55 protein-coding genes and 1 riboswitch (2 of these 56 only partly in view) are annotated in these 57671 nt (G+C 40.3%); of the genes, 43 read left to right on the top strand and 12 right to left on the bottom strand.

The genetic code is table 11. The features are described from left to right. A protein-coding gene (locus tag CD31_RS22585) for a hypothetical protein (protein WP_036081545.1) crosses the window boundary here: on the top strand, window positions 1-211 show its end. Its footprint begins 671 nt before the window's first position; only the last 211 of its 882 coding nucleotides appear in the window; its start codon lies off the left edge, out of view; its stop codon occupies window positions 209-211. A gap of 63 nt (window positions 212-274) precedes the next feature. Continuing rightward, window positions 275-811 (top strand): DUF1572 family protein, encoded by a 537-nt coding sequence (locus CD31_RS22580; RefSeq protein WP_036081543.1) that lies wholly within the window; start codon window positions 275-277, stop codon window positions 809-811. A gap of 29 nt (window positions 812-840) precedes the next feature. Here CD31_RS22580 and CD31_RS22575 read toward each other — a convergent pair whose 3' ends face one another. Next, on the bottom strand, window positions 841-1407 hold the full coding sequence (locus CD31_RS22575; RefSeq protein ID WP_036081540.1) for a hypothetical protein: 567 nt from the start codon (window positions 1405-1407) through the stop codon (window positions 841-843). Window positions 1408-1508: 101 nt separating this feature from the next. Here CD31_RS22575 and CD31_RS22570 point away from each other — a divergent pair, with 101 nt between their 5' ends. The 3 genes from CD31_RS22570 to CD31_RS22560 all read left to right on the top strand — a co-directional run bounded on the left by CD31_RS22570 (window position 1509) and on the right by CD31_RS22560 (window position 6290). Then, a complete protein-coding gene (locus CD31_RS22570) occupies window positions 1509-2327 on the top strand; it encodes a hypothetical protein (protein ID WP_036081537.1) in 819 nt (272 codons plus the stop codon). 155 nt (window positions 2328-2482) lie between these two features. Continuing rightward, window positions 2483-4162 carry a methyl-accepting chemotaxis protein gene (locus CD31_RS22565; protein WP_036081534.1) on the top strand — a complete coding sequence of 560 codons (1680 nt, stop codon included), beginning with the start codon at window positions 2483-2485 and terminating at the stop codon, window positions 4160-4162. A 166-nt stretch (window positions 4163-4328) separates the two neighbouring features. Beyond that, on the top strand, window positions 4329-6290 hold the full coding sequence (locus CD31_RS22560) for a methyl-accepting chemotaxis protein (RefSeq protein ID WP_036081531.1): 1962 nt from the start codon (window positions 4329-4331) through the stop codon (window positions 6288-6290). Between the two features lie 41 nt (window positions 6291-6331). On the opposite strand, the gene CD31_RS22555 is transcribed toward CD31_RS22560, so the two are convergent. Next, on the bottom strand, window positions 6332-7729 hold the full coding sequence (locus CD31_RS22555) for an alanine/glycine:cation symporter family protein (protein ID WP_036081529.1): 1398 nt from the start codon (window positions 7727-7729) through the stop codon (window positions 6332-6334). 225 nt (window positions 7730-7954) lie between these two features. Here CD31_RS22555 and CD31_RS22550 point away from each other — a divergent pair, with 225 nt between their 5' ends. The 12 genes from CD31_RS22550 to CD31_RS22495 all read left to right on the top strand — a co-directional run bounded on the left by CD31_RS22550 (window position 7955) and on the right by CD31_RS22495 (window position 20222). Then, on the top strand, window positions 7955-8653 hold the full coding sequence (locus CD31_RS22550) for an aspartate/glutamate racemase family protein (RefSeq protein ID WP_036081526.1): 699 nt from the start codon (window positions 7955-7957) through the stop codon (window positions 8651-8653). A gap of 1 nt (window position 8654) precedes the next feature. Further along, window positions 8655-9713 (top strand): DmpA family aminopeptidase, encoded by a 1059-nt coding sequence (locus CD31_RS22545; RefSeq protein WP_036081523.1) that lies wholly within the window; start codon window positions 8655-8657, stop codon window positions 9711-9713. 281 nt (window positions 9714-9994) lie between these two features. Continuing rightward, the gene (locus CD31_RS22540; RefSeq protein ID WP_244905004.1) at window positions 9995-10732 is read left to right on the top strand and encodes a M15 family metallopeptidase; all 738 of its coding nucleotides are present in this window, start codon (window positions 9995-9997) and stop codon (window positions 10730-10732) included. Next, window positions 10729-11523 (top strand): M55 family metallopeptidase, encoded by a 795-nt coding sequence (locus CD31_RS22535; protein WP_036081520.1) that lies wholly within the window; start codon window positions 10729-10731, stop codon window positions 11521-11523. Before CD31_RS22540 ends, CD31_RS22535 begins: the two co-directional genes overlap by 4 nt. Before the next feature lie 322 nt (window positions 11524-11845). After that, window positions 11846-13669 carry a peptide ABC transporter substrate-binding protein gene (locus tag CD31_RS22530; protein ID WP_036081517.1) on the top strand — a complete coding sequence of 608 codons (1824 nt, stop codon included), beginning with the start codon at window positions 11846-11848 and terminating at the stop codon, window positions 13667-13669. Window positions 13670-13751: 82 nt separating this feature from the next. After that, on the top strand, window positions 13752-14696 hold the full coding sequence (locus CD31_RS22525; RefSeq protein ID WP_036081513.1) for an ABC transporter permease: 945 nt from the start codon (window positions 13752-13754) through the stop codon (window positions 14694-14696). Further along, entirely contained in the window at window positions 14696-15670 is a 975-nt protein-coding gene (locus CD31_RS22520; RefSeq protein ID WP_016992041.1) for an ABC transporter permease, read from the top strand. The genes CD31_RS22525 and CD31_RS22520 overlap by 1 nt, the downstream gene beginning before the upstream one ends. Further along, entirely contained in the window at window positions 15663-16736 is a 1074-nt protein-coding gene (locus tag CD31_RS22515; protein WP_052125426.1) for an ABC transporter ATP-binding protein, read from the top strand. The genes CD31_RS22520 and CD31_RS22515 overlap by 8 nt, the downstream gene beginning before the upstream one ends. Beyond that, window positions 16729-17676 carry an ATP-binding cassette domain-containing protein gene (locus tag CD31_RS22510; protein ID WP_036081510.1) on the top strand — a complete coding sequence of 316 codons (948 nt, stop codon included), beginning with the start codon at window positions 16729-16731 and terminating at the stop codon, window positions 17674-17676. Before CD31_RS22515 ends, CD31_RS22510 begins: the two co-directional genes overlap by 8 nt. Then, on the top strand, window positions 17673-18605 hold the full coding sequence (locus tag CD31_RS22505) for a S66 peptidase family protein (RefSeq protein ID WP_036081508.1): 933 nt from the start codon (window positions 17673-17675) through the stop codon (window positions 18603-18605). Before CD31_RS22510 ends, CD31_RS22505 begins: the two co-directional genes overlap by 4 nt. 7 nt (window positions 18606-18612) lie before the next feature. After that, window positions 18613-19398, top strand: a complete 786-nt coding sequence (locus CD31_RS22500; protein WP_036081505.1) for a serine hydrolase — start codon at window positions 18613-18615, stop codon at window positions 19396-19398. Continuing rightward, on the top strand, window positions 19395-20222 hold the full coding sequence (locus tag CD31_RS22495) for a C40 family peptidase (RefSeq protein ID WP_036081503.1): 828 nt from the start codon (window positions 19395-19397) through the stop codon (window positions 20220-20222). Before CD31_RS22500 ends, CD31_RS22495 begins: the two co-directional genes overlap by 4 nt. A 16-nt stretch (window positions 20223-20238) precedes the next feature. Here CD31_RS22495 and CD31_RS22490 read toward each other — a convergent pair whose 3' ends face one another. Both CD31_RS22490 and CD31_RS22485 read right to left on the bottom strand, forming a co-directional pair. Beyond that, window positions 20239-20655, bottom strand: a complete 417-nt coding sequence (locus CD31_RS22490) for a hypothetical protein (RefSeq protein ID WP_036081500.1) — start codon at window positions 20653-20655, stop codon at window positions 20239-20241. A gap of 107 nt (window positions 20656-20762) precedes the next feature. Then, entirely contained in the window at window positions 20763-21521 is a 759-nt protein-coding gene (locus CD31_RS22485) for a glucosaminidase domain-containing protein (protein ID WP_036081496.1), read from the bottom strand. 428 nt (window positions 21522-21949) lie between these two features. Between CD31_RS22485 and CD31_RS22480 the strand changes: the two genes are divergently transcribed. From CD31_RS22480 to CD31_RS23160, 11 genes are all read left to right on the top strand, one after another. Then, window positions 21950-23008 (top strand): AAA family ATPase, encoded by a 1059-nt coding sequence (locus CD31_RS22480; protein WP_036081493.1) that lies wholly within the window; start codon window positions 21950-21952, stop codon window positions 23006-23008. 3 nt (window positions 23009-23011) lie between these two features. Continuing rightward, on the top strand, window positions 23012-24808 hold the full coding sequence (locus CD31_RS22475; protein ID WP_036081490.1) for a vWA domain-containing protein: 1797 nt from the start codon (window positions 23012-23014) through the stop codon (window positions 24806-24808). 92 nt (window positions 24809-24900) lie between these two features. Next, window positions 24901-25857, top strand: a complete 957-nt coding sequence (locus tag CD31_RS22470) for an ABC transporter ATP-binding protein (protein WP_036081487.1) — start codon at window positions 24901-24903, stop codon at window positions 25855-25857. Beyond that, window positions 25847-27367 carry an osmoprotectant update ABC transporter permease/substrate-binding subunit OpuFB gene (gene opuFB / locus CD31_RS22465; RefSeq protein ID WP_036081484.1) on the top strand — a complete coding sequence of 507 codons (1521 nt, stop codon included), beginning with the start codon at window positions 25847-25849 and terminating at the stop codon, window positions 27365-27367. The genes CD31_RS22470 and opuFB overlap by 11 nt, the downstream gene beginning before the upstream one ends. Before the next feature lie 118 nt (window positions 27368-27485). Next, window positions 27486-28124: a DUF2975 domain-containing protein gene (locus CD31_RS22460; RefSeq protein ID WP_036081481.1), complete on the top strand. Its 639-nt coding sequence runs from the start codon at window positions 27486-27488 to the stop codon at window positions 28122-28124. An 11-nt stretch (window positions 28125-28135) separates the two neighbouring features. Then, window positions 28136-28354, top strand: a complete 219-nt coding sequence (locus CD31_RS22455; protein ID WP_016992054.1) for a helix-turn-helix domain-containing protein — start codon at window positions 28136-28138, stop codon at window positions 28352-28354. A 25-nt stretch (window positions 28355-28379) separates the two neighbouring features. Continuing rightward, on the top strand, window positions 28380-28703 hold the full coding sequence (locus tag CD31_RS22450) for a DMT family transporter (protein ID WP_036081477.1): 324 nt from the start codon (window positions 28380-28382) through the stop codon (window positions 28701-28703). A gap of 13 nt (window positions 28704-28716) precedes the next feature. Further along, window positions 28717-29079, top strand: a complete 363-nt coding sequence (locus CD31_RS22445; RefSeq protein WP_036081474.1) for a DMT family transporter — start codon at window positions 28717-28719, stop codon at window positions 29077-29079. A 376-nt stretch (window positions 29080-29455) separates the two neighbouring features. Beyond that, entirely contained in the window at window positions 29456-30127 is a 672-nt protein-coding gene (locus tag CD31_RS22440; RefSeq protein WP_036081471.1) for an HAD family hydrolase, read from the top strand. A 122-nt stretch (window positions 30128-30249) separates the two neighbouring features. After that, window positions 30250-30681 (top strand): hypothetical protein, encoded by a 432-nt coding sequence (locus tag CD31_RS22435; RefSeq protein ID WP_036081468.1) that lies wholly within the window; start codon window positions 30250-30252, stop codon window positions 30679-30681. 79 nt (window positions 30682-30760) lie between these two features. Beyond that, on the top strand, window positions 30761-32953 hold the full coding sequence (locus CD31_RS23160; protein ID WP_081977538.1) for a YheC/YheD family protein: 2193 nt from the start codon (window positions 30761-30763) through the stop codon (window positions 32951-32953). A gap of 76 nt (window positions 32954-33029) precedes the next feature. Here the strand turns inward: CD31_RS23160 and CD31_RS22425 are convergent, their stop codons facing one another. Continuing rightward, window positions 33030-34241 carry an ATP-grasp domain-containing protein gene (locus CD31_RS22425; RefSeq protein ID WP_036081465.1) on the bottom strand — a complete coding sequence of 404 codons (1212 nt, stop codon included), beginning with the start codon at window positions 34239-34241 and terminating at the stop codon, window positions 33030-33032. A gap of 140 nt (window positions 34242-34381) precedes the next feature. Between CD31_RS22425 and CD31_RS22420 the strand changes: the two genes are divergently transcribed. Beyond that, a complete protein-coding gene (locus CD31_RS22420; protein ID WP_036081462.1) occupies window positions 34382-35776 on the top strand; it encodes a Mur ligase family protein in 1395 nt (464 codons plus the stop codon). 142 nt (window positions 35777-35918) lie between these two features. Next, window positions 35919-37307, top strand: a complete 1389-nt coding sequence (locus CD31_RS22415; RefSeq protein ID WP_036081459.1) for a UDP-N-acetylmuramoyl-tripeptide--D-alanyl-D-alanine ligase — start codon at window positions 35919-35921, stop codon at window positions 37305-37307. Window positions 37308-37654: 347 nt separating this feature from the next. On the opposite strand, the gene CD31_RS22410 is transcribed toward CD31_RS22415, so the two are convergent. Together CD31_RS22410 and CD31_RS22405 are read right to left on the bottom strand one after the other, a co-directional pair. Next, a complete protein-coding gene (locus tag CD31_RS22410) occupies window positions 37655-38596 on the bottom strand; it encodes a C40 family peptidase (RefSeq protein ID WP_244905003.1) in 942 nt (313 codons plus the stop codon). A 241-nt stretch (window positions 38597-38837) separates the two neighbouring features. Beyond that, window positions 38838-39203, bottom strand: coding sequence for a VOC family protein (locus tag CD31_RS22405; RefSeq protein ID WP_016995073.1), 366 nt, complete (start codon window positions 39201-39203; stop codon window positions 38838-38840). Between the two features lie 946 nt (window positions 39204-40149). Then, a riboswitch (cobalamin riboswitch) is annotated at window positions 40150-40333 on the top strand. Between the two features lie 215 nt (window positions 40334-40548). On the opposite strand from CD31_RS22405, the gene CD31_RS23660 reads away from it, so the two are divergent. The 8 genes from CD31_RS23660 (at window position 40549) to CD31_RS22370 (ending at window position 48958) form a co-directional block, all read left to right on the top strand. After that, complete coding sequence (locus CD31_RS23660) at window positions 40549-40716, top strand: hypothetical protein (protein ID WP_016992923.1); 168 nt, start codon at window positions 40549-40551, stop codon at window positions 40714-40716. A 121-nt stretch (window positions 40717-40837) separates the two neighbouring features. Continuing rightward, complete coding sequence (locus CD31_RS22400) at window positions 40838-41431, top strand: TetR/AcrR family transcriptional regulator (RefSeq protein ID WP_016992924.1); 594 nt, start codon at window positions 40838-40840, stop codon at window positions 41429-41431. Window positions 41432-41446: 15 nt separating this feature from the next. Then, on the top strand, window positions 41447-42466 hold the full coding sequence (locus CD31_RS22395; RefSeq protein ID WP_036081455.1) for a 2,3-butanediol dehydrogenase: 1020 nt from the start codon (window positions 41447-41449) through the stop codon (window positions 42464-42466). Between the two features lie 177 nt (window positions 42467-42643). Continuing rightward, on the top strand, window positions 42644-44005 hold the full coding sequence (locus CD31_RS22390; RefSeq protein ID WP_036081452.1) for a PepSY-associated TM helix domain-containing protein: 1362 nt from the start codon (window positions 42644-42646) through the stop codon (window positions 44003-44005). Window positions 44006-44182: 177 nt separating this feature from the next. Further along, entirely contained in the window at window positions 44183-45661 is a 1479-nt protein-coding gene (locus CD31_RS22385) for a sensor histidine kinase (RefSeq protein WP_036081450.1), read from the top strand. Further along, window positions 45639-46325 (top strand): response regulator transcription factor, encoded by a 687-nt coding sequence (locus CD31_RS22380; RefSeq protein ID WP_036081446.1) that lies wholly within the window; start codon window positions 45639-45641, stop codon window positions 46323-46325. The genes CD31_RS22385 and CD31_RS22380 overlap by 23 nt, the downstream gene beginning before the upstream one ends. Window positions 46326-46440: 115 nt before the next feature. Further along, complete coding sequence (locus CD31_RS22375) at window positions 46441-47151, top strand: ankyrin repeat domain-containing protein (protein ID WP_081977537.1); 711 nt, start codon at window positions 46441-46443, stop codon at window positions 47149-47151. Between the two features lie 727 nt (window positions 47152-47878). Continuing rightward, the gene (locus CD31_RS22370; RefSeq protein WP_036081443.1) at window positions 47879-48958 is read left to right on the top strand and encodes a hypothetical protein; all 1080 of its coding nucleotides are present in this window, start codon (window positions 47879-47881) and stop codon (window positions 48956-48958) included. A 110-nt stretch (window positions 48959-49068) separates the two neighbouring features. On the opposite strand, the gene CD31_RS22365 is transcribed toward CD31_RS22370, so the two are convergent. The 4 genes from CD31_RS22365 to CD31_RS22350 all read right to left on the bottom strand — a co-directional run bounded on the left by CD31_RS22365 (window position 49069) and on the right by CD31_RS22350 (window position 52687). Continuing rightward, window positions 49069-49674 carry a response regulator transcription factor gene (locus tag CD31_RS22365; RefSeq protein WP_036081440.1) on the bottom strand — a complete coding sequence of 202 codons (606 nt, stop codon included), beginning with the start codon at window positions 49672-49674 and terminating at the stop codon, window positions 49069-49071. Continuing rightward, window positions 49671-50783, bottom strand: a complete 1113-nt coding sequence (locus CD31_RS22360; RefSeq protein WP_036081437.1) for a sensor histidine kinase — start codon at window positions 50781-50783, stop codon at window positions 49671-49673. The genes CD31_RS22365 and CD31_RS22360 overlap by 4 nt, the downstream gene beginning before the upstream one ends. Before the next feature lie 11 nt (window positions 50784-50794). Continuing rightward, the gene (locus tag CD31_RS22355) at window positions 50795-51922 is read right to left on the bottom strand and encodes a DUF418 domain-containing protein (RefSeq protein WP_036081434.1); all 1128 of its coding nucleotides are present in this window, start codon (window positions 51920-51922) and stop codon (window positions 50795-50797) included. A 153-nt stretch (window positions 51923-52075) separates the two neighbouring features. Then, entirely contained in the window at window positions 52076-52687 is a 612-nt protein-coding gene (locus CD31_RS22350) for a class I SAM-dependent methyltransferase (RefSeq protein WP_036081431.1), read from the bottom strand. Window positions 52688-52918: 231 nt separating this feature from the next. Here CD31_RS22350 and CD31_RS22345 point away from each other — a divergent pair, with 231 nt between their 5' ends. Then, the gene (locus CD31_RS22345) at window positions 52919-53161 is read left to right on the top strand and encodes a hypothetical protein (protein ID WP_036081428.1); all 243 of its coding nucleotides are present in this window, start codon (window positions 52919-52921) and stop codon (window positions 53159-53161) included. Between the two features lie 50 nt (window positions 53162-53211). Here the strand turns inward: CD31_RS22345 and CD31_RS22340 are convergent, their stop codons facing one another. Next, window positions 53212-54261: an NAD(P)/FAD-dependent oxidoreductase gene (locus CD31_RS22340; protein WP_036081425.1), complete on the bottom strand. Its 1050-nt coding sequence runs from the start codon at window positions 54259-54261 to the stop codon at window positions 53212-53214. 148 nt (window positions 54262-54409) lie between these two features. On the opposite strand from CD31_RS22340, the gene CD31_RS22335 reads away from it, so the two are divergent. The 4 genes in view from CD31_RS22335 to CD31_RS22320 are tightly spaced (at most 23 nt apart) and all read left to right on the top strand, a layout consistent with a single transcriptional unit that may run on beyond the window. Further along, window positions 54410-55198: an ABC transporter ATP-binding protein gene (locus CD31_RS22335; protein WP_036081422.1), complete on the top strand. Its 789-nt coding sequence runs from the start codon at window positions 54410-54412 to the stop codon at window positions 55196-55198. Window positions 55199-55214: 16 nt separating this feature from the next. After that, complete coding sequence (locus CD31_RS22330; protein ID WP_036081419.1) at window positions 55215-56141, top strand: iron-hydroxamate ABC transporter substrate-binding protein; 927 nt, start codon at window positions 55215-55217, stop codon at window positions 56139-56141. 23 nt (window positions 56142-56164) lie between these two features. Further along, the gene (locus tag CD31_RS22325; RefSeq protein WP_036081416.1) at window positions 56165-57166 is read left to right on the top strand and encodes a FecCD family ABC transporter permease; all 1002 of its coding nucleotides are present in this window, start codon (window positions 56165-56167) and stop codon (window positions 57164-57166) included. Further along, window positions 57159-57671, top strand: the 5' portion of a protein-coding gene (locus CD31_RS22320) for a FecCD family ABC transporter permease (protein ID WP_016992070.1). It continues 495 nt past the right edge of the window; the window shows 513 of its 1008 coding nt (coding positions 1-513); its start codon is at window positions 57159-57161; its stop codon lies beyond the right edge, outside the window. Before CD31_RS22325 ends, CD31_RS22320 begins: the two co-directional genes overlap by 8 nt.

Below are 57671 nucleotides of genomic sequence, written 5' to 3'. Positions count from 1 at the left end.
GGAGATGTTACCAGAGAGAGGTTATTTGTATATTTACTATAATTACGATGAAGCGGATAAGCGAATCTATCAGATGGCTACTAGAGCCAATGAGTTTTATTCTTACTATAACGGCTATGTCTATCATATCGGGTATCAACTTGATGGAGACCCACAGGAGGTTCAAGAAAAAATGGCGATCCTTGCAAGAGATTTTATTCTTGGCGAATAAGTCATGAGACATTACACTTGAGGTATAATAGAATGATAGAAAAGTGGGGATGGAGGTTCGACTATGACAATTGCACAAACCTATTTACAAGTTGTCCAGAAAAGATTTCAAAGTGTGAAAGAGCTAGGGGATAAAACGCTTGCCCAAATGGAAGAGGCACAATTGCACTGGGCATACAATGAAGAATCCAATAGTATTGCAGTGATTGTAAAGCATGTAAGTGGTAATATGATTTCTCGCTGGACAGATTTTTTAACGACAGATGGAGAAAAGCCTACGAGAAATCGGGATGATGAGTTTGAGGATAGTCTTCACACCAAAGAAGCAATCATCTCAGCTTGGGACAAGGGTTGGCAAGTGTTTTTAGAAACCTTGGCGAGTTTAACAGAATCCGATTTACAGGGGCATGTTACGATTAGAGGGGAGCAGCTAGGGGTCATTGATGCCATTGAAAGACAAATGGCGCACTATGCACAGCACGTCGGTCAAATCATTTATATAGCCAAACAGGTAAAGGGCTCTGATTGGCAAACACTCAGTATTCCTAAAGGACAGTCACAAGCCTTTACAGAAGCCATGCTAGACATACATCAACGCTAACGAAGAAAGATCGTAGCCAGTAGTAGGTGCTACGATCTTTTTTCTGCTAAATAAAGCTTGTATAGGGCTGTTTCTAGATCGGTCGCTTGAGCCAGTTCAAAGGCCTCCTGCTGACTTCTATGATTTGTGATTATCTCATAGAAAAAGTGAATTAGAAACATGAGATTAGCATTACCCTCAATATAATCATCAGGTGCTAGGTAGGAATGACAGCCACTCTCTAAAAAGGCTGTCGCTAGCTGCTGCCAGCCTAATGTACAGCCTGCCGCAATGACCTTGACACCCTGTAGCTGACAATAGGTTAAGACATCCTGCGGTTCAAAATAGATACTCCTTGGTTCATTTTCTTCATATACCTCTTCTCCTAGCTCAGGCAGACAAAAGCGCCCCTCATCGCCGTGAAAGTTCAATAGCAAATAATCCATTTTGTGAGGAAGATCATTTCCAGATAAAATATCAATTAAATCATTTGGTCTGCCAATTAAATCAAGTGTCACGCTTGCACCAAAGGATTCCAGTGCCGCTCGAATGGCCATAGATTCAAAATCACAATCAGGACCGACTACTAAATGTACGTATAATTCTGGTCTACTCATATATCATCACCTCTATTTAAGTATAGCTGAAACTTATTAGAGTAGTAAATCGTATATGACAATAATTACTATAAATGTAAAGTGGTAAAGGAGGTGATAAAGTGCACAAGGGTGGTTATATTTATACGCTTATTCTGGGCATTGTTTTGAGTATAAGCACACTACTGCTCTTCATTTACAATGAAAGGCAGCGGGAGGAGCTAGTACCGCTGCATACCCCCATTCAATCGATTAAAGAGGCTTGGTATTTGTCTGGAAGTAATGGCAAAGAGCAATATTTATATCCATTAAAGCAAGTATTCTACGTCGACCGCTATGAGGTGAAAGATACAGATCGCCTTCAGCAAGTTTTACAAACTAAAAAGGACCTTAGCAGTCGACCAGCAGACCATGAAGCAGTAAGTGATTTATACATACACTTCCATAATGGCAAGGAAACGGCCTTGAAAGTAATAGTCGAGGATGAACGATTCTTCCTAATGGATCAAAAAACAGGATTGTATTATGTACTGCAAGCACAGGAAGCTGAGGATTATTTTCATTTGTTAAATGAGAAAAGCAAAATGTCGTGGCTATTATTTATTGTTTATACAATTTTATTTTTTGGTCTTGTCTATATGCTTGTAAAGAAACTAATAGCCGCTAAATCCACAGAGAAAGAAAGCATTCCCTCCAATACGAGGGAAAAAAGATCACTAGCAGATTCTATTTATCCAGCCATCCTGCCCTTGGTCATCACATTCTCTATGCAGATTTATGGGGCTCAACATAGCTTACTATTACTGAGTGCGATGATGCTGACTTCAGGCATTCGAGAGTTTTTAGAAAAAAGAGGTCATTTTCTGAAAATGCTCCTGCTTCTTCCGCTCTTTTGGTGTTATCTCTATGGTTTCCAAATGATTACTTCCTATTTCAACTAGTAAAATAGTGGATATTATTGTCAATAGATTAGATGCGAAATTCTCATTATTGTTAAATTTTAGCGATAGTTTAGGAGGATGAGCATAGATTTTATAGGCTAATAGGTTTAGGTAGGCTATACTCAAGTGGATTATAGAAGAATAGAGGGAATCATATGAGACTAACTGTGGAACGGAAATTGCAATTTGCTTTTGGTATTGTCCTCATCTTTTTACTGCTTATTTCAGGGATTGCTATGTACTACTTGAATAATAATAATCAGACATTAGCAGAAATCGAAGACAATACGGAATTAATCCATTTATATCAAGATATCTCGTTCCAAACCGTACGAGCGAATGCGGCTATTCGTGGGTATATGTTATATGGCAAGGAAGAAATGCTCAACAATCATCATGAAATCCGAAATACCTTACATACGTCGATTAATCGACTTCAAGAAATAGGCGATCGCAATCAAGATTTTGACCAATTTTTAGCGCAGCTTGACGACTGGGAAAAGGCTATAGATGGGCAGATTGTGCCTCTTTATCAACGAGGGGATCACCAGCAAGCACAACAAATGGCTTTACCAATTTTAGGTGAGGGCTCTCAGAAATTGGTTGTCTTTGGAAAAACGATGGCTACAGCTCAGCAAGAAGATATGCAGGCTCATATTGAGGCTACCAAGCAAAAAGGAGAGAGAAGTGGCCTCGAAATTATGATTCTAGTGGCTATTTCTCTTCTTATAAGCATTATCATTGCGACACTATTCGGTAGACGGATCGCAAAAAATATTCAACAAACCGTGGTTGAAATGGATAAGTTTTCGGAAGGGAATTTGCAAACGCATTTACAATTTAAAACCAAGGATGAGTTTGCGCACTTAGCCGAATCCTTCAATAGTATGTCAGAAAAGCTTCGACTGATGATGAAACAAGTTGGAAACTCCTCTGAGCAAGTTGCCGCAACATCAGAACAGCTAACAGCAAGTAGCATGGAGGTTACACAGGCGACAGAGGTGGTAACAGAATCTATTCATGATATTGCACAAGGTATTGATCAGCAGGATACTTTAACTGGTGATGTACGAAATTTATCTGCTCATATTTTGAAGAAAATGAATGATATTTCTGCAAGCATACAAAGCGTGAATCAGGCAACAGTCGACACGAAAAATATGGCACATACAGGTCGTACTTCTGTGCATGATGTTACAGCGCAAATGAATGAAATCTCTGCCAACACAAGTGAGCTGAATACACGTGTGCAAGATTTAGATGACAATACAGCAGCAATTGTATCAGCAGTAAATGTCATTAAGAGTATAGCGACACAGACCAATTTACTAGCGATCAATGCTTCTATTGAAGCGGCAAGGAGCGGGGAGCATGGAAAAGGCTTTGCAGTTGTGGCAGAGGAAGTCCGCAAGCTAGCAGATGAATCAAATCTTGCTGCAGTCGATATTGAAAAAGTAGTGGTCCAAATTACAGATAGCACGAGGATTATCGAGGAAGATATGGTCAATAGTAATGATTCTGTTCATGTAGGTCGTGAAAAGGTCAATGTGGCAAGGGATAATTTTATACAAATTGATGATGCCATTAATGATGTACAAGCACAGACCGAGCTAGTTACCGCAGCCATTCGAACAATCCAGCAAGATATTGAAAAGTTAGTGCAAGAAATCGACTATATTAGTGAAGTGTCGATGAAATCAAGCCATCATGTGCAAAGTGTTGCAGCCTCTTCAGAGGAACAAAATGCAGCGATGGAGGAGGTAGCAGCAGCCTCTACCCATCTAGCAAAGATGGCGATAGACCTGCAAGAATCCATTCAGTCGTTTAAATACTAAATCCAATTTACCCCTGTCTAGTTACAGGGGTTTTTATTTGTCGGTAAAGCCTGAATAATATGAAAATCGTAAAAATGTTAGAAAAAAATTTTTTCGTCCGATAAAAGCTTTGGGAGAAATGTTAAGCAGATAAAGAGAGGGAGAGGAATCAAAAGGAGATTGATATATGAAGAAACTATTTAGCAGTTTTAAGGGCAAGCTTTATACGCTATTCGCGCTAGTATTACTTATCCCTGTCATATCTGTTGGGAGTTTGTCTTATTTATCTGCAAAAGACTCGATTGAAGAAGAAATCTTATTTAGTGCCAATGAAAGTGTAGGCATTTTAAATAAGCTGATTGACAAAACGATTAGTGAGAAAATGAGTGACATCAATGTGTTTAGTAGTGAAATAGATGCGCGCCAATATGAAGAAGCACAAGCTTCAATTGTGGCTAAATTTCAGCAATATACAAAGCTTAATGCAGATGTATTAAGTGTTTATATTGGCATGAATGACGGTCGATTTACACAGGAGCCAAAATTGAATGGTGCAGATTATAATCCATTAGATCGAGATTGGTATAAAGAGGCGACAGCTTTAAAAGGAGAAACCTTAATCACCAACCCTTACAAGGATGCGGGGACGGGTGATATGGTGGTAACAGTTGCTAAGCAGACGAAGGATCATGCTGGAGTTGTGGCAATTGATATTAAATTAACCGATCTTCAAAAAATTGCTGATTCAATTCGAATCGGAAAAAATGGGTATCCTTCTATTTTTGGAGAAGACAAGATGGTCATTTCACATCCTACACTTGAAGCGGGAGGGGAGCTGAAAGAAAGCTTCCTTGATAAAATGTACGAAAGTCCATCAGGTACGTATGAATATGTCTTTAATGGTGATGATCGTTTATTATTCTATACGACAAATGAACTGACAAATTGGAAAATAACAGGAACGATTTTTGCTAAAGAAATTGATGAGTCTGCTTCCTCGATTTTATACCATACGATTCTAGTCCTCATCGCAGCAATTATCATCAGTTCCATTATTTTTTATTTTGTAATGAAGGCTGTCATTAAACCGATTAAAGCCTTAAAGGATAGTGCGGTTACGATCAGCAAAGGCGATCTTACGGAAGTGGTAACGATTACGTCAAAAGATGAGATTGGCCAATTAGGACAAGCCTTTAATGATATGCAGGAAAGCTTACGGACACTTATTCAAAAAATTGAACAAAATGCAGAGGAGGTTGCTTCTTCAGCAGAAGAGCTAACCGCCAATGCCAATCAGACAAGCATTGCAACAGAAAAAGTGGCGATTTCCATTCAGGATGTTGCAACAAGCGCTGATTCTCAAACGATGAGTGCCACTAAAAATGCAGCTTCTTTACATGAGCTTTCTACTGCCATTCTGCATATTGCAGAAATCTCTTCGGCAGTGACGGACCTTTCACAGCATGCGACATTACAGGCGGATGAAGGCGGACAAGCTGTCCAAAATACAAAGGATCAAATGCAATCCATTCATTTATCCGTAGCAGACTCCAATGCGAAAATCCAGACATTGCATGAACGCTCTCAGCAAATTACATCCATTTTAGATGTAATTACAAGCATTGCAGATCAAACAAATTTACTGGCTTTAAATGCAGCTATCGAAGCAGCAAGAGCAGGAGAGCATGGGAAAGGCTTTGCAGTCGTGGCAGACGAAGTGCGTAAGCTTGCAGAGCAATCTCAAGAATCAGCTAAACAAATATTTGAGCTTATCCGAGGCATTCAGCAAGAAACGGAGCAATCTGTCAGCATTATGGCGAAGGTTACAGAGGATGTGCAAAATGGATTGCATATTTCCGATGAAGCCATTGCAAAATTCCAAGTCATTATGACAAGTATGAATGAAATTACCCCTAAAATGGAGGAGGTCTCTTCAGCCTCTGAGCAAATGTCTGCAGGTGTTCAAGAGGTAGCAGCAGTAACCGAAGATTTGGCATTCTCCGCGAAAGGCAATGCAGCGGCGTCTGAGGATGTAGCAGCATCAACAGAGGAGCAATTAGCCTCGATGGAGGAAATCAATGCCTCTGCGCAAGCACTCGCACATATGGCGGATGAATTAAAGCTACTGATTAGTCAGTTTAAATATTAAAGCACAACGCCACCCCAAATTTTGGGGTGGCGTTAAGTATTTTATCGATCTTCTTCTTCCCAACAGTCTGTGTTTTTTAAGGTTGGAATTGATTTTGCGTAGAAGACAGGATTTTTGCCTGCTCTTCGTTGCTCTGTAAAGTCGTCTAGCACAAGGAAGGCCATTTTACCGAGCATCATAATGATGGTAATATTGATGAGCGCCATCAGCCCCATAAAGAGGTCAGCGAGGTTCCATACAAGCTGTACCTGTGCAATGGAGCCGAACATAACCATACCTAACACTAAAATTCGATAGCAAAACATCCAAGCTTTATGAGCATCCATAAACTCAATATTGGATTCACCATAATAATAATTACCAATAATCGAACTAAATGCAAAGAAAATGATGGAGATGGCAATAAAATAAGGAGCCCAATCACCAACATGAACAGCTAAAGAATTTTGCGTCAAAATAATACCATCACTCTCACCTTTATCATATAAGCCCGCTAAAATAATGATAAAGGCAGTCGCTGTACAAATCATAATCGTATCAAAAAAGACACCTAAGCTTTGTACAAGTCCTTGCTTAGCAGGATGTGAAGTATTAGCAGTTGCCGCAGCATTCGGCACACTCCCCATCCCTGCTTCATTGGAAAATAAACCGCGACGTACACCCTGCATGATTGCAGCCCCAATTGCACCACCAGCAGCTTCCTGTAGGCCAAATGCATGAGTGAAAATTAATGAAAAAACATGGGGAATTTCCGATAAATTGGTCACCACGACAAAAAGAGCAACAAGCAAATAAAAGATGGCCATAACAGGGACAAGAACTTGGGTCACCTTTACAATTCGATGGACACCACCAAAAATAATTAAGGCAGTTAAAACGACAAGTATAGCCCCAATAATCTTAGGACTTACATCGAAGGCTTCCCCGACTGAAGTGGCAATTGTGTTAGATTGCACAGCATTAAAAATAAAGCCAAAGCTTAATGTTAATAAAATACTAAAAATAATGCCAAGCTTTCGTTGACCTAACGCTTTCTCCATATAGTAGGCGGGACCACCACGGAATGTATCGCCATCCTTTACTTTATACACCTGTGCTAAGGTACTTTCAATGAAGGCAGTGGCCATCCCTAAAATCGCGATTATCCACATCCAAAATACTGCACCAGGTCCACCTACACCAATGGCTAAGGCTACCCCTGTAATATTCCCTGTACCGACACGTGAAGCAGCGCTAATGGTAAAGGCTTGGAACGGAGAAACCCCCGAATCGCCCTCTCTTTTTTCTACAATTAAACGAAACATTTCAGGAAAAAGACGAATTTGTACAAACTTCGTACCGAATGAAAAATATAGTCCTGCTGCTAAAAGTAAGATAATGAGGATATATGTCCATAAAATATTATTTCCGCTATCAACTATTGTTGAAATCCATTCCATAAGTTGACCTCCTTTCACAATACGCTTTAGTCTACACTGTTTTTTTATTAAAAATCAACTTTTCTAAAATAATAAATTATGCTAAAATTTTGATATTTTATAATTTACTAATTAAGAAAATTCGCTTTATATACTATTTTCTAAACCTTGTATATTACTTTTGGAAAATTCTCTTATTTTTGTGAGAGGGAGGCGTATAATAATAGAAAAAGGAGTGATGTAGACATGAAAACAATTGGCTTAATTGGTGGGATGAGCTGGGAGTCATCTGCTGAATATTACAGACTTATCAATGAACAGGTTAAACAGAGGCTAGGGGGCTTACACTCTGCGAAATGTATTTTGTTTAGTGTAGATTTCCAGCAAATTGAGCATTTTCAAACTAACGGGGAGTGGAATAAAGCAGGTGAGGTTCTAGCTCAAGCTGCACAAGCACTTGAGCGGGCAGGTGCAGATCTAGTCATCATTTGTACCAATACCATGCATAAGGTCATTGATGTTATCGAGCCTGCTATTACCATCCCTATTTTACATATTGCGGATGCCACAGCTAAGCAAATCAAAGAAGCGGGTTTACAGAAAATAGCGCTGCTTGGCACAAAGTACACAATGGAGCAAGCGTTTTATAAAGCAAGAGTAGAAGGCTTTGGCATAGAGGTGATCGTACCTGATAGCAACGAAAGAATGGAAGTAAACCGAATTATTTACGATGAATTGTGTCTTGGCACCATTGTACCAGCATCTAAAACGTACTATAGCCAAGTGATCGAGGAGCTTGTAAAAGCGGGCGCACAAGGGGTAATTTTGGGCTGCACGGAAATTGGCTTACTGATTCAGCAGGAGGATGTCAGCATTCCTGTGTTTGATACAACGGCTATCCATGCACAGGCTGCTGTGTTAATGGCGATTCAGGAGGATGTATAGTATGCAGGGAAAAGTAAGACAATTGGGCATTGAAATTGGCGTGTTACCAGTTGGTCAGAAAAACTGCATCACCGATGTAGAAGGAGTCCAAGTGGGACATGTTACATTGGATGAGCCATTAGATCAGAATGGGGCCTATGCGTGTACAGGCGTTACAGCCATTTTACCGCATGGAGGCAATGTATTTCAGCACAAGGTAACAGCGGCAAGCTATGTACTAAATGGCTTTGGGAAAACAACGGGACTTGTGCAAGTGAATGAACTAGGTGTACTGGAATCGCCCATTATGTTAACTAATACTTTTGGCGTACCAGCTGTTACACAGGGTACATTAAGCTATATGCTTGATAGGAATGAAGACATTGGACTGACAACAGGAACCATTAATCTCGTTGTGGGCGAATGTAATGATAGCTATCTTAATTCGATTCGAGCTTGTCCAGTAACACCTGCGCATGCCATAGAAGCCATTCGTCAAGCCTCTGCACAGACGGCACAGGAAGGCGCTGTTGGTGCAGGGAAGGGGATGATGTGTTTCGGCTATAAAGGAGGAATTGGTTCTTCCTCTCGCATCGTCAAAGTAGAATCAAATGAAGTGAACTATACAGTAGGCTGCCTAGTTCTTAGTAATTTTGGACAAGGTAGGGAGTTTTTAGCCGAGCACTACAAAGTCTCCACTACGCAAAACCAATCTACCCTATCACCAACAGATGGCTCCATTATTATTGTCCTTGCGACAGATGCCCCACTGAGTAGTCGACAATTAACACGTGTCATTAAACGTTGTGGAATCGGTTTAGGACGGACAGGCAGTCATTTTTCACATGGTAGTGGCGATATTGTGATTGGCTTCACGACGGCACACTGTATTCCTCATACCGCTGATCAGCTTGTTGAGACAAGAACTCAGCTACGTGAGGATCATCCCATTATGAATCAATTGTTTACAGCCGCTGCTGAAGCGACAGAGGAAGCGATACTAAATTCGTTATCCCAAGCACAGACAACAACTGGTCGCAATGGTCATACTGTGCAAGCTTATTCCTTTCAACAGGCATAAAAGAAAAAGCTATTGAAACAACATTTGGGTTTCAATGGCTTTTATTATGCCTTGAAACAGGATTCTGCTTTTTTTTAGCATGAACGAGCCATAAGATGAATAAAATCCTTAATTAGAGGATAAAAGTGGTTTTTCGACCCGTCAATTGCTGGAATATGTATCATTATAAGAGTATCTCCATTATTTTGTAATTATTCTTTTTTTATCTAGTCAATGCTAGAGAGATGTGATAACATTCAATTTAAAAAACTGAATTATCTAACTATTTAAAAGGGGGGTCATTGATTATTAACCTTTTTCAACCGATAGCACCCTCTCTAAATCGAAGTACCTTTCCATCACCAGCTGTATGTGAAAACAATGAGCCGCTTATCCAGCTTACAGCTGCTCATCCTAGGATATTTATGGAACCAATCTATTATCAGCAACAGATTCCTGATAGTTTACGAGTTATTTATGTAAGAGAAGGTGTCTATGAACGTTTGCAACAGGCGTTAACATTATTACCTCAAGAGTATTGCTTATTACTTTATGATGGCTATCGCCCATTTCAAGTACAGCAGTATTTGTTTAGCCATTTTTCACAGCAATTAGCAAAAAGGATGCCACAATTAACACCACAAGAGATTGTGCAGGCAACCAAAAAATATGTAGCATTTCCAAGTAAAGATGTAGCCTATTTAGCCCCGCATTTAACAGGGGGTGCCATCGATGTAACGCTGGCTGATGTTCATGGTAAAGCCCTCGATCTTGGGACAGCGTTTGATGAAATGAATGAAAAATCAGCGACCCGTTATTTTGAACAGCATACGCAAGAAAATCCGTTTGCCTGTCAGCACCGACGCTTATTGTATAACTGTATGACACTTGCTGGATTTACGAACTATGGGGAGGAATGGTGGCATTACGATTATGGCAATGTGGCATGGGCTAGACGTGTTCAAACACAGGTAGCCCAATATGGAGCAGTACACGCAACAATTCAAAATCACAATGTAAAGGAGTTTCGATTTCTATGAAAGTTTATATTAGTGCGGATATTGAAGGGATTACAGGTACAACTTCGTGGAGTGAGACCGAGTTAAACGCGCCTGACTATCAGCTTTTCCAAAAACAAATGACACGTGAAGTAGAAGCTGCCATTGCAGGAGCGATAGCGGGAGGCGCAACCGAAATTTTATTAAAGGACGCACATGATTCAGCCCGCAATCTAGACATTTCTAATTTACCAATCAATTGTAAAGTCATCCGTGGCTGGACATACGATCCGATGTGTATGGTAGCAGGTCTTGATGAAAGCTTCGATCGCGCTGTTTTTATCGGCTATCACAGCAAGGGTGGCAGCGAGCGTAACCCACTAGCCCACACGCTTTGCACATACGCGGATGTCAAAATCAATGGCGAATATGCGAGTGAGTTTCTGATCAATACGTATGCAGCAGCCCTACACGGTGTTCCTGTGTCCTTTGTGAGTGGGGATGTGGGGTTGACAGAAGAGATTCAGGCCGTAAACGAACACATTGTCACTTTTGCTACTAAGGAAGGCATCGGTAATGCGACGATTAGTGTCAGTCCACAACTAACCATAATGGAAACCAAGCGACTGGTAGAGTCTTCTATGAAGGTTCCTCGTACCGCATTACAGGTAACGTTGCCAGAACACTTTAGGGTAGAGCTTATTTATCGTGACCATACACGAGCCTATCGCAATTCATTTTATCCAAATGCCAAATTCAAACCACATAATACTGTAGAGTTCATGACCAATGATTTTTATGAGGTGCTGCGTGTCCTTCAATTTTTAACATGATGGGAAGGCTTTGTGAGAGCTTTTACATCAAGTGAGGATTCTATTTCATGAAAGGTGAGAAGTGATCAAAAAAGTGGTGAACCCGCTCACAAAGGCATGAGAAATGATCAAAAGATAGATAGACCCGCTCAAAAAGCGGTGGGACACGCTGTCTGAGTGGTTTGAATCTCATAACCGTGACATCGGGTATGTACCGTTGTTCATTTCATCGATAGATGGTCGAGTTAGACTGACCTAGCCTAAGTTTGAATGATCCTATTGAAGATGCAATCCATCCTGCTAATAGGATTTTCATTATAAAAAGATGACTAGGGGGATGCTTGTGAGAAAATATTGGTTGCTGTTCGTATGTCTGGTCGTATTATTTTGTGTAGCCTGCAATGACAAATCAGCGAGTGAAAAAGCATCGGAATATCGAGTGGTGTATTCAGGGGAAATTAAAACGTTAAATTATTTAAAGACGTCCGAAACAAATGAATTTGCGGTGGCAGCGAATATGGTGGATGGGCTGATTGAATATGACAACTATGGGGTGGTCCAGCCAGGATTAGCGAAAGAGTGGTCCGCGAATGAGGATGCTACGGTGTGGACATTCAAATTGCGTGATGACGCAAAATGGGTGACACATGAGGGCAAGGAATATGCAGATGTTGTGGCACAAGACTTTGTGGATGGCTTACACTATGTGCTTGATGCTAAAAATGAATCATCGACAGCTTGGATTGCGACAGTGGTGAAAAATGGGGAAGCCTTCTATAATGGCGAGATGAACGATTTCAAGGAGGTAGGCATAAAGGCGCTAGATGAACATACAGTAGAATATACTTTAGAGGCGCCGACACCCTATTTTCTTTCTATGTTGAATTATGTTTGTTTCTTCCCTGTAAATGGCAAGTTTATTGCGGAAAAAGGGGAGGAGTTTGGCACAACACGTGAAAACTTCCTCTATAACGGTGCCTATATTTTAGATAAATTTGAGCCACAAAATGAACGCGTTCTTGTAAAAAATGAAACGTACTGGGATAAAGACAAGGTGCTGATTGACCGTATTCGCTATAAATACAATAAAGAAGCGGCAACTGTGGCGCCTGAGCTGTTTTTACGTGGCGAAATCGATTCGGCTAGTATCCCGACCTCCATCATTGATGAATGGTTTAAAGATGAAAAGAAAAAATCTCAGGTTCGTCAAACACAAAATAACTTCTATACCTACTTTTATGCACTCAACTTCAACCCACAATTTGACGCACAATACGAGCCTGAAAATTGGAAGATCGCCGTCAATAATAAAGATTTCCGCAAATCCTTATTCCATGCGCTTGATCGTGTCTCCGCGATGCTAACGGTTGAGCCTTATAATCCAGCAGATCTGCTGAGCAATACCATTACACCGAAAAACTTTGTTGATGTGGAAGGAGTGGATTATACACAACTAGCACCACTTACATCCATTTCCAATGAGGATTCCTTCAATAAAGAGCTGGCCCTAGAGTACAAAGAAAAGGCAAAAACAGCATTAGCAGGTAAGGCAACATTCCCTGTAAAGGTATTAATGCCTTATAACGCTGGTATGCCAGATTGGGCTAATCGCTCTCAAGTAGTCGAGCAGCAAATTGAGAAATTACTAGGGACAGATTATGTCGACATTATCGTAGAGGCTGGTCCATCCACAGGCTTCTTATCAGAGGTACGTCGTCCTGGTAAATTTGCACTCTTAGAGGCGAACTGGGGTCCTGATTTTGCAGATCCATCTACGTATACAGATCCTTTCACAGTAGATGGTACCTATAATAAACCAGAATTAGCAGAAGGCTATAAAGAGGCGAATGGTAAAACAACTTATCAAAATCTTGTGGATCAAGCGAAAGAAACAATTGACACAGCCAAACGCTATGAACTATTTGCGAAGGCAGAAGCATTTTTAATTGATGAAGCCTTTGTTATTCCCTATTCAGTTGGTGGTAGTGGCTATATGGCATCTAAATTAAATCCATTCGAGGCGCAATATTCGCCATTTGGTGTAACGGCAGAGAAATTTAAAGGCCAGCAAGTGCTAGAAAAGCCAATGAGTAATGAAGAATTTAAAAAAGCGCTTGCTGAGTGGGAGCAAGAACGTGCAGAAGCACTAGCCAATGCTGAAAAGTAGTAGAATTTCGTAGATGAAAAGGAGATACCGAAAAGAGTAGTCGGCATCTCCTTTCGTCTTTTTGACAAAGGAGGATGGCGTGATGTTGCAGTATATAGGAAAACGACTCTTACAATCCGTTTTAACCCTTTTTATTATCATCACCATTGTCTTTTCATTATTACGGCTAATGCCAGAGGAAGGCTATTTAGGAGCGGCAGCCGATAAAATGTCACCTGCTCAGCAGGAAATTTACTTAACAAGTCTCGGCTTGCGCGACCCAATCCTTGTCCAGCTAGGGAATTTTTACAAGAATTTACTGCAGGGGGATTTGGGGAAATCTGTGACCTATCGTACCGATGTCCCAGTAGTGACGATTATTGCAGATAAAATCACGTATTCTTTGCTCTTTGGTTTAGGAGCAGTCGCGTTATCACTACTGATTGGTGTGCCGCTAGGAATAATGATGGCCTATCGTAAGGGGCGTTGGCTGGATCGACTGGGGACAGGCTATATTGTATTTGTTGTTGCTGTCCCTGCAGCCGTTTATTACTTAGTCATTCAAATGTATATTACAGAACTCTTTCAATTACCGATGCTGTTTGATGAATACAGACCGATTACTTGGATTCTTCCACTTACGTCAATGGCATTGGCTCCAACTGCCTCCTACGCGATGTGGATGCGACGCTATATGGTCGATGAACTGAACAAGGACTATATTAAGCTAGCAAGGGCAAAGGGCGTAAGGGAGCGGACATTGATGTTCAAGCATGTATTACGTAATGCCTTTATTCCTATGGCACAATATTTACCTGCTACGATTCTGTTTACGATTACAGGCTCGATCTATATAGAGTCGTTGTATTCCATTCCAGGGATGGGGGGCTTGCTTGTGGATGCTATTCAGCGACAGGATAATACGATTGTGCAGGGCCTAGTGTTAGTGTTTTCTTCCCTTGGTATCATTGGACTTATTTTAGGGGATATTGCCATGGCACTTGTCGACCCTCGTATTAAATTAGGCAAGGGAGGGGGTGTGCGTTAATGGGGATGTATACAGATGAAATCAATAATATTTCAAATAAATCCCGTGAAACCTTGTTTGAATTTGCTGAAGTGGACGCAAGGCAGGCAGAGGAAACGGGCTATTCAAATTATTCTTATTGGCGGTCTACATGGCAATCCTTTTTGAAAAATCGACTGGCTGTTTTTTTATTAGTTGGGGTGATCATCATTGTAGGCTTTACTATTTTACAACCCTATTTACCAGCGCAAAAATCACCAACTGAAATTTACTTGGATGAACAAACAGGGATGCAGGCACGTAATATTGCACCTAATGCAGAATTTTGGTTTGGCACGAATTCGATTGGTCAGGATTTATGGTCTCGTATTTGGGCAGGGACGAGAACTTCTCTCTTTATTGGTTGTGTTGTCGCCTTAGTGGAGGCAGTGGTGGGCATAACCATTGGCACGCTATGGGGCTTTTCGCGGAAATTAGAAGCGCCTATTACACAGCTTTATAACGTCGTCGATAATATCCCCACAACCATTGTGCTCATTTTAATGTCCTATATCTTACGGCCAAGTATTTCAACCATTATTATTGCCATGTGTATTACGGGGTGGGTGGAAATGGCGAGGTTTATCCGCAATCAAATTGTTATTTTGCGTGACCGCGAATACAATCTAGCCTCAAAGTGCTTAGGCACACCTGATTATCGTATTATTCTAAAAAATCTATTACCCTATTTAATTTCTGTCATTATGCTACGCATGAGCCTAGCGATCCCCTTTGCAATTGGGGCAGAAGTCTTTTTAACGTATATCGGCTTAGGGCTACCCATCAGTGAGCCTTCCTTAGGCAATTTAATCAATGAAGGACGTGTCCTCATGATGTCACCTGACCTACGCTATCAGCTTATTTTCCCGAGTATTGTGCTAAGTGTTATTACGATCGCATTTTATATTATTGGTAATTCCTTTGCAGATGCAGCAGATCCGAAAAACCATGTATAAGGAGAGGAAGCTAGTGACATTGAAAAAATCACGCATATTAGTCATCCAAAATTTAGTGATTCAGTTTACGCTACGTGGTCGAGTTTTAACAGCGATCCGCGATATTTCACTCGACCTTTACAAGGGAGAAAGCTTAGCCATTGTGGGCGAATCAGGATCTGGTAAATCCGTGCTGATGAAATCCATTATGGGCTTGCTCGATAAAAATGGCAGCATTAAGCAGGGACAAATTATTTACAATGCACAGGATTTAGGCAAGTTCACAACAGAGCAAGAATGGCTAGGTATTCGGGGCAAGGAAATAGCGATGGTGACACAGGATCCGATGACATCGTTAAACCCGCTCAAAACCATTGGAAGGCAAATTGAAGAATGTGTGGTTATGCATCAAGGCTTAAGAGGCAAGGAAGCCTATGCGGAAACATTAAAACTGTTAACAGATGTCGGCATTACCGATGTGCAGAAGCGCTATAAGCAATATCCGCATGAATTTTCTGGAGGGATGCGTCAACGTATTGTTATTGCGATTGCGATTGCCTGTAAGCCGAATATTTTAATATGTGATGAGCCCACGACAGCTTTGGATGTAACCATTCAGGCACAAATTTTACAGCTCTTAAAAAGTCTTCAGCACAAATACGGCTTAACAATTGTCTATATTACGCATGATTTAGGCGTAGTCGCAAAGGTGGCTGACCGTATTGCCGTGATGTATGCTGGCGATGTTATCGAGGTTGGGGAAACACATGAAATTTTCTTTCATAGTAAGCATCCTTATACATGGGCGCTTATTTCCTCTTTACCACAGCTTGGCTCAAAAGGGGAACAATTGTATTCCATCAAGGGCACACCCCCGAATCTTTTTCAGGAAGTAAAGGGTGATGCCTTTGCTCCACGCAATCCATATGCATTAAAAATTGACTTTATCGAGCGACCACCCTTTTTTCAGATCAGTGATACCCACTATGCACGCACATGGTTATTAGATCCACTTGCACCAAAGGTAGAGCCTCCAGCAGCCTTACAAGCATTCTTTGCCGAGGGGAGGCAGTATGCGAATGACTGAAAAAGAGGTTCTAGTAGAGGTGGAAAATTTGAAAGTTGTGTTTGGTAAAGGGAAAAATAAGTTTACGGCCATTGATGATGTCAGCTTTCAAATTTTTAAAGGCGAAACATTTGGCATTGTAGGTGAATCAGGCTCAGGGAAGACAACGATAGGTCGGGCGATTATGCGCATCAATGAGGTAACAGAGGGGCAAATTTTGTACCATGGCAAAAGTATTCAGGGGAAAATCCCGAAAGATTGGGATAGAGAAATTACGCAAAAAATCCAAATGATATTCCAGGACCCTATGGCATCTCTGAATGAACGAGCAAAAGTAGATTATATTGTCTCAGAGGGCTTATACCCTTCGAAAAAATTTAAAGATGAGGCAGAGCGGCAACAAAAGGTGCGGGATGCTTTATTGAACGTTGGGCTACTTCCAGAGTTCTCAAGCCGCTTTCCGCATGAGTTTTCAGGAGGTCAACGCCAACGTATCGGCATTGCTCGTGCGTTAGTGATGGAGCCTGAATTTATCATTGCAGATGAGCCTATATCTGCCTTGGATGTATCCATTCGAGCACAGGTTTTGAATTTATTAGCAAGCCTTCAACAGCGAAATCATTTAACGTATTTATTTATTGCCCATGACTTATCGATTGTCCGTTTTATTACGGATCGAACGGCGGTCATTTATAAGGGGAAGATTGTGGAGCTAGCGGAAACAGAAAAGCTTTTTGCTCATCCGCTGCATCCTTATACAAGGGCTTTGTTATCAGCAGTACCAGAGCCGAATCCCTATAAGGAGCGGGACAAAGTTGTAGAAGTGTATGATCCGTCACAGCACCGTAATGATGAAAATCCCCCCTCATTTGTTGAGATAGAGGAAGGTCATTTTATTTTAGCCAATGAAGAGGAACTTGCCCATTATCGTACTTCACTGAAAAGGGAGGAAAAGATATGATTTGTCCAAAGGCATTGAAAAAGGGTGACACAATTGGTCTTATTAGCGCTTCTGGCGCAACGCCACCTGAAAAGCTGCAGCCTGCTATTGCTAGTATCGAAAAGCTAGGGCTCAATGTGGTCGTTGGGGAGACCTGTCACGCAAGACATGGCTATTTAGCAGGCACAGATGATTTACGGGTAGCAGATGTTCATCGTATGTTTGGCGATCCAATGATTGATGGCATTTTTTGTATACGTGGGGGCTATGGTGCGACGAAAATTTTAGCCCAATTAGACTTTGACTTGATAAGTGCCAATCCAAAAGTATTTGCTGGCTATAGTGATGTGACCGCTTTACATATAGCGTTTAATCAGCTATGTGGCTTTGTAACCTATCATACACCGATGCCATCCACAGAATTTATTAGGCAGGAGATGGATGACTATACATGGCAGTCGTTCATTCAGCTGATTATGGAGAATGAAAGAAAGGCGTACTACTTAAAAAATCCTTCTCACCAGCCCATGTCCACACTGGTGGCTGGGAGTGCTTCAGGTCAACTTATCGGTGGCAATTTAACATTAGTGACAGCTTCACTTGGCACACCCTATGAAATTGATACACGAGGTAAAATTCTGTTTTTAGAAGATATCGATGAAACGGAGCAACGGGTGGATCGTATGCTGACACAATTAAAACTGGCAGGAAAGCTAGATGACGTGGCAGGCATTTTATTGGGCGCTTGGACAAATTGCGAACCTGAAAATCCCGAAAAGCCAGCACACAGCTTATCATTACAAACTATTTTTCAAGAAATTCTAGTGCCTTTAGGGAAGCCTATAATTGCGGATTTGGCATGTGGTCATTGTTTACCAACAATGTCGCTTCCTTTAGGAAGAACCATCAAGATGGATGCGGACAATCAGCGTATCCATGTAAATGGGTAGGTGGTCTATGGAGCAGAGGATTACTACACTTATTCAAGAATCGCCCTACAACGTACATTTGTTTATTAAAAATTTAACAACGAATCAGTTGCTCATCGGTCATCAGCTAGAGGCTTCATTTTCAAGTGCAAGTTTAATCAAAGTGCCGATTCTGCTAGCCCTGCTCTCACATATAGAGAAAAACAAATTATCACTTGATTCTACGCTTACGATTTCACCAGCTGATTGGGTGGATTTTAGTGTAATTAGTGAACAAAGACTTACACAAAGCACTTTCTATGAGCTGCTAGTGTGGATGATTATGACAAGCGATAATACAGCTACGAACGTCCTAATTGATGTAGTTGGCATGGAATATTTGAATGACTATTTTCAGCATATTGGTTTACAGGACACACTGCTACAGCGAAAAATGATGGATGTGGAGCAGCTAGCAAAGGGCATAGATAATCGCACATCAGCAAGGGATATGGCACATCTTTATACGCAAATCTATCAGCAAAAGCTTTTATCGGCTTCTTACAATAAACTAGTCATTGATATTTTAAGCCGTCAGCGTGTATATGACTCCCTAAAGCGCTATCTAGTAGATGATGTGAGGCTGGCACATAAAACAGGCGGACTGGATACCGTCGATCATGATGTGGGGATATTTTACACGCATGCAGTCGATTATAGTATGGGTTTTTTTATAACAAATGTAACGGACAATGATCAGGCACGCCAACTCATTGGTCGTCTATCAAAAGTTGTCTATGACCAGCTGGTGAAGCGGAAGGGGGGAGAAGGATGAAGGCTATCGTTACAGCCATGATTGCTAGCTTGCATGCCATGCCAGATAAAGCTTCTGAAATAATCGATGAAGTGCTTTATGGGATGACCGTAGAGATTATCAGTGATGTCAATGACGCTTGGGTTTCTATTCGAACGGCCTATCGTTACGAGGGCTATTGTCAGAAGGCAGACTTACTGCAGGAGGAAGCACTTGCAGCTACATGGCAACAAGATGCACAGTATGTAGTCTGTCAAAGCTTTGCAGATGTTTTGCAGCAGCCACGTATTCAAAGTACAAAGCTGCTAACGCTTGTAAGAGGCTCTTCCATTTGTGTCATGTCAGACGAAGCAGTACCTGAAGAATGGTCAGCTGTACAGCTAGTGTCAGGACAAATAGGGTATGTTCGAACAAAATGGCTACAGCCTAAAATAACAGCATATTCATTATCGGAGCAGCAGTTCCGAGAAAATGTGGTGGACACAGCGCTCAGCTATTTAACGGCCCCTTATCGCTGGGGTGGCAAATCGCCACTAGGTATTGATTGCTCTGGTTTATGTTCAATGGCTTATCTGTTAAACGGTGTCTATATTTATCGTGATGCCCGAATAGTAGAGGGCTTCCCTATCGTTAACATAGAGCAAGACCAAATGCAGAAGGGTGATTTAATCTATTTTCCAAGTCATATTGCTCTATACATGGGTGATGATTTGTATGTCCATTCATCGTTAGGTGGTAATGAAGTAACCATTAATAGTCTAGATGCCAAACATCCCCTCTATCGACAGGATTTAGCCACAACCATACTAGCAGTAGGTACTTTATATAACTCGCAGAAGGACTAGTTAAGCCTTGATGCTATTAAGCTTTTTTGAAGGTCAGTCCCATTTTGAGGATGATAAACGTACTGAGATGGATCAGTACTAACACGATGAACTGCCATAGCCCAATTAAAAATGTACTCATGCATAAATCAAACACTGCTTCACCTGGCGGCATATCTGGATAGGGCTTTAATTGCCCATAATGCCACACAAAATAACAGGCGATAGAGGTGCCTTGTCCGACATAGACAAAGGTCCAATGGATAGAAGCGGCTACTCTTTGCCGACTACAACATAGTAAAAGGTTCGATAAAATAATAAGAGTGGGGAAAATAATAAGATAAAAGGAACCCTCAGCTATGTTTGGTATGAAATATAGGTGGTAGCTAAGCTGAATCAATGGCAATAGCACAAGGTTAACGGCAAAAAGACTGAGCAATTGTGTACGCTTCACTGTGTTCCTATCCTTTCCGTATTTTTTCACTAAGACGTTTTGACAAACGAATTAGTTTCATGAGAAAAAACGTCCATACTCCTCGATGAGTCATGGACGTTTTTGTGTTAATAATGATAAATATTAAGTTGCTGACCTGCTTCAAGTCGTTCTGTTCGAAGCTGATTCCATTGCTTAAGTGATGTCACTTTCACATTATAGGCTTCGGCAATCTTCAAAAGTGAATCTCCATCAGCCACCGTGATGGTTTTCTTATCTTTTACAGGACTATCATACTGTTGAAGGTCATATTTTGCGATTAATGTATTTAATTTTTCATTGTAAGCCGAATCAGTTGCATAGGAGCCTGTTAAAAACTTCGTCGCATCTGTATAGGTAGTGGTGTTGCTTTTGAAAACGCCTGCGTAAAAATCTTTATTCCATGAAACGCCATTACGCATTAATTTTACATAATCCTGCATGGACGCTTCATAGGAAGGGTATTTGCGGAAGTCAGCCATGATGGTAGAAAGGTTGCCTGACCCATCATCCTCTGTGGTTTCGAGTGTGACGGAATTATTTTGGTAGCTGCCTTTCATTCCAAAAAGATTATAATTAGGGGCAGAGCCAAGTCCACTTTGCCCATGCTCACTTTCTAGAATCGCCTGAGCGATCATCACGGATGCATATAAGTCATTGTCAGCACCAAGATCTCGTGCGGTCTCTGCAATCTCACCGATAAACTCTTCCACACTTGGACGATCATCAATAACCACAGACTCTTCTCTTTCAGTCGTATTAAATAACTGTGTTACCATATAAAACGAAATACAAATGACAACAACGGCAATCATAAGTCCTTTAAAAAAGTTTAGCACGTATTTCATTGTAGCTGGATGTTGGTCGTGACCACATCTCCCTCCCTTCTATTAAAAGTTTAGCTATCTCTCATTATTACAGAGAGTGAAAGAGATGTATAGTTGAATAGACTTCATCATTAATAGAACGTCTCCTGCCTTAAGTTAGTTCCTAAATCTATCTTAAAATTCTGAGACATAAATTGAATCTCTCAAAATCCCCTTATTCACTAAAATCCTTGTAAAACTTGGCCCACCAAGAGTCTGCTGGAAATGTTGTGAAATTGCCATAAGCTGAAAGCCCATATGTAAAGGTCACGAACTCTCTATTACAGTTTTTCTTATCTTCTCACAGCTAGTAATTGGCAGTCAATTTCATAGAATGGTAGAGACAAGAATAATTTCATAGAAAATGGTATTATAAACCTTTAAAACAATTAGTTGAAAGGGCGTTTTGATTGAATACGATTTATAATGTGACACAAAAACAGCTATATGATTTTCTACTGAATGTAGCGACAATAAGACCAGTCTTTATTTGGGGGGCACCTGGCATTGGGAAATCAGCGATTGTTGAAAATTTCGCCAGTGAATTAGGGCTACCCTGTGTGTCGTTATTGGGCAGTCAGCTAGCACCTGAGGATATTATTGGTGTTCCGCAGATAAAGGATGGCTACAGTGTTTTTTGCCCACCCAAAATGATTGCACGCGATGAACCTTATTGCCTTTTTTTAGATGAATTAAATGCTTGCTCACAGGAAGTACAAAAAGCGTTTTATAGTCTTATTCATGAACGCAGAATTGGAGAGTTTACATTGCCAGAGGGTACGATTGTTATTGGTGCAGGCAATCGGGCTCAGGATAATGCGATTGTTAAGCCGATGTCCTCCGCATTAATCAATCGGATGGTCCATGTTCAGCTGAGGGCATCACATAAAGATTGGCTTGAATGGGCCTATGCACATGAAATACATCCATATGTGATTGAGTATATTCAAATGCGTCCCGATCATTTATGGAGCGAACCACCGAAAACAGAAGAACCCTTCTCCACGCCTCGTTCATGGCATATGTTAAGTGATTGTTTGTATGCATATGGCAGCAGCTTACAAGAACAAACAATCGATCTATTAGCAAGTAGCTGCCTATCCGCGCATACTGCCAGTCAATTTAAAGCCTTTATCAAGCAAGTGCAAAGTAAATACGATCTCGCTAAAATTATTCAAGGAGAATTACGTTGGCCCGATCAACCTGATGAAAGAGATTTGCTTTATTTCCTGGCACAATCCTTCCGTGCTCAGTTACTGAAGGAGCTTCCGAACGAGCATACGATATTGAAGGGAAATCAACGGCAATTAGCCTTTCGAGCCAAAGACTTGATCAAGGACCTATCATCCATCAGCTTAGAAATCGCGCAGATGGTTGTGTCAGAGCAAAAGGGTGAAGCATTGCCTGCCTGGTTTATGCTGGAGGTTATCCGAGATTTACCACGTTTAGTAGCCAAAAAGGAAGGGTAGCTTATGGCCAAAAAAAAGAAAGCATTACAGCAGGAGCATAAAAATGAGAAAGCCATCGCACGTGGGCATGACATTGTCTGTACACATCCCCTGTTTGAGGCGTTGTGTCATGCTGTTTACATGCAATACGAAAGTATGCCACAAAAGGATTGGGCTTACGTTACAAGCACAGGTGTTATTTATGTGAATCAGGATAAAAAAGGTCAGCCAAATGAATGGGCTTATGTGATTGCGCATTGCTTGCTACACCTTGGCCTACATCATCATCAACCAAAAGAGCAGCAGGAGCTGTGGAATATTGCCTGTGACTGCTATATAACAAAATTTTTAGCAGAGCTAAAATTTGGTCAAGCACCAAAGGAAATGAATAATCCTCTTTTTGAGGCCATTAGCTCTGAGGAAAAATTATATGAACGATTTTTACGCGAAGGTGTACCAGATGATTTGAAAGGCTATAGTACAATGCCAGGTCAAGTGGACTTTGTTATTTCACAAAATCAAACAGGCTATCTATATCGAGGGAATAGTAATTTCGCTGCATTATTTGCAGAAGGTTTAGCGAAAGCCGTGCAAAGTGCCATTCGCGTAGCGGGAGGGGTAGAAAATACATTTGGAGGCACAACGAGGGTAACACAAGCACAACGCGCAAAGGCATGGTTTATGAGCTCCTATCCCTTATTCGGTGCTTTGGCAGCAGATTTTACGATCATTGAAGATCCACTTATTTGCACAAGAATGGATATCTCAGTCGCAGCCATTGCAGTGGAAACGAAGGAGATTTATTTGAATACCGCTATGGGAATGACCGATGAGGAAATGCGCTTTTTAATGGCACACGAATTGCTGCATGCGGGGTTAAGCCATGCTACCCGCAGACAAGGACGTGATCCCTACTTGTGGAATGTTGCTTGTGATTATGTTATCAATGGCTGGCTCATCGATATGCAAATCGGCGAGATGCCAGCATTTGGCGGACTATATGATCCAGCATTAAAAGGACTTTCAGCCGAATCTATTTATGATCGCATAGTGACAGATATGAGGATGTATCGCAAATTAAGAACCTTTCGAGGGCAGGGCATCGGAGATATGATCGAAGCGAGTCCACCAGATTTTTGGGAAGGCAAGGTTGGCGTGGATTTAGATGCTTTTTATAGAAGGGCATTGAGTCAAGGGTTAAGCTATCATTTGACCCAAGAGAGAGGCTATTTGCCACAAGGGCTCATTGAGGAAATTCGTAGCCTAGCACAGCCTCCTATTGCCTGGGATGTGGCATTAGCCAAATGGTTTGATCGGATGTTTCAACCGATAGAGAAAGTGAGAACGTATACTCGCCCAAGTAGAAGACAAGCATCGACACCTGATATAGCTAGACCAAGATGGATACATCAAAGCGGAGAGGAAGATGGACGTACTTTCGCAGTCCTTATTGATACATCAGGCTCCATGGACCGTCTCTTACTAGGAAAAGCACTCGGCACAATAGCGAGCTATAGCATCGCTAGAGATGTTCCCTTTGTTCGCGTTCTATTTTGTGATGCTGTTGCCTATGACGCGGGCTATCTAGCACCTGAAGAACTATTAACGAAAGTGAAGGTAAGAGGGAGAGGAGGCACAGTATTACAGCCTGGTATCCAGCTACTTGAAGCAGCACAGGATTTTCCTAAGGATGGTCCTATCCTGATTATTACAGATGGACAATGTGATCGTTTAGCCATAAAAAGAGAGCATGCCTTCGTACTACCACAGGGGGCCAAGCTACCATTTGTGCCCAAAGGCGAGGTATTTAGAATGAAATAGTTTCACCTACCTACAAATGTTTGAAATGATTTTTGTTGGTGAAATATAAAAAGTGAACGCATTTCATGAGCGAATTCTAAAGGAGATGACAGATGATTACATTTGATAATGTCTCAAAACAATATGATAACGACCAAATAGCTGTCAAAGCACTAAATGTAGAAATTAAAAAGGGTGAATTCTTTGTTATTATTGGCCCTAGCGGATGCGGCAAAACCACTTTATTGAAGATGATTAATCGATTAATACCCTTAACAGCAGGCACCATCTGGATCAATGATAAAAGAATTAGCGATTATAATATCCATGAGCTGCGTTGGAGTATTGGCTATGTACTACAGCAAATCGCCCTGTTTCCGCATATGACGATAGAGGAAAATATTGCTATTGTACCAGAATTGAAGAAATGGAGTAAAACGAAAATCCATCAGCGTGTAGACGAACTATTAGCGCTGGTGGGGCTGGAGCCAGCGAAATATCGTCAGCGAAAGCCAAAGGAGTTATCAGGAGGCGAACAGCAAAGGGTTGGCGTTGTTCGTGCCTTGGCAGCTGACCCAGAAATTATTTTAATGGATGAGCCTTTTAGTGCGTTAGATCCAATCAGTCGCACCAAACTACAGGATGATCTACTTGAGATGCAGCGTACCATTCAGAAAACCATTGTATTTGTATCACATGATATGCAGGAAGCACTGAAATTAGGAGATCGCCTCTGTATTATGAAAGAGGGAGAAATTGTTCAGATAGGCACGCCACAGCAATTGCTACAAAATCCTGTAAATGATTTTGTCCAACAGTTTATTGGAGGTAAGCAGACAGATCAATTGTATACGATCCATGATGTGTTACAACCAATCACAGTGACAAACGACTTTGGGCATACCATTCCTGTAGATGCCCCATTTCCTACGATTCTTGAAAAATTAGCCGAGCATGACTTGTTAGGTGTCGAAGAGAATGGCAAGCTCATTGGCATGGTGACAAGAGCTTCTATGCTCCGTTATTTAGCAGCGGATTCTAAGAAAAGAGGGCATGTACATGGTGGCTAATGTGGTAGATGTATTTCAGGAACGGAAGGCACAGCTACTGGCTGCATTACTAGAGCATATCCAAATCTCTTTTATCGCGCTATTTTTTGCTGTCCTCATCGCTATTCCCCTAGGTATCTATTTAACTAACAAAAAGAAAATAGCCGAGAGTATTATTGGGATCAGTGCTGTGCTGCAAACGATCCCTTCCTTAGCGTTGCTTGGCTTATTGATTCCGTTATTTGGTATTGGGAAAGTTCCCGCAATTATTGCATTAGTTGTCTATGCGCTATTGCCCATTCTGCGAAACACCTACACGGGCATCAATGAGGTTGACCCATCACTGAAGGAAGCGGCATTAGCTATGGGAATGAATCGATCAAAGCGTTTAGTAAAGGTTGAGCTACCACTCGCTATGCCTGTTATGATGGCTGGTATTCGCACAGCAATGGTGCTGATTGTGGGGACAGCAACATTAGCGGCTTTAATTGGCGCAGGTGGCTTAGGGGATATCATATTACTAGGCATTGACCGAAATAACACGGCACTCATTCTAATAGGAGCCATTCCCGCCGCTATGTTAGCCTTGATTTTTGATGTGGCGCTTAAAAAATTAGAATTGCTGTCCTTTAAAAAAACAATAACGACGTTAAGTGTTATTAGTTTAGCGGCACTGGTAATGATTTTCTTCCCGCTCCTAAGCAGTAAACAGCAAGACGAAATTGTCATTGCAGGAAAGCTTGGCGCGGAGCCCGAGATTCTCATCAATATGTATAAATTATTGATTGAGCAGGAGACCGATTTAACGGTGCAATTAAAGCCAGGGCTTGGCAAAACTTCATTTGTATTCAATGCATTGAAATCGGGCAGTATTGATATTTACCCTGAATTTACAGGCACAACCATTTCGGAATTTTTAAAGGAAGAAGCTATTAATAATAACCAAGAGGATGTCTATCTTCAGGCAAAAAAGGGGATGCAGGAACAATTCGATATGGTCATGCTAAGTCCTATGAGCTATAACAATACGTATGCACTCGCTGTATCAGAGGAGCTGGCTGAGAGCTATCAACTGCAAAAAATCTCTGACCTTAAGCCGATAGAGCAAAAGGTGAAAGCAGGCTTTACATTAGAATTTAATGACCGTGAGGATGGATATGTGGGCATACAAAAACGGTATGGGATAGCCTTTACGACACTTGCAACGATGGAGCCAAAGCTTCGCTATCAGGCAATACAATCAGGTGATATAAATTTGCTCGATGCTTATTCAACGGATAGTGAAATTCGTCAATACAAGCTACGCGTATTGGAAGACGATCAAGCATTGTTCCCACCATACCAGGGAGCGCCTTTACTAAGGAAAGAAACGCTGACTGACTATCCAGAGATTGGAGAAGCGTTAAATCAACTAGCTGATCACATTACGGATGATGAAATGCGAGAGATGAATTATCAGGTGAATGTAGAAGGAAAGCTTGCAGCAGAAGTAGCAAAAGAATATTTAGTAAAGATAGGATTACTAAAATAAACCCTCTAGCTTTAGAGGGTTTATTTTTATCAATAATTTATTAATGATAAACATTAAAAAATTATTGATAGAGATAAAAGGGAATGTATAATAGAGAGAAGGGAAGGAGAGGTTGATAATGGGGCAAACAATTCAAAGTAAAGAATTTCGATGGATGACAAAGGGGCTTCGTACCGCTTTTACCATCATCATGGTGATGATGATTTTTGCCTTGACGATGCTCGCAATTTTTATGGTGGGAGCAATGGTGGTATCAGAGCAACAAGTGAATCATTTATTGGCAAAGGGGAGTGTGACCGCTGCCGTTCAGTTAGAAGGATTGGAAATGAAGCTGGCAGACCATGTGACAAGTGACATTCACTATTCAAAAAAAGATGTCATGACCTTCCTATTTACTGCTACAATATACATAGCTATTTTACTGTTTATTATTGTACAAGTAAGGAATATTTTAAGTAATTTATCAAAAGGTATTGTATTTTCACTCGCTAATAGTAAAAAAATGGAGAGAATTGCCTACTGTGTGATTGTATTGAGTTTGACAGTGAATGCATTTCGTACATATACCGTCTATCTAATCATGCAACAATTCCAACTGGAGTCCCGATTTGTGGAGACAGGTTTGATTAAGGGGATTAGCTATCATTTTACAGGCATTCATTGGACTCTTTTACTATGTGGTGTGGTGATTTGGACCTTTGCACGTATTTTCCGATACGGTGCATTCCTTCAGGATGAATATGATGCAACAGCTTAGGAAGTGAAAACATGACCATAATTATTCGATTAGATCGTATGCTAGCCGATCGTAAAATGCAGCTGAGTGAACTTGCAGAGAAGGTGGATGTCTCGATTGTCAATCTCTCTAATTTAAAAACGGGCAAGGTAAGAGCCGTACGTTTTTCTACATTAAATGCCATTTGTAAAGCTTTGGGCTGCCAGCCAGGAGACATATTGGAGTATGTAGAGGAAGAAGATGACATCTAGAAGCAAAGCAGAAAGGATTTTTTAAATGACGGCTTTTAGTTTTTTAATGCTCGCTATTATAGCAGAGGTTTTTGCCAGTTCCATGCTCAAGCGTACGGAGGGCTTCACACGAATTGGGCCATCAATTGGCGTAGTAGTAGGCTATGGAACGGCTTTTTATTGTTTAGCCTTAACATTGAAAGTGATTCCTATCGGCACAGCCTATGCAATATGGGCAGGCTTAGGGACAGCGTTAACCGCTATTGTGGGTGTTGTCCTTTATAAGGAACGATTTAATCGCAAGAAAGTATTAGGAGTTCTGTGCATTATTCTGGGTGTCGTAGTACTCAATCTTGCGGGTGGTCATTAGGAGGCTGAACAGGATGAAAGGCTATTTATTTTTAACACTATCGATTATAAGCGAGGTTTTTGCAACAACCATGCTGAAGTTCTCAGACGGCTTTACTGTCCTTGCTCCCTCCTTGGCGGTCGCAATTGGCTATGGTATTTCGTTTTATAGCCTATCGCTCTGCTTAAAAACCATGCCATTAAGCTTGGCCTACGCTATCTGGTCAGGTGTCGGTACAGCTTTAACCGTTCTAGTAGGCATTGTCATTTGGCACGATATTTTTACTGTTTATTCTGCGATCGGTATTGCCCTCATTATAGGAGGCGTTATCTTGTTGAATCAGGGGGATAAAGGTGAAGAAGTGGTGGATAGCCTGGCAAAAGGGTCAGATCTGTGAGGATAGGCGGATAGAAATGCGAAAGTAGCGGATAGTAGGTCTAAATGGATGGATAGGATTAGTAAAGTGGTGGATAGCCTGGCAAAAGGGTCAGATCTGTGAGGATAGGCGGATAGAAAGGCGAAAGTAGCGGATAGCAGGTCTAAAATGATGGATAGGATTAGTAAAGTGGTGGATAGCCTGGCAAAAGGGTCAGATCTGCGAGGATAGGCGGATAGAAATGCGAAAGTAGTGGATAGCAGGTCTAAAATGATGGATAGGATTAGCAAATCGACGGATAGCAGGCCGAATTCAACGGATAGCCCTGCAAAAACCTAGGCTTAGTTCATCGCAAACGACCGTTGAAAAGTCAAACCAATAGAATGGAGAGAATTTGATGATAAAAGCGCTAATTTTTGATTTTGACGGTACAATCATTGATACGGAAACAGCATGGTATAACGTTTTTAAAGATGCCTATGCACAATATGGTGTTGAATTATCGCTAGCAACCTATGCTAAGTGCCTTGGGACCAATCTTCAAACTTTTAATCCCTATACATATCTTATTACACATCATCACATACAACTGGATGTGGAGGCTTTTCAAACATCCATTCAGCAACGCCATGCACAATGGATGGAAACGGAAACGCTAAGACCTGGTATTTTAGCATTGCTCCAGCAGGCAAAGGAAGCGGGTTTGAAAATTGGACTTGCTAGTAGCTCCGGTCGTCAATGGATTGATATGTATGTGGATAGGCTGGGTATCCGACATTACTTTGATTGCTTTTGTAGCGCTGATACGGTGACAAATGTTAAGCCTGATCCAGAGCTTTACTTGCAGGCGCTTGAACAATTAGGAGTAGAGGCTGATGAGGCCGTGGCAATTGAGGATTCACCGAATGGCGCACAAGCCGCTGTAGCAGCGGGGCTTTATACAGTGGTCATTCCGAACGAGATTACCAAGCAATTACCATTCCATACAAAACACCATACCGTAACTGCATTAGAACATTATACAATACATGATCTCCTCGCATGTTTTGCAAAAACCTCCCCCTCATAGGTGGAGGTTTTTTTAGTTTCTTTAGGAAGAAGTCGCCATATTTTTTGTCGCAACATATGATAACGAGAGGGCAACTTACACGGATCAAATCGTATAGTCAAACTAAGAGAGGGGGCTACGAATTGAATAGTGATAAGAAAAGAAATCACTTTTTATGTGAAGCTTTAAGTGATTTAAAGGATCTTCAGGATATTATGATGAATTTTCATTCTAAATATTTTGGTCAGCTACTTATTAAAATTGTCGGGAGTGATACGATTCCATTTTTTTTAATTACCCATAGTGGTGCGCATTTAAGCTTATTGGATACAGTGAAACAGTTTGAGACAGAGTTTTTCCGCATTGAGGCTGTTGATAGAGAGCGTTGTCGTGGCACAGTATCGTTGTTGCGTGCTTTTGATTATGAAGGAAACGATACAAATTCGATTGCAGATGTGGTGAGGCTAGAAAAAACAAGTACAAAGAAATCTATTGAACTCAGTGGTATATCGGCCATTCAGCTCTTAAAGCCAGACATGCTGAAGGGGAAATTTATCATAGAGCCGAAATGGTAGTGCCATATTAAACTACTAAAGCTAGAGCATCTGTCTATATGCAAGGGATACAAAATGAATGTAATAGAGAGAGAATCTAATGAAAGGAAGTTTAGCTATGACGATTATTGGTATGCTGCATCATCGACTTGATCCAACAACAGTGCTCAAGTCCTATGCCTTTGCAGCAGTTGCGAAAGCAGAAGGCGCAACGTTTTTTTACTTCACACCTAAAAGTGTGGACTTTGCCAAACGGTCTATTCGAGCAAAGGTCTATGAGAATGGGCAATGGCAGGAAAAAACGATGCCCTTTCCTGATGTTATCTATAATGCAGGAAGCCCTGAGAAATTATCTGTTTCGAAGGAGATTATTGATCGTTTAAAAGAGGAGATACCATTTACAACTCATTCAATCGGGAACAAATGGAATGTGATGAAACGATTAAAGGAAGCGAAGGAATTTGAACAGTATTTGATTCCCTCCGAAATTGTAAAGGATGCCGATTTATTTCATAAGTTCGTTAATTATTATAAACGAGTTGTGTTTAAGCCAATTGATGGACGAAAAGGGAAGGGCATTTATTTTATAACGAAGGCGGGAGCCAAGTATTTTGAGGTGAAAAAGGATAGCACCACGACAACCTATACAAAGCCACAATTGGATTCCTTGATAAAGGAGCAACTTGCGTCTGGCACCTTTATTATGCAGCCGTATATTCAATCAGTTACAAAATCTGGTCAGGTCTATGATTTCCGCCTGCATGTTCAAAAAAATGGAGAAGGTAAATGGGTAGTGACAACGGTGTATCCACGCATTGCACCGAATGGCTCCATCATACCGAATATTAATAATGGTGGCTATACCAATTATTTAGATCCTTTTTTGGAGCAGGAGTTTAAGGAAGAGGCCTATAATATTCGGCGAATGCTTGAGCATTTTTCACTAGCGCTGGCACATCATCTGGATGAAATTCAAATGGCGAAATTTGGGGAAGTTATTGATGAAATTGGCATTGATGTGGGCTTAGATCAAAATCAAAAAATTTGGATGTATGAGGTCAATTGGCGCCCAGGCTGTCCTCCTGCCTTTTACTTGGAATTAGATGTGGTCATCCATTCCATCCGTTATGCGATGTATCTTGCCAAAAATCAAAAACCGCTGAAAAAGAAAATTGACCAACAAAAAAGTAAGCAGGTGGAGGCAAAGAAAACCCTGCCGATTATTGCGATTACAGGAAGTGCGGGGAAAACTACTACAAAGGCATTTGTTGGTTCGATCTTATCGAAAAAGTGGAATGTATTTGAATCAAAGGATTATTGGAATACGACAGAGCATACGAAAAAACATAAGGAAGAAATCAATGATACACATCAGGCTGTTGTATTAGAGTATGGTATGGCTTACCCAGGCATTATTACCAATCACTGCAGCATCATCCAGCCGAATATTAGTATTGTAACGAATATAGGCTTAGCCCATGTTGGGAACTTTGATGGAGATGTAAGGGGCGTTGCCAAGGCAAAATCGGAATTGATTCATGGCATGGACCAACAGGGCTTACTCATTGTCAATCAAGATGATGACAATTCAAGATACTTAGAGACACAGCAATTTAAAGGGAAAATCATCACAGTAGGGATTAAAAAGGAAGCGGATTACCGTGCATATGATTTGCAATATAAAGATGTTGGCATGTCTTTTAAAATGAAGCTGCATGGCCAAGAAATAGATTTGTATATTCCTATTTTAGGAGAACATCATGTTTACAACGCACTGAATGCAGTGGCAGTGGCTGATCTTTTAGGGTTTAGTCCGCTTGATATTCAGGCAGGTCTCAACTTTAAAAAACCACCAAGACGCTTAACGATTTATAATTGCCGTGATGATATAACGGTTATTGATGATACAGTACACTCTCATCCGCAGGGGGTTCGTGCTGCGCTCGATGTACTGAAGAATATCGCGACAAATCGCAAGGTAGCCATAATTGGGCAAATGCGAGAACTTGGTGTCTTGAGAGAAGAGGAATATCGTAAGGTTGGGGAGTATGTATATGAGATAGGCATCGATGAATTTATTACCTATGGCTTTAGGACAGATGAAATGAGTAATGCAGCCATTGCGAAGGGCATGGACCCATCCAGAGTACATCATTTTATTAATAAAGATCAATTGCATGTCCTCCTTGAAAAGCTCATTAAGCCTCATGATACCATTCTTGTGAAGGGTGCAAGTAAAACCAATATGTTCGAAACCGTGAAATTTTTAGATCAAACGTTTAAAGAAGAATGATCCATTATGACTTATGAAGATAAAAAAGCCCGAGTAACTGTCCACTGGCAAGCGGCAATTATTCGGGATATTTTTTTCAAACTCTTAAAATGAATTTTATTTCCTTCGCTGCATTGATGGCGTGATTTCTTGCTTCCTTCAAGGTAGCTCCCTCTGCTATAACATAGGCGTATCGGTGACCCATCGATAAAGGTGGAGTGAGGAGGGTGCCTCTTCTTGGTTTGACATATACTTCTACGACGCCAGTTGATCTTGTCGCTCTTGCCTTGCCAATAACCTTTTCTAAAATCCCTCTACTTTCCACAATGACATATTTTGTATAAACAAATTTTTTGTGTCTTGGTTGCAGATTCGGCTGTTCTCCTAGCAAAATCTTCAGTGTTTCTTCTACTAAACTAAAACCTAGAGCTGCTTGTAGCATATTATTCATAGCGCCACCTGAAATTCGAGGATTGATCTCGATAAGTTTCCAACCATTTTGGGTTAATCGAAGCTCTAAATGGAGCGCCCCATTCTCAATACCAAAGGCTTTCACGATGGAATGGAGTACCTCCTCGATGCCTGATTGGATGTCTTTAGGGGCTTTCACTAGAACACCATAGCCAGTAATGATAAATCGTTTTCCTTGCGTAATTTCTTGCTCAATTATACCAATGACATGTGGTTGTCGTTGATAAACAACCGCCTCTACTAAATATTGAGGACCATCTAGATATTCTTCAATCATGATGGTTTCATAGGGATTTTTACTACGCAGTGCTTTGAGGTGGTTATTAAGCTGATCGGCATCCGTTGCTAGTAAGACATCTTTTGAGCCTGTTGATTTAGGAGATTTTACGATTAATGGAAAGGTTAAATTTTTAGCTATAGGTTCGTTCGGTTTCATGAGCGAAAATTTTGGTGAGTATGGTTGGTCTTGTAAAAACTTTCTTGTTTTTTCTTTATCCTCCATAGTTTCAATGGCACTGGAGGATGTATAGTTCTGACAAAATTCATCACATAGTATTGAAGCAATATGGACAAATGGATCAACAAAACTAACGATACTTTTAATATTTAATCCAGTTTTTCCTAGTTTCTCAATTTCGTCTTTCATGCTCTCGATATCAAAAGTATCAATGAGTATCATTTTATGGATGTCGGGGTAGGCTCTGCGCTGCTGAAGTTGTTTTTCATTATTTGTGAAAAGTACTGTGAAGTAGCCTAATTTTTCTGCTGCCCTTGTTGCTTCACGACTAGACCCAGATTTGTTTGTACCGATAAATACAATGGCTTTCAGGTATATCACTCCTTCTATTGGTACTTAGATACTTAATCACCTTTATATATATGCAATGAAATAGATTTCCTCTAGTTATGTATCTTGTCTACATCCAAGCAACTTTTAAAAGGTTACATATACTAGAAAAGAAAGGAGGGAGAAAAGATATGAAGCCTCTTTCGGTGAAAAATTTAGCAATGATTACGGCAGGCTATCTAGTGCACGGATCAGAGGATACACTGATTCAGCATGGGGCTTATCGATTAAAACAAGTGAAAAAGTCCAATACGGCCCTTTTTACAAGTAAACGTATTGTTAGTTGGAAAAGTCTTGAGCCACTTTCTCCTCTAGTGCTAGTGACCGATAGAGCATATCGGCCAAATGACATTCCCAACCACGTTATTATGATACAGGTAGCGAATGCAGAAGAGGCCTATTGGAAATTTGTTCATTTTTATCGTAACCAGTTTCATATTCCGATTGTCGCGATCACAGGTACATCAGGTAAAACAACGACAAAAGAGATGATTAAACATATTCTTTCTGCTGATCGGAAAGTAACTGCGACGACACTGAGCAGTAATTCTAGAACGGCCTCCTTGCAATATTTACTAGGCATTGAGGATGAAACCGAAGCTGCCGTCTTTGAAACAGCAGTTGGCTCACCAGGAGACGTCACGAATGCGGGGAAATATTTCAAACCGACAATCGGTATTATTACGAATATCGGAGCTCATCATTTAAATTATTGCAAAACATTAGAAGGCTATATTCAAGCAAAAGGAGAAATGCTAGATATCATTCATCCCAAAGGTACATTAATTATCAATGCAGAGGATGTAAATACGAAAAAACTAGATGTTACGAGATTTCGTGGGCGTTTGATCAAGGTGGGAAAGCATGACTCCTGTGATTTTCAAGCGAGCCATATCCACTACTATCAAAAAGGCATGAAATTTGTCCTGCATCATGATAGAAAAAGCTATGACATTCTTGTACCAGGGTTTGGGGAGCATCAGGTTTATAATGCTCTTGCTGCCATCGCAGCGGTCCACGATATGGGCGTGCCTATTCCAGTCGCAGCAAATCAGCTCCAATCATTCCGTCAATTGAAAAAACAATTGCAACTCTTTGAGGGCATTAATCATTCCATGATATTGGATGATACATGGAGTATTACAACCACTTCCTTAGAGGCAGCCTTAAAAGTGTTGAATGAGCTAGGTGATGGCAAGAAAAAGATCGCTGTTATTGGTACGATTACCGATTTAGGTTCGTGGGGCTACATTATTCATGAACAAGCGGGAGAATTAATTCGACGTATTGGCGTGGATGTTCTGATTACCATTGGAGAACACGCAAGGATTATGGCCGATCATGCAGTAAAGCTAGGATTTAGCGCACCTGTTTATACATTTAAAAATAGTACGCTCGTCTATCCGTTACTGCAGAGGATTGTGGATGAAAATACCATCATTCTCATAAAGGGAGATATGTATAGCAAACAGGTCTCTAAACTTGCAACGGAGCTAAAGCTAAAGCCTCCACCACCTGCTGATTAGCTTCTTTCAATATAGGATATTGACTGTGCCACATAGAAGAGCTTTCTAATAAGGTATAGTAATTGATCAAAAAGCAGCACGCTAGATCAAGAGAAGAAATAAGTCATCTACAAGATTGATAAAGAGAGGAGGCGTAGTACACTTGCAATCCATTAGTGTGCAGAAACTTAGGAATGTCCTACAGGGAAAGCTCCTTCACGGATCAGAACAATGGTCTGTTAAGCAGGCGATCTACTATAATCGGCATGATTTAACAAAAAGCCATTCGCTCCTGTTTGTTAGTCGAAACGATCAAATCAACTGGCAAGAGATTGATCGGAAAGGTCCATCTCTTATCGTATCCGATAAACCGTCTACAGAGTTAAAAAATGCGCTGGAGAATACAACCGTTTTACAAGTGAAAAGTGTTGCACAGGCATACTGGACATTTATCGAGTATTATCGTGGGCTCTTTGAAATTCCCGTTGTGGCTTTAACAGGCACTTGTGGTAAAACAACGACAAAAGAGATGTTAAAACATATTGCTAGTAAGCATTGGCAAGTGCAAGCATCCATCAGCAGTAAAAACGAGCCAAGGCAATCACTACCTTATTTAACGGGCATTGATGATAAAACACAAGCCGCTATCTTTGAATTAGGCTTAGGGAATACAGGGAATATTAAACATCAATGTATGATCTATCAACCAACTATCGGCATCATTACAAATATTGGCGTCCATCATCTAGATGGCTGTCTTAATTTAGAAGGCTATATTAAGGCCAAGTCAGAAATTGTGGAAGGTATTAAAGAAGATGGCACGTTAATCATCAATGCAGATGATGCCAATACCAAAAAAATCTCATTGAAAAGATTTAAGGGGAAGATTATCAAGTTTGGCTTACAGGATACGGCAGATTATAAGGCTTCGAATGTGGAATTTGCCAATACGGGCATGAAGTTTGTTTTAGAGGTAGCGGATAAAACGTACAATGTGTTTGTCCCTGGCTATGGAGAGCATCAGGTCTATAATGCCTTAGCCGCAATTGCAGCTAGTCACGAAATGGGGCTGACTATTCGTCAGGCGATCGCAGGGCTAAGAACGTTTAAACAGATGGCAAGACATTTAGAATTTACAACAGGTCTTGGGGACAGCACGATTATTGATGATACTTGGACAAATAACCCGACATCTGTAGAGGCAGCCTTAAAAGTGTTAGATACGGTAGGGAAAGACAAAAAGGTCATTCTTGTTTTAGGGGATATAAAGCGATTAGGTAATTTTGAAGAAAAATATCATCGCGAAATTGGCTCCATGGTAGCACTAAGAAAGATCGATACATTAATTACCATCGGCAAAAGGGCAGAGAAGATTGCGGATCAAGCTCAAAAAGATGGAACCAGTGCAGAGGTTCATACGTTTAAAGAGGTAGCGGGCGTTTTAGAAGTATTGAAGCCAAAGCTTGATGCAGACACGATTGTTTTAATTAAGGGACCGATGTCTAGTAGATCCATGATCGAATTTGCCAATAAACTTAAAAACTCTTTATAGAGAAAAAGGGTGTCTCAAAATGAATGAGACACCCAATTCTTACTTATTTTAAAACACGCCGAGCTGTTACAAACTTTTGTGCCCATGTTATGCTTAAACTTTGTTTCACAACAGTTCGTTGTCATATTAATATATTGATTACTCCCTATAATAGATCCTCGTTTGTGTGATTTCTATTGGTAGAGATGAATAATAAATCTACTTTTTGAAACTGAGATTTTTGAATACGTTTACCAACTAAAGCTTGTGTTTGCTAATTTATTCTTCAACTCAATACCATGTTTCTTAAAGACATAGTAAGTAAAACCTGTACTTGTAAAAGTCAGTACACTTAACAGGGCGTAGAGTTATTTAGTAGAGATAACACGCTTCGCAGTAATATAGTGTTGAGCATAATAATCAACAAATAATACTCTTGTCATGACACCATCGGAATTAGGGATGATGATACGGTGATCGCCTGCATAAATCCCTACAAGAGAAGGTTTTTTTGAACCTTTCACACTATTAAAGAAGACTAAATCACCCTTTTTCAAATTAGCACGCGCTACAGTTGATCCTTTGCTCATTAAACCGCTCAAAGAAGTTGATCCGAGTTTAACGCCACTTTTACGATAGATGAAATCGACAAATGCTGGAGCGGTAAAGCGTAGACTTGACTCTTTTGTTGTCGAGCTAATCGATACTTTATTTTTATAAGTCAGCGCATTCTCTACAATTTTATCGCCTTTTGTAGCAGGATTGGCAGATAGCAGAGTAGGTAATACTCTACGTGCAGATACATAGTTTTCCGTATAGTACGGCTTACTATTTAAATCAGAGATAACTATATTTTGTTTGGAATCAGCCATATGGATGATTTTATTGTCGCCAATATACATACCGACATGATCGGGATCAGTCCCTGTTTTTTTACTTTTAAAGAACACTAAATCGCCTTTTTGTAATTGGTTTCTTGCTACATAAGTCCCTTGCTGAATCATATAATTTTCGTTATACGTACCAAGGTCTACCCCATTTTTCTCGAAGATGTACATTAAAAATGAAGCACAAGAAAATTTGTATGGGTATGTAGGCTTGTAAACCGAATTGCTGTATGTTGCTTGCCCCATTAAGCTTTTACCAGTCTGAATTAATTGGTCTGCTTTTGCAGCTACCGCCTGTGCGTTGTTCTGAGCATTTGTTGTTGCAGCCTCTACTTGTATTGGCTGGATCGCTGTTTGCACCATTCCAAATGAACTAAATCCAATTGTTAATGCAAGTGTTGTAGATAAAAATCGTTTATTCATGTTGTGTAACCTCCTAAAGCATCTAGTAGGATTTCTCCTGTATACCTTTGCCATGGAAATAATCGTAGCATGAAAAAGTAGGGCTTCTGGGCGGTAAATGTTACCAGGATAGTTGAAGGGAGGGCTTCAACACTTGCTGTAAAAGGCTTTATCAAGGGAATTTACAGTTTTATTACAAATGTTTCAGTAAGATGTTATATGGAACAATTCCATGAAAAAAGCTGCCCTAAAATGAGGCAGCCTACACGATTTCCTGTATCATTTCTACGCGATTGCCAAAGGGATCACGGAATTCAAAGCGCTCGTAATGGGGAATAGGCACCGACTCGAGTATCTCGATTTGATGTGCGACGAGCTTCTTCCGCCAATACTGAATATCCGCTACTTGATACGCAATATGCGCCTTTGTGGTTAAACGATCGAAGCCATCCTCTGTCCCTACATGTACTTCCTGCTGACCAAGCTGTAGCCAAAATCCCCCGCGACCTTTGAGAGAGTCAGGCTTCTCTAATTCTTGAAGTCCTAAAACATGACAATAAAAATCCTTCCCCTGCTCCTCACAGCCTTTTGGAATTGTAATTTGCACATGATGTAAACCCATAATCATCTCATACCGCCTCCTTTTTTCTTAATTATAGAGTAATTTCTAAATATTTGAAATAGATGGGAGGATAGAGCTTAAACAGGTGGATAGAACTTCAAAAGTGAAGGATAGCGTTCTAAAACTGGCGGATAGAATCATCAAATTGAAGGATAGAGCTTAAACTGGCGGATAGAACTTCGAAAGTGAAGGATAGCGTTCTAAAACTGGCGGATAGAATCATCAAATTGAAGGATAGAGTTTAAACAGGTGGATAGAACTTCGAAAGTGAAGGATAGCGTTCTAAAATTGGCGGATAGAATTATCAAATTAAAGGATAGAGCTTAAACTAGCGGATAGAACTTCAAAAGTGAAGGATAGCGTTCTAAAACAGGCGGATAGAATCATCAAATTGAAGGATAGAGTTTAAACTAGCGGATAGAACTTCAAAAGTGAAGGATAGCATTCTAAAACTAGCGGATAGAATCTTCAAAAGTGAAGGATAGCGTTCTAAAACTGGCGGATAGAATCATCAAAGTGAAGGATAGAGTTTAAACTAGCGGATAGAACTTCGAAAGTGAGGGATAGCATTCTAAAACAGGCGGATAGAACTTCAAAAGTGAAGGATAGCGTTCTAAAACAGGCGGATAGAATCATCAAATTGAAGGATAGAGTTTAAACTAGCGGATAGAACTTCAAAAGTGAAGGATAGCGTTCTAAAACTGGCGGATAGAATCATCAAATTGAAGGATAGAGCTTAAACTGGCGGATAGAACTTCGAAAGTGAAGGATAGCATTCTAAAACTGGCGGATAGAATCATCAAATTGAAGGATAGAGCTTAAACTGGTGGATAGAACTTCGAAAGTAGAGGATAGCGCTTCAAATTAAGAGGATAAATCCTTACAAGAGAGGGATAGCGCTCTAAATGTGAAGAAAGCTGTTAAGATTTAATACTATGGTATAATAATAAAAACGGAATAATAGGATAGAGGTACAAATTAGATTTGTTTAAAAGGGAAGATCGGTGTGAATCCGACGCTGTCCCGCAACTGTAAATGGGAGCACATTTCAGAAGGCCACTGTTACAAAAAGTAATGGGAAGGTGAAAGGTGTGATGAGCATAAGCCAGGAGACCTGCCTTTATCTAGTACAGCCAAAAAACCTACGCGGATAGGGGGTGTTGAGTGTGACTAGAGAATTTCTCCTGCATGCTCATAGTACGATGATTGCTAAAAAGGGTGCTTCTATGTTTAATAGAAGGCTTCTTTCCATTTGGCGATCACCGTATTATGTCGTGTATTTGTCATAGTAGACATCTTTCTAATGAGGGAAAGATGTTTTTTTATGTAAAAAATTAAAGGAGCGGTCCACATGAATCCACAAGTTGTTGAGTACTATGAAAGCTTATTCAAATTTGAAATTATGCAAGAGCCTAAACCCTTGAAGGAGCTTGTCGAACAATATGTTGAGCATGATGCTACACATGAGCAATCTATTTTAGCAGCGTATGCGAATGTTTTGAAAGAATTAATAGGATAGAATGTTTGGCTACTTCGTTTTAATGAAGTAGCCATTTTTAATAAGCGCATGCTTTGACAATTAATAATAGTAGGCGTACAATTTCGTTGAACAATTGTTTTGAACGTTTGTTCAAAAAGAGGTGAGAACTATCGATCAAAAAGAAAAGAATAAAGAGGTAAAGGATCAAATTTTACAAGCGGCAAAAACCTTGTTTTCATCAAGGGGCTTTGATGGCACCACGGTGAGACAAATTTGTGAAGAAGCTGATGTGTCACTTGCACTTGTTTCCTATCATTTTGGTGGCAAGGAAAATGTCTTTAATGCATTATTTGAACCGCTACGCCACACCTTTATGAATGCTCATTATGATGTTCAAGATTCAATCGGTGCGCTTCGTAGCTTTTGTCGCAACTTTGTTCTTTACCGAATCCATGAGCATGAGTTAATTGATATTTTACAGCAAGAAATTGTTATGAATAGTCCAAGGCTTGAGATGCTAAAGGATGTGTTTTTACCTTCCTGGGAGCAGCTTCGGACGATTTTACTTGCTTGTCAGGAGCAGCAGACCATTCATTTTGAGTCACTTGATGTTGCATTGAACTTTATCATGGGGACGTTAATGTATTCCTTGAACAATCCCTTTTTAAACCGTTCTTCCTTACAAGCAACACCCGATCAGATAGCGGAGCTTGCAGTCAACTTCGTGTTCCATGGTCTTCAAACTAAATTATAAAAAGAAGGTAATAGGATGAAAGCAGCAAAATTTTACGGTGTAAAAGATATTCGAGTAGAGGAGGCACAACTGCCAGCACTAGAGGCAGGCATGGTGAAAGTAAAAGTTGCCTTTGCTGGAATTTGTGGCAGTGATTTACATGAATATGTGGGTGGAGCTTATGCATTCCGTACACAACCCGTATTAGGTCATGAATTTGCAGGTGTCGTTGTAGAGGTTGCAGAAGGCGTTACACATACCAAAGTAGGTGATCGTGTAGCAGTGGAGCCACCAATTCCATGTGGTAAATGTGATAATTGTCGACGTGGCTATTCCAACTTATGTAAACGTGGCCAATCTTATGGCTATACAATCTCAGGAGGATTTGCTGAATATGCAGTCGTACAAGAAGAAAATATTCACCTTCTTCCTGAGAATATGAGCTTAGAGCTAGGAGCACTTGTTGAACCTACAGCAGTAGCAGTACATGCAGTGCGTCAAAGTCAATTAAAGCTAGGCGATACAGCTGCTATTTTTGGTGCGGGTCCTATTGGATTATTGGTCTTGCAGGCTGTGAAGGCAGCGGGAGCAAGTGAAATTTTTGTCGTAGAGGTATCCGATGAACGACGTCAAAAAGCACTTGAATTAGGCGCGACCTATGTCATTAATCCAATTGATACGGATGCAGTAGCGTTTATTCGTGAAAAAACAGCTGGTGGGGTCGATGTTGCGTATGATGCAGCAGGTGTGCAAGCAACATTTACTAGCGGTGTGAGTGCTGTTCATCCAGGCGGCGAATTTAAAATCGTCAGCGTATGGGAAAGACCTGTAGAATTTAACCCCAATGCGGTGGTTTCTCCAGAGGTAAAAATCAGTGGCTCGTTCGCCTATGTGAATATTTTCCCTGAAGTGATTCGATTACTTGCTCGTGGTGTGATTGATGGACAAGCTGTTATCACAAGCCAAATTGCTTTAGAGGATATTGTGGAAAAAGGCTTTGAGGCTTTAACAAAGGATCGTAGCCAATGTAAAATTCTTGTAAATATGAATTTGTAATTTATTGAAATCATAGCCGAACTTGAGGTTTGGCTATGATTTTTTTGGCTACCTTAATAATATAATACCAATTGGAATACATTTGTTTGTCATAAAACTGCCTTTAGGACTTCATTCATATTTCACTTTTTATTTATATAATTAATCTGCTATAAATAGAGAGATTGGAGATTAAATATGAAAAATTTGCTTTATTCTAGATTTTGGCGGCTGCATTTTTTCGCAGCACTTTTTATTACGCCTTTATTGCTGTCTCTCACATTAAGTGGGATTGGTTATTTGTTTTTTACAGATGTAGAAAATCGCTTATATGACGATTATTTCTTTGGTGAGAGCCATAAGGAAGAGGTCTTAACAATTGATGAGGCCGTGGAAAAAGCGGAGGCGGCATTTTCAGGATACTCTACTACAAAAGTGATTAGGTTAGAGGAGCCTTATAATACACGTTTAACTTTATCAAATGGCACTAAACAAAAGTACGTATTTTTAGACGATCACAATCAAATGGTTGGTAGTCAGGATGCCGATTATACATTTTCAAATATTATGCGAAATACCCATAGCTCTCTCTTTATTGGTGGTACCTTTGTAAATTATTTAGTAGAGCTGGCAGCATGTTGGACGATCTTTTTATTACTGTCAGGGCTTTATATGACATTCCAAGGAAATCTCTTAAAGAAGGGCAAGTCGGAGAATAAGAGACAAAAAAGTAAGAGATTGCATGCGCTTGTTGGGACAATCATTACGATTCCGATGGTGATGTTCATCTCAACAGGGCTATTATGGTCTGCTTTTCAAGGTTCCATGCTAGCAGATATAGCTTCAGAAAATCCTACTTTTGGGTATCCATTGCTCCAACAAAAGCCACCAACGTCTGATGTCTCTGAAATACCATGGGCGACTCGTCAATTAGAGGCACCTACATCAGAAGGCGAACATGCACAACATCATGGCGGTGGAGCTGTCCGTTATACGAACGATAGCCAAATGACGATTGCTCAGCTTGAAAAAGAAATCAATTCGATGAATATCGCTAAGCCTTATTCAATTATTTATCCGTCAAACGGTGAGGGCGTCTATACAGTGGCGAAGGCTAGTAATTCTGGTGTAACAGGGCTAGATGTAAAACCTACAGCGGAAGCCACAATGTATTTTGATCAGTATAGTGGCAAGTTTATCGATCAAGTGAATTATGACGATTATGGCCCATTAGCTAAATTCTTTACATGGGGAATACCATTACATGAGGGGCATTTATTCGGCTGGCCAAATAAGCTATTAAATTTAGTGGTTTGTCTAGCCTTCCTAGCCGTAATCGTGTGGGGCATTCGCACTTGGATTTTGCGTAGAAAAAAAGGGGAGCTGTCTGCACCACCGCAAATTTCTCATAAAATGTCCATGCCATTCATCATTTTCCTTGTCATTTTAGGGATTATGATGCCACTATTTGGTGCGTCATTAATCGCTGTAGTATTAATTGAATTACTCATTTTAGGTTGGCAAACAAAGAAGAAGCTAAGAGCACAAGAAACGAAATAAAGCAAAGGGATACGGCACAGCAGGATTGTGCCGTATTTTTTTGTTTAGTTCATTTATTGGAACGCAATACTAAACTGAAGCGGTAAAAATGTTTATAGATTTTTCAGCATGATTTTATAAAGTTTTAAGATTTGTATGGTACATTGCTAGTAGTTTCAGCTTATTGGGGGAATGTAGATGTCAATTAAAACAAGGTTTTTGCTATCATATGTGGGTGTCATAATCATTGCCATCACGCTATTACTAGCAGCGGTTTTTCTTTTTTCCTTTGCCATCACTGGTGATATCAAAGCGATTGAGCATTTTTATAAAAAATCTTATGTCCAAAAGCCTTTGACGACGGTAGAGGAAAATGCATTTCTAGATTTAAAATTACTAGCTAAAAATAATCCCCAGCAGCTTTTAGATCTCGAACAGCTTGAACAAATCAATGCGCCTTCGATAGAGATTGTGGTACGAAAAGATCATCAAATTGTTTATTCAACACAGAAAGAGCATAAACAATTATTGCTTCAAAGCTTACCTGGTTTTGAAGCGACCAATATTAATTCTCGTGACACAATCATGATCAATCAAGCCTTTTATACGTATGTCAAATTTGATTTTTATTTTCCAGATCAAACAGAGGGTAGTATTTTTGTATTGCGAGAGGTTAGTTCCCATGCAGAGGTAACGAGGGAGCTGTTACCGATTCTTTTAGGTATTTTATTCGTTCTGTTTATGATGATTATTGGCTTTTTAAATTATTTAGTCTCAAGAAGTATTATTAAACCGATTTCGGCATTAAAGGAAGGAGCAGAACGTATTAAATCGGGCGACTTGGATTTTGAGATTGCGACCCACTCGAAGGATGAAATTGGTCAGCTGAATCGATCCTTCGAGGAAATGCGAGTCAAATTAAAAGAATCCATCCAACTTCAGCTTCAATATGAGGAAAATCGAAAGGAGCTCATCTCCAATATTTCCCATGATTTAAAAACGCCGATGACTTCCATTATCGGCTATGTGGAGGGCATTAAAGATGGTGTGGCGAATACAGAGGAAAAAATGGATAAATATTTAACTACTATCTATACAAAGGCAAAGGATATGGATGTATTAATTGATGAGCTATTCTTATTTTCTAAATTGGATTTAAAAAAGATTCCCTTCCAGATGGAAAGCGTCAATCTTCAGCAATATATGCATGATTATGTAGAGGATGCAAGCTTTGATTTTATTGCACGAGACATTCATTTACACTATATAGCAGAAGGCTCGCCGCTTTTGGCTATGGTGGACCGAGATAAATTAAGACGTGTCCTGACAAATCTTTTAAGCAACAGCGAAAAATATATGGATAAGCCGTATAAGCAAATTATTATTTCATTGCATGAGCGGGCTGAGGATGCGATTATTCAGGTAACAGATAATGGTGCAGGCATTGATCCTGTCGCATTGCCCTATATTTTTGATCGATTTTACCGTGCCGAGCCTTCACGTAATTCGCAAACAGGAGGCAGTGGCTTAGGGTTAGCCATTGCAAAACAAATTGTTGTTGAAATGGGCGGCGATATTTGGGCAAAGAGTGAACTAGCAAAGGGGACGAGCGTATTCATTTCATTGAAAAAGGCTGAGGAGAAGGTGAATTATCATGAAAAAAATTCTGCTAATTGAAGACGAAGTGAGCATAGCAGAGCTCCAACGAGATTATTTAGAGATTAATGGCTTTACAGTAGATATCCAACATCATGGAGAGGATGGGCTACAGCAGGCACTTAACGGCAATTATGATTTAATCATTTTGGATATTATGCTACCAGGCATAAGTGGCTTTGACATTTGTAAACAGATTCGAGCCGTACACAATATCCCCATTTTATTTGTTTCAGCTAAAAAGGAGGATATTGATAAAATTCGTGGTCTTGGACTAGGAGCGGATGATTATATTACAAAACCATTTAGTCCGAGTGAATTAGTGGCAAGGGTCAAGGCCCATTTATCGAGATATGAGCGTCTGGCGACCAATCAACAAACAAATCATATGATGTCCATTCATGGCATTACAATCGATACTTCGGCTAGAAAGGTGTTTGTCAATGGTGATGAGATTGCCTTTACAACGAAGGAATTTGATTTACTCGTCTTTTTTGTTAGACACCCCAATCAAGTATTGAGTAAGGAGCAGCTATATGAGCGAAACTGGGGCTATGAATCAGCTGCAGACGTTTCGACTGTCACTGTTCATATACGAAAGCTACGTGAAAAAATTGAACGAGAGCCAGCGCATCCCAAGTTTTTGGAAACAGTATGGGGTGCAGGCTATCGCTTCAATGTTTAAGTAAAACTACCTCGTCCTTGTGGCGGGGTAGTTTTTTTAGACTTTTTTAAGAATTCGTTAATGGGCAATTTAGCATTACCGCTTACACTGAGGAAAGAAAGGCGGTGTATTAAAATTGAAAAAAAGGCAGGCAGTTATCATTGCATTAACATTTTTACTTCAAGGGTGTGCCTCAATTGATACAGAAACAATACAGCATGATAAAGGTGGGAGTGAAGTGGTGGGAACAGAATGGGCGAGTGAGTTGCTCAAGGCAGCTGAAAGGGGAGATATCGATGGGCTTCAACATGCTTTGAAACAAAAAGGGGACATCAATGTACAAGATTCAACTAATCGAACAGCTTTGATGATAGCTACCTATAATCAGGATATAGAGGCAGCAAAATTATTAATAGAGGCAGGAGCAGATGTTAATATTCAGGATAATCAGCAAAATACGCCGTTTCTATATGCAGGTGCGGAAGGCTATCTGGCTATTTTAAAGATGACCATCCAAGCTGGTGCTGATCCGACTATTTTAAATCGATATGGGGGAACAGCGCTCATACCAGCAGCAGAGCATGGTCATGTGGAGGTCATCGAGGAGCTATTGAGCAATACCGATATTGACGTCAATCATGTGAATCATTTAGGCTGGACAGCCCTGATGGAGGCGATTGTCTTAAATAACGGCAATCCAACACAGCAAGCCGTAATACAACGACTCATTGAACATGGTGCTGATGTAAATATCCCCGATCAAAATAACGTAACACCACTGCAACATGCAAAACAGCGAGGCTTTAAAGAGATCGAACAAATTCTACTTGCTGCAGGCGCAAAATAACCCAAACTGTAGAGACGGCTCTCTACAGTTTTCTTAGTGTTGAAAAACAAAACAGTCAATTGAAAGGTAGAAATGGATTTCCGTTGCAGGCTACTTGCTTTCCTGTGGGCGAGCGCCGAATCGCTTCCTCCGCCACCGCTCCGTTTAGAGTTTCGCCTGTCTTGCTATCCCATGGGAGTCAAGCAGCCTTCCACTTCAACCCACTAACTTATTAGCAAAGGTTTTCAAATAAAGTGAAGGTGTTCACTACTCTTTATGAAGAGGTGTTGTCATGCATCACTTCTCCACATTGAAAATAAGAACTTATCCCCTCTAAGAATACAGTTAATGGACGATTTGATCGCTATGTTACTATAAAAAAGTAAAGACACTTTGCAGAATGGTTGATTGGAGTGGAGCCAGCGTCACTCCTAGGGGATTTAGCGTCACAGAGGAGACCCTGGAGCGAACGTAAGTGAGTGAAGCGGCTCATCGGACGCCCCTTGGAAAGGACGCTGGCGTAACGGAAATCAACCCCTCACCCTGCAAAGTTGCCTTTTCTGCCGTTGACATCATCTTTTTTCAACAACATGCAAACTGTAGAGACGGCTCTCTACAGTTTTTTTGTTCTTAAATTATTTTTCCTATTTTTTAATTCTTTTTTAATAGTTTATTTATTAGCAGTTTAGATATGGACTTTATGATAAATTTTGTAAACCAAATAACACCATAAAGGAGAGTACCACAAATGAAATTAAGAAAACGTATTGTTCCAGCAGCATTGGCTTTATCCGTATTATCAGCAGGTCTAGTAACCATAGGCGAGCCATTAAATGCAGAGGCAGCAAGCAATAAAGCAGTAGCAGAAAATGAGCAGGTAGCAAAAATTACAAACATCAAGCCATTAAATACAATGACACTACAAATTACATTTAATCAGCCCTTAGCAGCAGCTGATGTAGACCTAAATCATTTAGATGCTATAAAAAAACATTTTACGTTTAATGGAGATTTAGAGATTGTCAATGTGCCACGCTTAATGACAGGCGCTAAGAGTACATATATTGTACCAACAACATTCCAAGAAGATGATTTTATCTATACATTGAGCTATAAAGAGCAACGCAATAAAGTTTTTGAGGGCACAGATGAAAAGGTATATGTACGCAATGTGGAGCAAGTCACAAATGATACATTCACATTGGAATCCTTTCAGGAGGATGGCGTAGTAGATTATGCTAATATTATTGAAGCCTATCGCGCAGGTCGTGGAGATTTAGCATTTAGCTTAGATGGTCATAATCGAGATGCTAGCGGAAAACGCTTTGATGTTATTTCTTCCTTACGTGATCGCTTTGTGACGGTGAGAACAAGTGAGGGAGAAGAGTTTGTTGCTAATTATGTACCATTTACACAAGCAGCTGATGGCAGACAAGCTCCTCAATTTAGACTCCCTGCTGGCAAACTTTTAAAACCAGGTGTGACTTACCGTGTGTACGCACAATGGGCGGAAATAGATGTAAAGAGCTTTGTAGCGAAAGAAATCGTGCCATTCACTCTGCAATCAGCAAAAGCCATGGATGAAAAATCCTTTGAATTACAATTAAGAAACGATCCGCAATCTGATTTACTTGCTGGTCGAAGTGTAGCGTTAAAAGGCAATGATGGGAGTACATTGCAAGCACAATATCGTTATTCATCACGTAAAGGTGCTGTGGGCATTTTTGATCTAACGAATGGTGGTACGTTGAAAGCAAATGTCAGCTATACCGTAATCCCATTAAACAACTGGGCTATAGCAACAAATGTAGTTCTACAAGGACAATAAACGTTCTTTTGCTTAATAAAATAATGAATCTGTCATTTGAAACCTAATAAATGGAACGTATTTTATGCTAACATTGTAAAAATCTCGTCACAGCTGTGGCGAGATTCTTTTTATAGCCAGCCTTTTTCACCTGCTACCTGAGCGGCTTGCTGTCTGGATTCAACTTGTAGCTTCTGAATAGAGGTTGATAAATAATTGCGAATCGTGCCCTTCGTTAAAAATAATTGCTTACTAATTTCGTTTGTGGTCAAGCCTTTTTTGACTAGCTGAAGCACCGCAATTTCTCGCTCATTTAAAGGGTTTTGCTCCTTCATAAATAAGGAGGCGGCTAAATCCTTACTGACCACCTTTTCTCCCTGCATGATTTTTCGAATAGTAGCAATTAAATAATCGATGGGTTCATCTTTCAATAGATAGCCGTGTACCTCGCAATCCATTGCCTTCTGCAAATAGCCAGGACGTGCGAAGGTTGTCACAATCATCACCTTGCAAGGTAGGTTGGCCTGTTTAATTTTTTCAGCAAGCTCAAGCCCTGATAGATGGGGCATTTCAATATCGACTAGGCAAATATCTGGTGGCTCCTGCTGGATCAATTCCCATGCTTTTTGACCATCCGCCACCTCAGCGATGACCTCAATATCAGGCTCAAAGGCTAGTAGCGAAGTTAGGGCACCACGTAACATTTGTTGGTCTTCTGCTAGTAATACACGTATCATGTTAGAGGCTCCTTTCCATCTTGAATTGGTAGAGTAAGTGTGACGCTGGTGCCGATAGGTGTGTCACTTTCAATCAGGGCATAGCCTTGCAGCATATGCATTCTTTCTTTAATGGAGTGGATGCCATTCCCACGTCCCTGTGACTGTAAACCGATGCCATCGTCTTTCATCACAAGTGTATAGTGTCCAGCACAGCATTGAATGGTGAAATGGCATTTTTTTGCCTGACTATGCTTGAGAATATTCGTAGTCGTTTCTCGTACACATAGAGCAAGCATCGTTTCCTCCACACTAGAAAGTACGATTTGAGGACATTGATTGTCAAGGGTTGTCGTAATATTCGCGCTTTGTAAAAGCTGTTGGCAATGGACAAGCTCTGTTTGCAACGAAATAAAATTCATATCAGACACTAACTCACGTACCTGTTTTAAGGCGGTACGGGTAGTGGCTAATATGTCATGTAGCTCAGGCTTCACGCTTGAAGGATCTCGGTCAATCAGTTTGGTCGTTAGTTCGGTTTTTACTTTAATCATTGTGAGCGTATGGCCAATTGTATCATGAAGGTCTCTAGCGATCCGTTGTCGTTCCTCTTGCTGAACAAGCTGTGTATTAACGTCTGCTAGCTCAGCTTGCAGATTTTTCGACTTTTCCACAAAATAAATGAGTACCGGGAGCACTAGCTGAAACATCATAATCGGTACTAGCACCTGTGATTCCTTTGGTAAAAGGGAATCTGTTGTCATGGACAAAACCGTCAAAAACATGACAGCGATGGCAACAATCCCACAGGCAATATGCCATTTTGATTTCGCCCGTCCTAGCAAATCGGCAAAGGTAAAGCCAAAAATAAGCATAAAAGGATCGACAAAAATGCTAAGTAAGGCAATAAGAACAAAGGCTACTAGAGAGGCGACAAGTAGCCTCCAATCTCGATGCCATAAAGCGATGTAGAAGGCTATTAGATATAAAAGGAGCACTGTTATTTTCATAGCTAAGGGAAGGGAATGAGACCCGAGTACTAGCGCGAATAAGAAAATGACAGAAGCGGCATCAATGATTAAATAATGCTTAATTTGTTCTCTTGGATATATTTTTATTACTAGCACCATCCTTTGTTGCTTTACTGTGTCATCGCTTGAAGGGCTTTTTTACGAATCCATTCCATAGGGCCCATTTGAAATTGCTGTAGCCAAGCGAACGCTATAACAAGTTGTAAGATTGATAGAGATAGCCAAATACCAATGACAGTGATGCTATTGACTTGCCCACCTAAGCCAAGTCCCCAACCATAAAAAATAATCGACGCAAGCACGTTTTGGAGGACATAGCAGCTTAAAGACATTTTACCGACATGAGCAAAGCGCTGCCAAAGCCAGTCTAGCTTCTTATATTCTACCAGTTTACCTAAAATTCCAATATAGCCAATGGATAGAATAGGGGCACAAAGGTAGCGAACAGGTAAATCAAAAAGCCCACCAGGAATAAAAATAAGCAGATTGATAGGAAAACCAATGAATACACCGATTTTAAATAGCTTTTGTCTAGTTTGGCGTCCTTTGTCTGTTGGTGAAAATACCTCATTACGCATAAACTTCACGCCAAGTAAAAATAAAAAGACATTCATTGGGATAATAAATATTGCTTCTGAGCGATAAAATAAAAAGTTTGTAAGGCGATGCTGCACCTGCGCAAACCATGTGCCATGCTCATAGAGCTCAGTAACGGATGCCATACCATTTAAGGAAACACCAGCTCCTTGTAAGGTACTGATAAAAATAAGCAGGATCAATAGGATGTGAAAGCCACCAAAAAAATAAAAGGCTCCTGTCATGAACTTGTCACCCAAACGTACAATAAAAGCGACGATGAATGCTGTGACAGCATAGCTCATTAAAATATCATATTCCATCACCAGGGTGTAGTGCAGCAATCCCTCCAATCCTAAAAAGACGATAGTCCACAGATACACGCCAGGCCAAGCTGTACCTCTACGTAAGGCTTGCTGATATTTTAATTGTAAGCCTACCCCAAACATAATTGTTAATAATCCAAGTAGCTTACCATTAACGAAAAATAATACGATCATACGTAAAAAATCATTGAAGGACCACCAGCCAGAATAGTCACTTGTTGTGATATACGATAAATCGCCAAGATAAGCAAAAATCCAAATATTTGTGCCGAGCGTTCCTAAGACGGCAAAGCCTCTTAACATATCGATAAAGGGAAGTCTTTGTTGTGTTTGCATAAGTTCGATCACTCTTTCTTTTTTTTCTTACCTTAAGGATAAGAAAATCTCTTAAGAAAACCTATTCACACCAGTCAAAAAATCTTGATGACAGGTGTCATAAAGTTTGCTGTGACAGCACAAAAAACCAGCAACGCTTTTGCTGCTGGCTCATTACTTTGTACAGGTATAGATGCGATAGTCTAAAATATTTTCGTATTTTTCATTCATGGCAATATGCTGATCCATGATTTCATAGAACTCGGATTCCATATGTGAGGAAACTTGAAATTCAGGCTTGGATGAGATGGATTTATTTTTTTGTATACGTATTTCATAAAAGCCAGCCTGATGTAGGAGTCTTACCCAATCCTTTTTCATGAGGAGAGACTGAAAGCCGTAAAATTGTTGTATGTCGTCTGTAAGTTCGGTGCGAAGTGTTTTGGGAATGGTGAATTCTATAGCAATGAAGCGACCACCTTTCTTTAATAAACGATAAATTTCCTGCAAAGCCTGCTGCAAATTAACAAAGGCCAGAACCGACTCAGCTAGAATCAAGTCAAATGACTCGCTCCCTAAGGAGGTTTGTTCAATAGAGCCTTGTATAAGTTTGACAGGTAGACGGGCTTTATGCATACGCTGACGAGCCTTTTCTATCATGATGGGCTGAATATCGAGACCTGTGACGTTTGCTTGATAGGAAGATGCTAAATAAGCAGCCGTTTGTCCTGTACCACATCCCACATCTAAAATATATGCGTTTTGCTCAATATTCTCTGCTTGCAAGACAGCCTTTGATAGATTAATGCCCCCAGGATGGGCGCCTCCAATCCCGAACTTAGCTAAAAAGGTAAGATAATGAGAGTCTTGAATAGTACCACCTTCTTTTTTCTTATAGTATGACAGGGAAACTAGTATGGTTCCCTTATTATTTTTAACCCCTTCTTCAAAAGTCTAATTCGCTATAAAAATTTCCACATATACTAGTTAGAAGGCTTTCCGATAGGGGGTGTATAAATGCCATATTTTCAGCCGAATGCTAGAAGAGGTCCATACCCGCCAAACAACAGGCAATATTTTGGCCCACCTTTTCGAGGTAGAATGGTGCAACCATACTATTCTCCCAATCCACAACAGCAAGGCTCTAGATTAGGAAATTTACCAGATCATTTAAATACAATTATGGGGCATGCTGGGACAATAAAAAATGGAGTAAATATGTTGAGACAGATGGGAGCGCTATTAAGTTTATTTAGATAAAAACTAGAAACCCTCTTAAGATCATGATCTTAAGAGGGTTATATTTAGGTTTAGTGAGCTGGAGCAAATTGCTTTTCGATAATTGAGCGATTTTTCTCTTTAAATAACTCATTATGTGAGGACACCATGCCATGACGATAGGCAGTTGGTTCTAAATACGTTTTAATAGAATTGACCGCATTGGCTGCATCTTGGAATGTCCCAAGTAGCAAATTGATTTTTCCATCAAATGATAAAATATCACCCGCAGCAAAAATACCAGGATGGGCTGTTTCACCTGTTGCTTTTCCTTCAAAATAATAATCATCCTTTTTCGGAATGGCAATGGCCTCATCAAATGCAAGAGACGCCTCACGATTATAGCCATGACTGACAATCACCTCATCGATTTGACGCGTATAACTTTGCTTTGTTAGCGTATTCTCGCATGTCACTAATTGAATAGCCGTTTTATCAGCATTTGCGGAAAGCTTTGTAATGGTTGTATTACACTCAATGCGCACACCTGCTTTCAGTGCTTCCTGTACAGTGGCTTCGTGCGCTGATAAATGCTCTTTGCGGTAAACAACCGTTACACTTTTAGCAATCGGTCTTAATTCAACAGCCCAATCAATGGCTGCATTACCACCGCCTGAGATGATGATATCCTTATCGACAAAACGTTTATACGATTGCACAGTGTAATGTAGATTGGACATTTCATATTTTTCAGCGCCTTCAAGTGTTAGCTTTTGAGGGCTAATAATGCCTCCACCTACAGCTAGTAGCACCGTTTTAGAATAATGCTTTTCACCAGCTGCTGTATGTATCACAAAAATATCATCATGACGTTCAATTAAATCCACTTTTGTATCTGTCAAAATAGTAGGATCAAATGTTTTGGCTTGCTCGATTAATTGTTTAACAAATTGATCGCCCAAAACAGGTGGATGTCCCCCGATATCCCATATCAGCTTTTCTGGATAAAGTAAGACTTTTCCGCCAAGCTGTGGTTGACTTTCTACTAATTTTGTTTTTAAACCACGTAAACCACTATAAAAGGCACTGTATAAGCCAGCTGGACCTCCGCCAATAATTGTCACATCATACACCTGTTGCATTTTTGTTGCCACTTCCTTAATAAATAGTAAAAAAGTAATTGACAAAATCTTATCAAAAAACTAGACTTATTTTTATTGATAATGATTATCATTTTTAATAGTGCTTATCATAGCACGGAATGAAGTAAAAAGAAAGAGAGGGTCCGAATTGCGTTTAGAAGTTGAATCGATTCGTGTTGGTTATGACGATAAAACGATTGTGCATGATTTATCGCTGCAAATTCCAGATGGCAAAATCACAACCATCATTGGTTCAAATGGTTGTGGAAAGTCTACCTTATTAAAGGCCATTACACGTATATTAAAGCATGAGAGTGGACAGGTCATATTAGATGGTCAAAATATTTCCAAGATGAAAACAAAAGAATTGGCAAAAGAGCTGGCAATCTTACCACAGAGTCCAGAAAGTGCACATGGTTTAACAGTGGAAGAGCTTGTATCCTACGGTCGATTTCCCTATCAAAAGGGCTTTGGTAATTTATCACAAAAAGATAAAGAGGTCATTGACTGGGCTTTACAAGTGACAAAAACAGAAGACTTCCGCTTGCAATCTGTAGATGCTTTATCAGGTGGACAGCGTCAACGAGTATGGATTGCAATGTCTCTAGCTCAAGAAACCGATATTATATTCTTAGATGAGCCGACAACGTATTTAGATATGGCACATCAATTAGAGGTTTTAGAGTTACTCTACAAGCTGAATGAAGAACAAGGGCGTACGATTGTTATGGTCCTCCATGATTTAAATCAAGCGGCACGTTTTTCAGATTATATTGTAGCGCTTTCACAAGGAAAGCTTGTAAAATTCGGAACGGCTGAAGAAGTGATGGTTCCAGAAGTATTAAAAAAAGTATTTAATATAGATGCAGTAATTGGCAAAGATCCACGAACAAACAAACCAATGTGCATTACATATGACTTATTACAAACCGTTTAAAGGAGAATGAATGACAATGAAGAAGTGGTTATTACCAATGTTTATGATGCTCGTACTCGTACTTGCAGCGTGCGGCAATAAAGAAGAGAAAGCAGAAAAGACTGATGAAGGCTCGAAAGAAGCGACTTCAGCACAAACAATTACTTATCAATCTGAAGCAGGTCCAATTGAAGTACCAGCAAACCCTAAACGTGTAGTTGTATTATCTTCTTTTGTAGGGGATTTATTACAGCTGGATGTTGATGTTGTCGGTGTAGACGCATGGGCAGCAAAAAATCCAAACTTTGAAGATGCAATTAAAGACGCTGTCGTTGTTGAAAATACCGATATTGAAAAAATTCTTGAGCTAGAGCCAGATTTAATTATTGGCTTAAATGGTATTGAAAATGCTGATAAATTAGCAGAAATCGCGCCAACTGTATTATTTACGTATGGTAAAGTAGACTATTTACAGCAATTTATTGAAATCGGTAAAGTTGTGAATAAAGAAAAAGAAGCAACTGCTTGGGTAGCAGATTTTAAAGCACGTGCAGCAGAAGCTGGTAAAAAAATTAAAGAAAAAATCGGTGAAGATGCGACTGTAACAGTAGCAGAGAACTTTAATAAACAGTTCTATATTTATGGCGATAACTGGGGTCGTGGAACAGAGATTTTATATCAGGAAATGGGCTTGAAAATGCCTGAGAAAGTAAAAGAGACAGCGTTAGAGCCTGGCTACTATGCCATTTCTCAAGAAGTTTTAGGGGAATATGCAGGTGACTACGTGATCTTCAGTATGTTCCAAGATCAAGATAATTCCTTTACAGATGCAGCATGGTTTAAAGATTTAGAAGCAGTGAAAAATGGTCATTTATTTGAAGTGAATGCGAATGCCTTTTACTTCAATGATCCGATCACATTAGAACATCAATTGAAGTTCTTTGAAGAGAAATTTTTACAATAATTAGTAGAGAGTAGCGAAGGCAAATGACAAAGTTTCGAAAGCTTCCATTTTGGCTTCAGATATTGCTTGCATTGCTTGTATTAATTGGTACTGCCAGTATCTCATTGTGCTTAGGGGCAGCGAATACAAGTATTCAAGATGTCTTTCAAGCAATTGTCGGACAAAGTGGAGGTAAACATTACACGATTTTACGTGAAATTCGATTTCCTCGTATCATTGCAGCTATTTTTGTTGGAAGTGCGCTCGCTGTTGCTGGGGCGATTATGCAAGGGGTTACACGAAATCCGTTAGCTGATCCAGGGCTGCTTGGTTTAACGGCAGGGGCAAATGCTGCCCTTGCTTTAACAATGGCATTTATCCCTAAATTCTCGTATTATACGTTAATTTTAGCCTGCTTTATTGGCGCTGGAATTGGAATGATGTTAGTTTATGGGATTGGTGCCTCTACTAAAAAAGGCTTTTCCCCTTTAAAGCTTGTTTTAGCTGGTGCAGCTGTCACAGCATTATTACAGGCAATTGCTGAGGGGACAGGCATTTTATTTCAAATCTCCAAAGATGTTTCGATGTGGACAAGTGGCGGTTTCATTGGCACGACATGGCAGGCTTTATTGATCGTACCCGTTATTATTATTGGCTTACTGCTTTCATTTGCGTTTAGTCGTCAATTAACGATTTTAAGCTTAAATGAGGAAGTAGCAGTGGGCGTTGGACAAAACACTACACTCGTAAAGGGTGTCATGATGTTCGTTGTGGTTATTCTGGCTGGCTCTGCTGTGGCTCTCGTAGGGAATCTAGCTTTTGTTGGCTTAATGGTGCCGCATATTGTCCGTGCGTTTGTAGGGACAGACTATCGTTATGTCTTACCCATGAGCGCCATTGTTGGTGGCTGGTTTATGGTGTTGGCTGATTTTGCAGGGCGCATGATTAACGCACCTTATGAAACACCAGTTGTCGCCATTATTTCAATTTTAGGTCTTCCATTCTTCCTACTATTAGTGCGGAAGGGAGGACGTCAATTTGTTTAAAGAAGGTCGCAGAAAACAACGTAAATGGTTACTCATATGGCTTGTGGTAACCTTGTTCATTTTTATTTTAGGGATTTCATTAGGTGCTGCTTCGGTATCTATTGACCGCATTCTTCCAACCTTACTGGGCGATGGTAGTTTTAAGGAGTCCTTCGTGCTTTTTTCAGTCCGTTTACCAAGAATGTTTGTGCTAGCGGCTGCGGGTATGGCATTAGCATTGGCAGGGGCCGTATTGCAGGGCGTAACCCGCAATGATTTAGCAGACCCAGGAATTATTGGTATAAGTGCTGGCGCAGGTGTTGGGATTACTGTCTTTTATTTACTAGTAGATGGCGACCTTCCTCACTTTGCCTATATTTTACCGATTGTCGGCTTTTGTAGTGCCTTAGTAACAGCACTGGGCATTTACTTTTTCTCTTATCAGCGTAATAAGGGTGTCCATCCTGTGCAGTTTATTTTAGTAGGGGTAGGCGTAGCATCAGCCTTATCAGGGGTCATGATGGTA

This window comes from Lysinibacillus boronitolerans JCM 21713 = 10a = NBRC 103108 (assembly GCF_000772935.1).
Lineage (GTDB): Bacteria > Bacillota > Bacilli > Bacillales_A > Planococcaceae > Lysinibacillus > Lysinibacillus boronitolerans.
The sequence above is the reverse complement of the archived record's forward strand: the minus strand, read 5'-3'. Positions and strand labels throughout refer to the sequence as shown.

Bases quoted from the DNA above. Each gene is read 5' to 3' on its own strand.
- CD31_RS22580 (WP_036081543.1), top strand. From the start codon at position 275: ATGACAATTGCACAAACCTATTTACAAGTTGTCCAGAAAAGATTTCAA.
- CD31_RS22575 (WP_036081540.1), bottom strand. From the start codon at position 1,407: ATGAGTAGACCAGAATTATACGTACATTTAGTAGTCGGTCCTGATTGT.
- CD31_RS22565 (WP_036081534.1), top strand. From the start codon at position 2,483: ATGAGACTAACTGTGGAACGGAAATTGCAATTTGCTTTTGGTATTGTC.
- CD31_RS22560 (WP_036081531.1), top strand. From the start codon at position 4,329: ATGAAGAAACTATTTAGCAGTTTTAAGGGCAAGCTTTATACGCTATTC.
- CD31_RS22555 (WP_036081529.1), bottom strand. From the start codon at position 7,729: ATGGAATGGATTTCAACAATAGTTGATAGCGGAAATAATATTTTATGG.
- CD31_RS22550 (WP_036081526.1), top strand. From the start codon at position 7,955: ATGAAAACAATTGGCTTAATTGGTGGGATGAGCTGGGAGTCATCTGCT.
- CD31_RS22545 (WP_036081523.1), top strand. From the start codon at position 8,655: ATGCAGGGAAAAGTAAGACAATTGGGCATTGAAATTGGCGTGTTACCA.
- CD31_RS22535 (WP_036081520.1), top strand. From the start codon at position 10,729: ATGAAAGTTTATATTAGTGCGGATATTGAAGGGATTACAGGTACAACT.
- CD31_RS22525 (WP_036081513.1), top strand. From the start codon at position 13,752: ATGTTGCAGTATATAGGAAAACGACTCTTACAATCCGTTTTAACCCTT.
- CD31_RS22520 (WP_016992041.1), top strand. From the start codon at position 14,696: ATGGGGATGTATACAGATGAAATCAATAATATTTCAAATAAATCCCGT.
- CD31_RS22515 (WP_052125426.1), top strand. From the start codon at position 15,663: ATGTATAAGGAGAGGAAGCTAGTGACATTGAAAAAATCACGCATATTA.
- CD31_RS22510 (WP_036081510.1), top strand. From the start codon at position 16,729: ATGACTGAAAAAGAGGTTCTAGTAGAGGTGGAAAATTTGAAAGTTGTG.
- CD31_RS22505 (WP_036081508.1), top strand. From the start codon at position 17,673: ATGATTTGTCCAAAGGCATTGAAAAAGGGTGACACAATTGGTCTTATT.
- CD31_RS22500 (WP_036081505.1), top strand. From the start codon at position 18,613: ATGGAGCAGAGGATTACTACACTTATTCAAGAATCGCCCTACAACGTA.
- CD31_RS22495 (WP_036081503.1), top strand. From the start codon at position 19,395: ATGAAGGCTATCGTTACAGCCATGATTGCTAGCTTGCATGCCATGCCA.
- CD31_RS22485 (WP_036081496.1), bottom strand. From the start codon at position 21,521: ATGAAATACGTGCTAAACTTTTTTAAAGGACTTATGATTGCCGTTGTT.
- CD31_RS22475 (WP_036081490.1), top strand. From the start codon at position 23,012: ATGGCCAAAAAAAAGAAAGCATTACAGCAGGAGCATAAAAATGAGAAA.
- CD31_RS22470 (WP_036081487.1), top strand. From the start codon at position 24,901: ATGATTACATTTGATAATGTCTCAAAACAATATGATAACGACCAAATA.
- opuFB (WP_036081484.1), top strand. From the start codon at position 25,847: ATGGTGGCTAATGTGGTAGATGTATTTCAGGAACGGAAGGCACAGCTA.
- CD31_RS22460 (WP_036081481.1), top strand. From the start codon at position 27,486: ATGGGGCAAACAATTCAAAGTAAAGAATTTCGATGGATGACAAAGGGG.
- CD31_RS22455 (WP_016992054.1), top strand. From the start codon at position 28,136: ATGACCATAATTATTCGATTAGATCGTATGCTAGCCGATCGTAAAATG.
- CD31_RS22450 (WP_036081477.1), top strand. From the start codon at position 28,380: ATGACGGCTTTTAGTTTTTTAATGCTCGCTATTATAGCAGAGGTTTTT.
- CD31_RS22445 (WP_036081474.1), top strand. From the start codon at position 28,717: ATGAAAGGCTATTTATTTTTAACACTATCGATTATAAGCGAGGTTTTT.
- CD31_RS22440 (WP_036081471.1), top strand. From the start codon at position 29,456: ATGATAAAAGCGCTAATTTTTGATTTTGACGGTACAATCATTGATACG.
- CD31_RS23160 (WP_081977538.1), top strand. From the start codon at position 30,761: ATGAAAGGAAGTTTAGCTATGACGATTATTGGTATGCTGCATCATCGA.
- CD31_RS22420 (WP_036081462.1), top strand. From the start codon at position 34,382: ATGAAGCCTCTTTCGGTGAAAAATTTAGCAATGATTACGGCAGGCTAT.
- CD31_RS22410 (WP_244905003.1), bottom strand. From the start codon at position 38,596: ATGAATAAACGATTTTTATCTACAACACTTGCATTAACAATTGGATTT.
- CD31_RS22405 (WP_016995073.1), bottom strand. From the start codon at position 39,203: ATGATTATGGGTTTACATCATGTGCAAATTACAATTCCAAAAGGCTGT.
- CD31_RS23660 (WP_016992923.1), top strand. From the start codon at position 40,549: ATGAATCCACAAGTTGTTGAGTACTATGAAAGCTTATTCAAATTTGAA.
- CD31_RS22395 (WP_036081455.1), top strand. From the start codon at position 41,447: ATGAAAGCAGCAAAATTTTACGGTGTAAAAGATATTCGAGTAGAGGAG.
- CD31_RS22390 (WP_036081452.1), top strand. From the start codon at position 42,644: ATGAAAAATTTGCTTTATTCTAGATTTTGGCGGCTGCATTTTTTCGCA.
- CD31_RS22385 (WP_036081450.1), top strand. From the start codon at position 44,183: ATGTCAATTAAAACAAGGTTTTTGCTATCATATGTGGGTGTCATAATC.
- CD31_RS22380 (WP_036081446.1), top strand. From the start codon at position 45,639: ATGAAAAAAATTCTGCTAATTGAAGACGAAGTGAGCATAGCAGAGCTC.
- CD31_RS22370 (WP_036081443.1), top strand. From the start codon at position 47,879: ATGAAATTAAGAAAACGTATTGTTCCAGCAGCATTGGCTTTATCCGTA.
- CD31_RS22365 (WP_036081440.1), bottom strand. From the start codon at position 49,674: ATGATACGTGTATTACTAGCAGAAGACCAACAAATGTTACGTGGTGCC.
- CD31_RS22360 (WP_036081437.1), bottom strand. From the start codon at position 50,783: ATGGTGCTAGTAATAAAAATATATCCAAGAGAACAAATTAAGCATTAT.
- CD31_RS22355 (WP_036081434.1), bottom strand. From the start codon at position 51,922: ATGCAAACACAACAAAGACTTCCCTTTATCGATATGTTAAGAGGCTTT.
- CD31_RS22345 (WP_036081428.1), top strand. From the start codon at position 52,919: ATGCCATATTTTCAGCCGAATGCTAGAAGAGGTCCATACCCGCCAAAC.
- CD31_RS22340 (WP_036081425.1), bottom strand. From the start codon at position 54,261: ATGCAACAGGTGTATGATGTGACAATTATTGGCGGAGGTCCAGCTGGC.
- CD31_RS22330 (WP_036081419.1), top strand. From the start codon at position 55,215: ATGAAGAAGTGGTTATTACCAATGTTTATGATGCTCGTACTCGTACTT.
- CD31_RS22325 (WP_036081416.1), top strand. From the start codon at position 56,165: ATGACAAAGTTTCGAAAGCTTCCATTTTGGCTTCAGATATTGCTTGCA.